This window comes from Polynucleobacter sp. HIN6 (assembly GCF_030297575.1).
In the GTDB taxonomy this organism is placed as follows: Bacteria; Pseudomonadota; Gammaproteobacteria; order Burkholderiales; family Burkholderiaceae; genus Polynucleobacter.
The window spans coordinates 1,498,541-1,556,211 of record NZ_AP028137.1 but is presented as its reverse complement, the minus strand read 5'-3'; the positions used below and the strand labels follow the sequence as shown (position 1 = coordinate 1,556,211).

52 protein-coding genes (2 of these 52 running past the window's edge) are annotated in these 57,671 nt (G+C 48.6%); 22 read left to right on the top strand and 30 right to left on the bottom strand.

Annotated elements, in window-relative coordinates; genetic code table 11:
* The 3 genes in view from recG to ubiA are tightly spaced (at most 10 nt apart) and all read left to right on the top strand, a layout consistent with a single transcriptional unit that may run on beyond the window.
* A protein-coding gene (gene recG, locus QUE66_RS07685; protein ID WP_286223462.1) for an ATP-dependent DNA helicase RecG crosses the window boundary here: on the top strand, positions 1–1,824 show its 3' portion. 285 nt of this gene lie to the left of the window's left edge; the window shows 1,824 of its 2,109 coding nt (coding positions 286–2,109); its start codon lies off the left edge, out of view; it ends in the stop codon at positions 1,822–1,824.
* A gap of 10 nt (positions 1,825–1,834) precedes the next feature.
* Positions 1,835–2,761: a LysR substrate-binding domain-containing protein gene (locus QUE66_RS07680; protein ID WP_286223461.1), complete on the top strand. Its 927-nt coding sequence runs from the start codon at positions 1,835–1,837 to the stop codon at positions 2,759–2,761.
* Positions 2,761–3,621 (top strand): 4-hydroxybenzoate octaprenyltransferase, encoded by an 861-nt coding sequence (ubiA, locus tag QUE66_RS07675; protein WP_353506827.1) that lies wholly within the window; start codon positions 2,761–2,763, stop codon positions 3,619–3,621. The genes QUE66_RS07680 and ubiA overlap by 1 nt, the downstream gene beginning before the upstream one ends.
* Position 3,622: 1 nt before the next feature.
* On the opposite strand, the gene proC is transcribed toward ubiA, so the two are convergent.
* From proC to QUE66_RS07650, 5 genes are read right to left on the bottom strand one after another with little or no spacing between them, the layout of a single operon-like run.
* Entirely contained in the window at positions 3,623–4,471 is an 849-nt protein-coding gene (gene proC, locus QUE66_RS07670; RefSeq protein WP_286223459.1) for a pyrroline-5-carboxylate reductase, read from the bottom strand.
* A complete protein-coding gene (locus tag QUE66_RS07665) occupies positions 4,468–5,202 on the bottom strand; it encodes a YggS family pyridoxal phosphate-dependent enzyme (RefSeq protein ID WP_286223458.1) in 735 nt (244 codons plus the stop codon). Before QUE66_RS07665 ends, proC begins: the two co-directional genes overlap by 4 nt.
* Entirely contained in the window at positions 5,199–6,452 is a 1,254-nt protein-coding gene (gene glcF / locus QUE66_RS07660; RefSeq protein WP_286223457.1) for a glycolate oxidase subunit GlcF, read from the bottom strand. Before glcF ends, QUE66_RS07665 begins: the two co-directional genes overlap by 4 nt.
* A gap of 2 nt (positions 6,453–6,454) precedes the next feature.
* Positions 6,455–7,588 carry a glycolate oxidase subunit GlcE gene (glcE, locus tag QUE66_RS07655; protein WP_286223455.1) on the bottom strand — a complete coding sequence of 378 codons (1,134 nt, stop codon included), beginning with the start codon at positions 7,586–7,588 and terminating at the stop codon, positions 6,455–6,457.
* Between the two features lie 2 nt (positions 7,589–7,590).
* Positions 7,591–9,087 (bottom strand): FAD-linked oxidase C-terminal domain-containing protein, encoded by a 1,497-nt coding sequence (locus QUE66_RS07650; protein WP_286223454.1) that lies wholly within the window; start codon positions 9,085–9,087, stop codon positions 7,591–7,593.
* A 34-nt stretch (positions 9,088–9,121) separates the two neighbouring features.
* On the opposite strand from QUE66_RS07650, the gene QUE66_RS07645 reads away from it, so the two are divergent.
* On the top strand, positions 9,122–9,694 hold the full coding sequence (locus tag QUE66_RS07645) for a cob(I)yrinic acid a,c-diamide adenosyltransferase (RefSeq protein WP_286223453.1): 573 nt from the start codon (positions 9,122–9,124) through the stop codon (positions 9,692–9,694).
* Positions 9,695–9,742: 48 nt separating this feature from the next.
* Here QUE66_RS07645 and QUE66_RS07640 read toward each other — a convergent pair whose 3' ends face one another.
* From QUE66_RS07640 to QUE66_RS07625, 4 genes are read right to left on the bottom strand one after another with little or no spacing between them, the layout of a single operon-like run.
* A complete protein-coding gene (locus QUE66_RS07640) occupies positions 9,743–10,864 on the bottom strand; it encodes a 3-deoxy-7-phosphoheptulonate synthase (protein ID WP_286223452.1) in 1,122 nt (373 codons plus the stop codon).
* A 57-nt stretch (positions 10,865–10,921) separates the two neighbouring features.
* Positions 10,922–12,409, bottom strand: coding sequence for a metalloprotease TldD (tldD, locus tag QUE66_RS07635; protein WP_286223451.1), 1,488 nt, complete (start codon positions 12,407–12,409; stop codon positions 10,922–10,924).
* A gap of 7 nt (positions 12,410–12,416) precedes the next feature.
* Positions 12,417–13,238, bottom strand: a complete 822-nt coding sequence (locus QUE66_RS07630) for a carbon-nitrogen hydrolase family protein (RefSeq protein WP_286223450.1) — start codon at positions 13,236–13,238, stop codon at positions 12,417–12,419.
* Between the two features lie 26 nt (positions 13,239–13,264).
* Positions 13,265–17,416: a YhdP family protein gene (locus tag QUE66_RS07625; protein WP_286223449.1), complete on the bottom strand. Its 4,152-nt coding sequence runs from the start codon at positions 17,414–17,416 to the stop codon at positions 13,265–13,267.
* 57 nt (positions 17,417–17,473) lie between these two features.
* On the opposite strand from QUE66_RS07625, the gene glnE reads away from it, so the two are divergent.
* Positions 17,474–20,287 (top strand): bifunctional [glutamate--ammonia ligase]-adenylyl-L-tyrosine phosphorylase/[glutamate--ammonia-ligase] adenylyltransferase, encoded by a 2,814-nt coding sequence (gene glnE / locus QUE66_RS07620; RefSeq protein ID WP_286223448.1) that lies wholly within the window; start codon positions 17,474–17,476, stop codon positions 20,285–20,287.
* 6 nt (positions 20,288–20,293) lie between these two features.
* Here the strand turns inward: glnE and recN are convergent, their stop codons facing one another.
* Together recN and QUE66_RS07610 are read right to left on the bottom strand one after the other, a co-directional pair.
* A complete protein-coding gene (recN, locus tag QUE66_RS07615; protein WP_286223447.1) occupies positions 20,294–21,958 on the bottom strand; it encodes a DNA repair protein RecN in 1,665 nt (554 codons plus the stop codon).
* Positions 21,959–21,973: 15 nt separating this feature from the next.
* The gene (locus tag QUE66_RS07610; RefSeq protein ID WP_286224761.1) at positions 21,974–22,879 is read right to left on the bottom strand and encodes an NAD kinase; all 906 of its coding nucleotides are present in this window, start codon (positions 22,877–22,879) and stop codon (positions 21,974–21,976) included.
* 34 nt (positions 22,880–22,913) lie between these two features.
* On the opposite strand from QUE66_RS07610, the gene hrcA reads away from it, so the two are divergent.
* The 5 genes from hrcA to dnaJ all read left to right on the top strand — a co-directional run bounded on the left by hrcA (position 22,914) and on the right by dnaJ (position 28,866).
* Positions 22,914–23,930: a heat-inducible transcriptional repressor HrcA gene (gene hrcA, locus QUE66_RS07605; protein WP_286224760.1), complete on the top strand. Its 1,017-nt coding sequence runs from the start codon at positions 22,914–22,916 to the stop codon at positions 23,928–23,930.
* Positions 23,930–25,042: a ferrochelatase gene (gene hemH, locus QUE66_RS07600; protein ID WP_458574873.1), complete on the top strand. Its 1,113-nt coding sequence runs from the start codon at positions 23,930–23,932 to the stop codon at positions 25,040–25,042. Before hrcA ends, hemH begins: the two co-directional genes overlap by 1 nt.
* 65 nt (positions 25,043–25,107) lie before the next feature.
* Complete coding sequence (gene grpE / locus QUE66_RS07595) at positions 25,108–25,635, top strand: nucleotide exchange factor GrpE (RefSeq protein WP_286223445.1); 528 nt, start codon at positions 25,108–25,110, stop codon at positions 25,633–25,635.
* 103 nt (positions 25,636–25,738) lie between these two features.
* Positions 25,739–27,667 carry a molecular chaperone DnaK gene (gene dnaK / locus QUE66_RS07590; protein WP_286223444.1) on the top strand — a complete coding sequence of 643 codons (1,929 nt, stop codon included), beginning with the start codon at positions 25,739–25,741 and terminating at the stop codon, positions 27,665–27,667.
* Between the two features lie 80 nt (positions 27,668–27,747).
* The gene (gene dnaJ / locus QUE66_RS07585; RefSeq protein ID WP_286223443.1) at positions 27,748–28,866 is read left to right on the top strand and encodes a molecular chaperone DnaJ; all 1,119 of its coding nucleotides are present in this window, start codon (positions 27,748–27,750) and stop codon (positions 28,864–28,866) included.
* Here dnaJ and panB read toward each other — a convergent pair.
* Genes panB through QUE66_RS07555 form a run of 6 tightly spaced genes read right to left on the bottom strand, consistent with a single transcriptional unit; the run spans position 28,863 to position 34,122 of the window.
* Positions 28,863–29,678 carry a 3-methyl-2-oxobutanoate hydroxymethyltransferase gene (gene panB / locus QUE66_RS07580; protein ID WP_286223442.1) on the bottom strand — a complete coding sequence of 272 codons (816 nt, stop codon included), beginning with the start codon at positions 29,676–29,678 and terminating at the stop codon, positions 28,863–28,865. The two genes, dnaJ and panB, sit on opposite strands and share 4 nt — an antisense overlap.
* Positions 29,679–29,693: 15 nt before the next feature.
* The gene (folK, locus tag QUE66_RS07575) at positions 29,694–30,203 is read right to left on the bottom strand and encodes a 2-amino-4-hydroxy-6-hydroxymethyldihydropteridine diphosphokinase (protein ID WP_286223441.1); all 510 of its coding nucleotides are present in this window, start codon (positions 30,201–30,203) and stop codon (positions 29,694–29,696) included.
* A gap of 43 nt (positions 30,204–30,246) precedes the next feature.
* The gene (gene pcnB / locus QUE66_RS07570; RefSeq protein WP_286223440.1) at positions 30,247–31,674 is read right to left on the bottom strand and encodes a polynucleotide adenylyltransferase PcnB; all 1,428 of its coding nucleotides are present in this window, start codon (positions 31,672–31,674) and stop codon (positions 30,247–30,249) included.
* Between the two features lie 20 nt (positions 31,675–31,694).
* A complete protein-coding gene (locus tag QUE66_RS07565) occupies positions 31,695–32,375 on the bottom strand; it encodes a histidinol-phosphatase (RefSeq protein ID WP_286223439.1) in 681 nt (226 codons plus the stop codon).
* The gene (hda, locus tag QUE66_RS07560; protein ID WP_286223438.1) at positions 32,372–33,133 is read right to left on the bottom strand and encodes a DnaA regulatory inactivator Hda; all 762 of its coding nucleotides are present in this window, start codon (positions 33,131–33,133) and stop codon (positions 32,372–32,374) included. The genes QUE66_RS07565 and hda overlap by 4 nt, the downstream gene beginning before the upstream one ends.
* Positions 33,133–34,122: an AI-2E family transporter gene (locus QUE66_RS07555; RefSeq protein WP_286223437.1), complete on the bottom strand. Its 990-nt coding sequence runs from the start codon at positions 34,120–34,122 to the stop codon at positions 33,133–33,135. Before QUE66_RS07555 ends, hda begins: the two co-directional genes overlap by 1 nt.
* A gap of 83 nt (positions 34,123–34,205) precedes the next feature.
* On the opposite strand from QUE66_RS07555, the gene purM reads away from it, so the two are divergent.
* Entirely contained in the window at positions 34,206–35,252 is a 1,047-nt protein-coding gene (gene purM, locus QUE66_RS07550; protein WP_286223436.1) for a phosphoribosylformylglycinamidine cyclo-ligase, read from the top strand.
* Here purM and miaA read toward each other — a convergent pair.
* From miaA to murJ, 3 genes are read right to left on the bottom strand one after another with little or no spacing between them, the layout of a single operon-like run.
* Entirely contained in the window at positions 35,245–36,216 is a 972-nt protein-coding gene (miaA, locus tag QUE66_RS07545; RefSeq protein ID WP_286223435.1) for a tRNA (adenosine(37)-N6)-dimethylallyltransferase MiaA, read from the bottom strand. The two genes, purM and miaA, sit on opposite strands and share 8 nt — an antisense overlap.
* 14 nt (positions 36,217–36,230) lie before the next feature.
* On the bottom strand, positions 36,231–37,073 hold the full coding sequence (locus QUE66_RS07540; RefSeq protein WP_286223434.1) for a SirB1 family protein: 843 nt from the start codon (positions 37,071–37,073) through the stop codon (positions 36,231–36,233).
* A gap of 5 nt (positions 37,074–37,078) precedes the next feature.
* Positions 37,079–38,635: a murein biosynthesis integral membrane protein MurJ gene (gene murJ / locus QUE66_RS07535; RefSeq protein WP_286223433.1), complete on the bottom strand. Its 1,557-nt coding sequence runs from the start codon at positions 38,633–38,635 to the stop codon at positions 37,079–37,081.
* 171 nt (positions 38,636–38,806) lie between these two features.
* On the opposite strand from murJ, the gene rpsT reads away from it, so the two are divergent.
* From rpsT to ppnP, 4 genes are all read left to right on the top strand, one after another.
* Entirely contained in the window at positions 38,807–39,070 is a 264-nt protein-coding gene (gene rpsT / locus QUE66_RS07530; RefSeq protein ID WP_286223432.1) for a 30S ribosomal protein S20, read from the top strand.
* 159 nt (positions 39,071–39,229) lie between these two features.
* Positions 39,230–40,165, top strand: a complete 936-nt coding sequence (gene argF, locus QUE66_RS07525; RefSeq protein ID WP_286224759.1) for an ornithine carbamoyltransferase — start codon at positions 39,230–39,232, stop codon at positions 40,163–40,165.
* 55 nt (positions 40,166–40,220) lie between these two features.
* A complete protein-coding gene (locus QUE66_RS07520; RefSeq protein ID WP_286223431.1) occupies positions 40,221–41,450 on the top strand; it encodes an argininosuccinate synthase in 1,230 nt (409 codons plus the stop codon).
* Between the two features lie 24 nt (positions 41,451–41,474).
* Entirely contained in the window at positions 41,475–41,780 is a 306-nt protein-coding gene (gene ppnP, locus QUE66_RS07515; RefSeq protein WP_286223430.1) for a pyrimidine/purine nucleoside phosphorylase, read from the top strand.
* 3 nt (positions 41,781–41,783) lie between these two features.
* Here ppnP and QUE66_RS07510 read toward each other — a convergent pair whose 3' ends face one another.
* On the bottom strand, positions 41,784–42,227 hold the full coding sequence (locus QUE66_RS07510) for a DUF192 domain-containing protein (RefSeq protein ID WP_286223429.1): 444 nt from the start codon (positions 42,225–42,227) through the stop codon (positions 41,784–41,786).
* A gap of 91 nt (positions 42,228–42,318) precedes the next feature.
* On the opposite strand from QUE66_RS07510, the gene icd reads away from it, so the two are divergent.
* On the top strand, positions 42,319–43,569 hold the full coding sequence (icd, locus tag QUE66_RS07505; protein ID WP_286223428.1) for an NADP-dependent isocitrate dehydrogenase: 1,251 nt from the start codon (positions 42,319–42,321) through the stop codon (positions 43,567–43,569).
* 68 nt (positions 43,570–43,637) lie between these two features.
* Here icd and QUE66_RS07500 read toward each other — a convergent pair whose 3' ends face one another.
* On the bottom strand, positions 43,638–43,841 hold the full coding sequence (locus QUE66_RS07500) for a cold-shock protein (RefSeq protein ID WP_108508961.1): 204 nt from the start codon (positions 43,839–43,841) through the stop codon (positions 43,638–43,640).
* 307 nt (positions 43,842–44,148) lie between these two features.
* Here QUE66_RS07500 and clpS point away from each other — a divergent pair, with 307 nt between their 5' ends.
* Entirely contained in the window at positions 44,149–44,496 is a 348-nt protein-coding gene (gene clpS, locus QUE66_RS07495; RefSeq protein WP_458574682.1) for an ATP-dependent Clp protease adapter ClpS, read from the top strand.
* On the top strand, positions 44,493–46,802 hold the full coding sequence (gene clpA / locus QUE66_RS07490; RefSeq protein WP_286223427.1) for an ATP-dependent Clp protease ATP-binding subunit ClpA: 2,310 nt from the start codon (positions 44,493–44,495) through the stop codon (positions 46,800–46,802). Before clpS ends, clpA begins: the two co-directional genes overlap by 4 nt.
* 20 nt (positions 46,803–46,822) lie before the next feature.
* Here clpA and dut read toward each other — a convergent pair whose 3' ends face one another.
* Genes dut through QUE66_RS07465 form a run of 5 tightly spaced genes read right to left on the bottom strand, consistent with a single transcriptional unit; the run spans position 46,823 to position 52,829 of the window.
* Entirely contained in the window at positions 46,823–47,272 is a 450-nt protein-coding gene (gene dut, locus QUE66_RS07485) for a dUTP diphosphatase (RefSeq protein WP_286223426.1), read from the bottom strand.
* A 15-nt stretch (positions 47,273–47,287) separates the two neighbouring features.
* Positions 47,288–48,493: a bifunctional phosphopantothenoylcysteine decarboxylase/phosphopantothenate--cysteine ligase CoaBC gene (gene coaBC / locus QUE66_RS07480; protein WP_286223425.1), complete on the bottom strand. Its 1,206-nt coding sequence runs from the start codon at positions 48,491–48,493 to the stop codon at positions 47,288–47,290.
* A 25-nt stretch (positions 48,494–48,518) separates the two neighbouring features.
* Positions 48,519–49,016: a signal peptidase II gene (gene lspA, locus QUE66_RS07475; RefSeq protein WP_286223424.1), complete on the bottom strand. Its 498-nt coding sequence runs from the start codon at positions 49,014–49,016 to the stop codon at positions 48,519–48,521.
* A gap of 2 nt (positions 49,017–49,018) precedes the next feature.
* On the bottom strand, positions 49,019–51,883 hold the full coding sequence (gene ileS / locus QUE66_RS07470) for an isoleucine--tRNA ligase (RefSeq protein ID WP_286223423.1): 2,865 nt from the start codon (positions 51,881–51,883) through the stop codon (positions 49,019–49,021).
* On the bottom strand, positions 51,876–52,829 hold the full coding sequence (locus tag QUE66_RS07465) for a bifunctional riboflavin kinase/FAD synthetase (RefSeq protein WP_286223422.1): 954 nt from the start codon (positions 52,827–52,829) through the stop codon (positions 51,876–51,878). Before QUE66_RS07465 ends, ileS begins: the two co-directional genes overlap by 8 nt.
* A gap of 39 nt (positions 52,830–52,868) precedes the next feature.
* On the opposite strand from QUE66_RS07465, the gene purN reads away from it, so the two are divergent.
* Genes purN through QUE66_RS07450 form a run of 3 tightly spaced genes read left to right on the top strand, consistent with a single transcriptional unit; the run spans position 52,869 to position 56,217 of the window.
* A complete protein-coding gene (purN, locus tag QUE66_RS07460) occupies positions 52,869–53,501 on the top strand; it encodes a phosphoribosylglycinamide formyltransferase (protein WP_286223421.1) in 633 nt (210 codons plus the stop codon).
* A 13-nt stretch (positions 53,502–53,514) separates the two neighbouring features.
* Positions 53,515–54,960, top strand: a complete 1,446-nt coding sequence (locus QUE66_RS07455) for an RsmB/NOP family class I SAM-dependent RNA methyltransferase (protein ID WP_286223420.1) — start codon at positions 53,515–53,517, stop codon at positions 54,958–54,960.
* 51 nt (positions 54,961–55,011) lie between these two features.
* The gene (locus QUE66_RS07450; RefSeq protein WP_286223419.1) at positions 55,012–56,217 is read left to right on the top strand and encodes a DesA family fatty acid desaturase; all 1,206 of its coding nucleotides are present in this window, start codon (positions 55,012–55,014) and stop codon (positions 56,215–56,217) included.
* A 50-nt stretch (positions 56,218–56,267) separates the two neighbouring features.
* On the opposite strand, the gene rpmG is transcribed toward QUE66_RS07450, so the two are convergent.
* From rpmG to radC, 3 genes are all read right to left on the bottom strand, one after another.
* The gene (rpmG, locus tag QUE66_RS07445; protein ID WP_108508949.1) at positions 56,268–56,435 is read right to left on the bottom strand and encodes a 50S ribosomal protein L33; all 168 of its coding nucleotides are present in this window, start codon (positions 56,433–56,435) and stop codon (positions 56,268–56,270) included.
* A 10-nt stretch (positions 56,436–56,445) separates the two neighbouring features.
* Complete coding sequence (rpmB, locus tag QUE66_RS07440) at positions 56,446–56,679, bottom strand: 50S ribosomal protein L28 (RefSeq protein WP_108508948.1); 234 nt, start codon at positions 56,677–56,679, stop codon at positions 56,446–56,448.
* Between the two features lie 97 nt (positions 56,680–56,776).
* Positions 56,777–57,637: a RadC family protein gene (gene radC / locus QUE66_RS07435; protein ID WP_353506764.1), complete on the bottom strand. Its 861-nt coding sequence runs from the start codon at positions 57,635–57,637 to the stop codon at positions 56,777–56,779.
* Here radC and QUE66_RS07430 point away from each other — a divergent pair.
* On the top strand, positions 57,542–57,671 hold the beginning of the coding sequence (locus tag QUE66_RS07430) for an FKBP-type peptidyl-prolyl cis-trans isomerase (RefSeq protein WP_353506763.1). 284 nt of this gene lie beyond the right edge of the window; 130 of the gene's 414 nt are visible here — the first part of the coding sequence; the start codon lies at positions 57,542–57,544; its stop codon lies beyond the right edge, outside the window. The two genes, radC and QUE66_RS07430, sit on opposite strands and share 96 nt — an antisense overlap.

Genomic DNA, 57,671 nt, shown 5'->3' with positions numbered 1-57,671 from the left:
TGGTTAAATTTTTACCCCAGTCAACAAAAACAAATGGCAGTTGGGGTCCATGTACGGGTTCGGGGTGATATTCGGGATGGTTATTTCGGCCCAGAAATCGTCCACCCGACGGTGCGCGTTGTATCGCCTGATACACCCTTGCCCAAAAGCCTAACCCCGGTGTATTCGGTGATTGCGGGAGTGAGTCAGGCCAAAATTCGTAAGGCAGTACTCAATGCCTTGAAGGATCCCGGCTTAGAAGCCTGGTTGGCAGAAACAATTCCGCAGAGCGCTTTAAGCCCTGCCGCACAAAGCGTGATGAAGTGGAGCCTACGAGATTCCATCTATTACTTACATCAGCCACCGGTTGATGCTGATACTCAATCCATCATTGAGCGAACCCATCCCGCTTGGCGTCGGGTGCAATTGGAAGAACTCCTTGCGCAACAAATTTCTTTAAAGCGAGCGCATGCTACTCGCAGAGCGCGTCCTGCGCCGCCAAAACAATCGAGCTCACCAAAGAAATTAGAAAACCTTCCTTTACAACTGATGCGCTCCCTGGCGTTCGAGCTCACCAATGCACAGCAACGAGTATGGTCGGAGATTACCCATGATCTATCCGAACCATTTCCCATGAATCGTCTTTTGCAAGGTGATGTTGGGAGCGGTAAAACCATCATCGCAGCTCTAGCCAGCGCACAGATAGTGGAGCGCTCATTTCAGGCGGCCATCATGGCGCCTACTGAAATTTTGGCAGAACAGCATTACTGGAAATTTAAGGAGTGGTTTGAGCCACTCGGCATTTGTGTGGTTTGGTTATCGGGTGGCATGAAAGGGAAAGAAAAAAAACATGCACAAGAAATGATTGCATCGGGTACAGCTCAAATCATTGTGGGAACGCATGCGCTCATTCAGGATGCCGTTCAATTCGCCGCACTGGGATTGGCAGTGATTGATGAGCAACATCGTTTTGGGGTTCGTCAGCGCCTGGAGATCACTCAGCGTATTGGTTCAGAAACTTACTACTGCCACCAACTCATGATGTCTGCTACCCCGATCCCGCGAACCCTGGCAATGACCTATTATGCCGATCTCGATGTCTCGGTCATCGACGAGTTACCACCGGGACGACAAGCAATTACCACCAAATTGGTTAAAGATGCTAGGCGCCACGAGGTGATTGAGGGTTTGAAGCAGTGGTTGCAAAAGGGTCTTCAGGCCTATTGGGTTTGCCCGCTGATTGAAGAGTCAGAAGCCTTGCAATTACAAACAGCAGTTGCTAGTCATGCTGAGTTATCTGAATATTTATCCGAATACAAGCTAGCTTTGATTCATGGGCGTCTGAAAGCGGATGAGAAAGCGGCCATTATGGCCGCCTTCAAAGCCGGTCAGATTGACGTATTGGTGGCAACCACGGTGATTGAGGTTGGAGTAGATGTTCCCAATGCTGCACTAATGGTGATCGAGCATGCTGAACGCTTTGGTTATGCACAGATCCATCAATTGCGAGGTCGTGTTGGCAGGGGCTCTAATCAGTCAGCCTGCATCTTGATGTATTCCGAGCCTCTATCCTTGGCTGCTAAAGAACGTTTGCAGACCCTACGCGAGGTTTCTGATGGATTTGTAATTGCGGAGCGCGATCTTGCTTTGCGTGGTCCTGGCGAGCTTTTGGGAGCAAGGCAGTCGGGTGAAGCCATGTTGCGCTTTGTCGATTTACAGCGCGATGCCTGGTTAATTCAGGTTGCACAAGAGCTTGCTGAGCATTGGTTACGCGCCTACCCAGAGCTGGTTGAAGCGCATTTGGGACGCTGGCTGGGTTCGCGCACAGATTTTCTAAAGGCCTGATAATAAGCATATGACCTTAACTGAACTTCGTTACATCGTTGCAGTTGCTCGTGAGCGCCATTTTGGACGTGCCGCTGAAGCCTGTCATGTATCGCAACCCACTTTATCGGTTGCGATTAAAAAGTTAGAAGAAGAATTGCAAACCCAAATATTTGAGCGCACTAGTTCAGACGTGGCTCTCACAACCCTTGGTGCCGTGATTATTCAGCAGGCACAACGGGTACTCGAGGAAGCCAACGCACTCAAGCATCTTGCAAAGCATGGGCAGGATCCCCTATCTGGACCGTTGCGACTTGGTGCAATTTATACCGTCGCTCCTTATTTGCTACCCAGTCTCGTTCGTGTAGCACGCGACACCTTACCGAAGGCCCCATTATTTTTGGAAGAAAACTTTACGGTCCGTTTAATCGAGATGTTGCGTCAAGGAGAGCTTGACTGTGCCATTTTGGCGGACCCATTTCCAAGTGCTGGCTTGGATTTTGTTGATCTCTATGAAGAACCTTTCTTGGTGGCGATCCCTAAAGGGCATGAATGGTCAGACCGAACATCGATTGGCCAAAAAGAACTGAAGGAACAAAATACACTCTTGCTAGGGGCAGGCCATTGCTTTCGGGATCATGTGCTGGGCGTTTGCCCAGAACTCAATCGATTTGGCACAGGCCTAACGCTTGGGGAGCATCGTAGTTTTGAGGGATCCTCGCTAGAGACCATCCGACAAATGGTCGCCGGCGGAATCGGAATTACGGTCTTGCCGCGCACCTCAGTCAGTAATCCAAATGATCGTGACGGATTGATCCTCTACATCCCATTTGAATCACCTGAGCCAACGCGGCGCGTTAGTTTGGTCTGGCGTAAAGGCTATCCCAGGGTTGAGGCTATGAAGGCGATTGCTCGGACCATTCGAGCGTGCGACTTACCTGGAGCGAGGTTGCTCTGATTTCTGGGCGTTTGCAGTCGTATATTCATCTGGTGCGCTTGAATAAGCCCATCGGCATTCTTTTACTACTGTGGCCAACACTTTGGGGCCTTTGGATTGCAAGCGACGGTTTTCCAAACCCAATCATCCTATTGATCTTTTGCTTGGGAACGGTCTTGATGCGCAGTGCTGGTTGCGCGATTAATGACTATGCTGACCGTCATTTTGATAAGCACGTAGAACGTACACAGCATCGCCCCCTCACCAGTGGAAAAATATCTAAGTACGAGGCAATTGCAATCGCCGTGATTTTGGCATTGATCTCATTTGGATTGATTCAGCCTTTAAATGGCTTGACCAAGCAGTTATCGGTTGTGGCAGTTCTCTTAGCAGCCATTTATCCCTTTACGAAACGCTTCTTTTCAATCCCTCAAGCAATCCTTGGCCTGGCATTTGGTTTTGGTATTCCCATGGCGTTTGCAGCGGTTCAAAATCACATACCACTGGAAGCCTGGATTTTATTTACTGGGAATGTTTTTTGGGCGATTGCCTACGATACTGCCTATGCCATGGTCGATCGCGATGATGATCTACGCTTGGGACTTAAAACGTCTGCCATTACCTTTGGGCGGTTTGATGTGACCGCAATCTCGATTTGTTATGGGCTCTTGTTGGCTTCCCAAATATGGGTGGCCGAAATGATTGAGCTGAGTTCTTGGTTCTATGTGGGTTGGTTCTTAGCGCTCGGTTGCGCTATCTATGAACTGCGACTCGTTGCCACTCGGCAGCGCGAAGCATGCTTTAAAGCCTTCTTACACAACAATTGGTTGGGGGCTGCGCTCTTTTTAGGAATTGTGCTTGGGCTAGCGCTGCGCTCGTAGTCTAGGATTGCCCAAATTCTTTCGCCATGGCCGCCCCACGTTTTTGAGCAGCCAGTAGGGCGTCTTGCAAAATCGCTGCCCACTGCCGTTGATCAAGGACCTCCAGTGCAGCAGCAGTAGTTCCACCTTTAGAGGTCACTTTTTGACGAAGACTCGCAGGGGATTCGGAAGACTGGAGAGCAAGGGTGGTCGCGCCCATCAGAGTTTGATTAGCCAACTCTCGAGCGATCTCTGGCGCAAGCCCCATCTTCTCCCCCCCAGCTTGAAGGGCTTCTAAAAAAGCAAATACATATGCCGGGCCGCTTCCTGATAAGGCGGTCACCGCATCCATTTGGGATTCATCAGAGACCCAAATGACTTTACCAACAGCGGAGCCAATCATTTGAGCGTATTTGCGTTGCTGCTCACTGACGCAAGCTGGTGCAAATAAACCGGTGATCCCTTGATTAATCAGGGCAGGGGTATTGGGCATGGCACGAATGCATGCGGAGTATTCAAGCCAGCGTGACATATCAGCAATTTGGATTCCGGCTGCAATGCTCAGGATCACGGGGCCATGAGCAACAGTTTGCAAATACTTACTGAGTTCAGTGGCTGCGGTCTTAAAGTCTTGGGGCTTGATGGCTAAAACAATGATGTGTGCTGTCTCAATTTTCTGACGCGCATCGCTTACAGCCGCATAGGTTGGAATCAAAAAATCATTCTCAAGCAGTTTGGCAGTTTGTGCTTGAGGTTCAATCACGCAAATGGACTTTGAGTTGGCCCCTTGCTGCAAGAGACCACCAATAATCGCTCTGGCCATATTGCCACCACCAATAAATACGGTATTCATCGGTTGGATATTTGTCATGACTCTATCTTAGCGCTTTGTTTGCGCTCTCCAAAAATTGCACTACCAACGCGCACCATCGTGGCACCCTCAGCAATCGCCGCCTCAAGATCGTCGGACATTCCCATGGAAAGGGTATCAAAGTCTTCAAAACCAGCCACTCTTTGAGTTTGCATCCGAATATCCTCAAACAAGTGCCGCATTGCTGCAAAAGCTTCATGCTGCTCGGCCTCATTGGAACTGGGAGCTGGGATAGCCATAAGACCTCGCAATACCAAGCCCGGAAGCGAAGCTACCACCTTACACAGTTGCAAGGTATCGCTTGGCATTACACCCGACTTACTTTCTTCTTGACTGATATTGACCTGAACGCATGCCTGAAGGGGGCCCAGACGACTATGGGCTTGTCGTTGATCCGAGAGCCGTTGCGCAATTTTCTCGCGATCAATGGTGTGAATCCAATCAAAGTGTTGGGCGATATCTGATGTTTTATTACTTTGCAGCGGACCAATAAAATGCCACTCCAGCCATGGACGCAGTTGATCGAGTCGTTGAATCTTTTCGACTGCCTCCTGGACATAATTTTCACCAAAGGCTTTTTGACCAGCATGCATCGCTTCCTCAATCGCGCTCGCCGGAAAGGTTTTGCTAACAGCAATTAATTCAATTAACTCAGGATCCCGACCACAGTGTTCAGCGGCTGCATCAATGCGATGCCGAACAGCCATCAGGCGATCAGTAATCCGACTCATGGGTTTTTTGGCAACAATTGATCGATGATTTCAATCCAATGGCGCACAGGTAGATCATCTTGATGTAAATGACTAATGCAGCCAATATTGCCAGAGACGATTGTTTTGGCTCCTGATTGCGTACAGGCAGCCTCAAGATTTTGAAGTTTCTGAGCCCGTAATTGCTCAGAAAGATTGGCTTGCAAAATCGAGTATGTACCCGCTGAGCCGCAGCATAGATGGCTGTCAGCACATAAATGCACTGAAATCCCCAGACTTTCGAGAAGACCTTCTACCTTCCCGCGAATTTGTTGACCATGCTGCAATGTGCATGGAGGATGGTAAACCACACCAGGTTTTGGATGTGCGCCAATTCGACTAATTAATGCGTCTTTAAACTCAGGTAAGAGCTCCGAAACATCTTTACATAATTGCGAGACACGCTCTGCTTTGTTTGCATAGACAGGATCATCCGCCAATAAATGACCATAGTCTTTGACCATCACTCCGCAGCCCGACGCATTCATCACAATCGCTTCTACTGAGTCCTTGCCATTCTCAATGAATGGCCACCACGCATCGATATTGCGTTTCGCATCCGCCAGACCGCCGACTTGATCATTGAGGTGATACCGTAGCGCACCACAGCAACCCGCTTTGGGGGCACTAATTAACTGAACACCTAAAGCATCAAACACCCGTAGTGTGGCATGGTTAATGTTAGGTAGCATGCCAGGCTGAACACAGCCATCGAGCATGAGCATTTTGCGGTTGTGCTGTTGATTGGGCTTTGGACCTGCTGGCAAGCCATTGGGAACCTTACGAGCCAGGGAGGCGGGCATCAGTGGACGCATGATGCGACCAATGCGCATCGCTGAATCAAATAAAGGTTTGTTAGTTAACCCTTCTTTTAATAGCCAACGCGTTAACTTCTGCCCAACGGGGCGAGGGGCTGTCTTTTCTTCGGCCCACTTACGGCCAATATCAACTAACTTGCCATACTCCACACCGCTGGGACAGGTGCTTTCGCAATTTCGACACGTTAAACAACGATCCAAATGGGTTCGGGTCTTTTCCGTGGGAGCCTGACCTTCAGCAATTTGTTTGATCAAATAAATGCGACCACGAGGCCCATCCAACTCATCACCCAAAAGTTGATAGGTTGGACAAGTTGCTGTACAAAACCCGCAATGTACGCATTTGCCTAATATACGTTTTGCTTCAATACCATCAACAGTATTGATGAACTCAGGAGCTAATTTTGTTTCCATACTTAAGGTAGGCGCCCAGTGGTAAATACGCCAAAGGGATCAAAGGAATGGCGCAAGCGTTTTTGTACAGCCTCTAATCCGGCAGTTAGTGGATTGGATTCCAAACGTGTAAAGCGTTCAAACCCATCGGCATTCAAGGATCGAAAGCAGGTCGCATGCCCGCCATGCTGTAGTGCGAGTTTTTGTAACACGTTCGCCGTTGATTGATTAGCAGGACCTTGAATCCAACGCTCTTGTCCATGCCACTCCATCATGATTGCTGGTGAGCAATCCTTAGGTATCTCCAGCACTGGGCAGTTGGCAGGCAAGGAGAGTCGCCAAAGTGCATGATGATTTGGCATTTGAGTAAACCAAGAAAGCTGCTGCTCACGAAGATTACGCCAAAATAGATCAGCCTCTAAATCATCGAGTACGGTAGCGCCAAGTCGATCTTGTATCATTTGACTAGCAGAGGTGACCGCCGCCTTAGCGCCTGCCAATCGAATCGTTAGCTCGCCTTCATCACCTGCATGACCGATCCATACGCTGGCGTTGAGCGGTAAAGGTTGTCCAGCCCATTCATTGAGTACTTTTAATGCATTGGCAGCGCCTGTCTTGCAGCGTAGACTCGCAGTGGCAGCGGGCTTTGGCAGTACTTTTACAGAGGCCTCCAAAAGCAGAGCGAGCGTTCCTAGTGAACCCGGTAGCAGGCGCGAGACATCGTAACCGGCGACGTTTTTCATGACCTTGCCGCCAAAGGATAGGTCTTCACCGCGACCATCCATGAGTCGAGTTCCCAAAACAAAGTCCCGTAAATTTCCGGCGCTAATGCGAGCAGGGCCAGCGAGGCCCGCAGCAATCACACCCCCAAAAGTCGCATCTTCTCCAAAGTGGGGCGGCTCAAACGGCAGAATCTGATTATTTTTGGCCAAGGTTGACTCGATTTCTGCAATCGGTGTGCCAGCGCACGCCGTGATTACTAACTCCTCAGGTTGGTAATCTAATATCCCCTGATACGGTTTCGTACTCAAAATGGGAGACTGGTTTGGGTTGCCGTACCATGATTTTGTATTACCACCTTGAATCGATAGCACCTGATTCTGTTTACCAGCCTCAATAATTTGCTCACGAAACTGGGATAGTACGGTTTCGTTCATGCCTAGAAGCGCTCCAATTCGGGGTGGGGCAATACACCACCGCTGACACGCATCCGTCCATATTCGGCACAGCGATTAAGAGTTGGAATGGCTTTATCAGGATTTAAAAGACGATCTGGATCAAATGCTGCTTTAACCCCCCAAAAACGCTCACGCTCTTGTTCGCCAAATTGAACACACATGGAATTAATCTTCTCGATCCCCACACCATGTTCACCGGTGATGGTGCCCCCGAGCTCAACACAGGCCTCAAGGATTTCAGTACCAAACTCTTCAGCCCGATGCCACTCATCCAGATCGGCACCATTAAACAAAATGAGGGGGTGCATATTGCCATCTCCCGCATGAAAGACATTGAGACAGCCCAGACCATATTTGGCCTCCATGCCTTTGATGCGCTTGAGTAGAGTTGCAATATGACGCCTTGGAATGGTTCCATCCATGCAGTAATAATCTGCCGCAATCCGACCAGCGGCGGGGAAGGCATTCTTGCGTCCACTCCAAAAGCGCAAACGTTCTGCCTCACTTTCAGACACTTGAATGCGACTAGCCCCTTGCTTTTCTAACACGGCATTCATGCGTGCGATTTCTTCTTCGACTTCTTCGGGGGTTCCATCCGATTCGCATAATAAGATTGCTTCTGCGTTGAGGTCATAGCCAGCATGCACAAACTCCTCAACAGCACGCGTGGTTGGTTTATCCATCATCTCTAAACCAGCTGGAATAATCCCCGCAGCAATGATGGCGGCGACTGCATTACCACCTTTTTCAATATCATCAAAGCTGGCCATAATGACGCGTGCTAATTTTGGTTTTGGTACGAGCTTCACAGTAATTTCTGTGACGATACCGAGCATTCCTTCGCTACCAATCAATACAGCTAACAAATCCAAACCTGGTGAATCTGGTGCCATACTGCCAAATTCCACCACATCACCATTCATGAGGACGGCACGGACCCGCAATACATTGTGAAGCGTCAAGCCATACTTTAAGCAGTGCACGCCACCTGAGTTCTCATTGACATTTCCGCCAATCGAGCAAGCAATTTGCGAGGATGGATCAGGCGCATAGTACAAACCATGCTTTGCGACCGCTTCTGAGATTGCCAGGTTACGGACACCTGGTTGTACGACCGCAGTGCGTGTAAAGGGATCGACCTGCAAAATCTTTTTGAACTTGGCTAACGATAAAACCAAGCCTTGTTCAATTGGCATTGCACCGCCTGAGAGACCGGTGCCCGAGCCGCGGGGTACTACAGGAACCCCCAGGGCTTTGCAGACCTTCAGAATATTCACCACTTGCTCTTCATTCTCAGGAAGCGCTACTGCTAGGGGCATTTTGCGATAAGCCGCCAAGCCATCGCATTCATAGGGAATGGTGTCCTCGGGCTGCCAAAGCAGGGCATCATCCCCTAGAAATGGCCGTAAGGCATCGACCAAAATAGCCTGTTTGGCCTGTAGAGATTGGATTTCAGCAGAAGAAGCGGGGGCATTCATGCGTCTATTTTAGCCATTTACCTATAATCTGTTCATGGGAAATCGACTATCAAAAATTGCAACCCGAACTGGTGATGCCGGTATGACTGGCCTTGGTGACGGTAGCCGAGTTGAAAAAGATCATTTACGCATCTGTGCGATGGGCGATGTGGATGAGCTCAACTCCCAAATTGGGGTTTTGATGACCGAAGATCTCCCTCCATCAATTGCTTCTGATCTTCAGGGATTACTCCTGCGAGTCCAGCATGATTTATTCGACTTGGGTGGAGAGCTTTGTATTCCTAATTACACCCTATTAAAAATTGAGCAAGTCGAACAGCTCGATACTTGGTTAGCTTACTACAACGCCAATCTGCCTCCGCTAAAAGAATTTATCTTGCCAGGAGGAAGCCGTGCAGCAGCTCAAGCGCATGTCTGTCGAACGGTTTGTCGACGCGCTGAACGCTCGATTGTTAAGTTGGGTTGGGTTGACCCAATTGCGGACTCGCCGCGTCAATACGTGAATCGCTTATCCGACCTTCTATTTGTGATTGCCCGGGTTTTAAACCAAGCCGCTGGTGGTCAAGACGTACTGTGGAAGAATCAAAATAAAGCACAAGACAACTAGAAAGAAAAAACGCGGCCTAAAGCCGCGTTCCTAATAAATAAAACATAACTAGGCGCGCCGCCGCTTGCGAACCGCTTGGGCAAGACGTTCAAGCACCTTCACAGAATCATCCCAGTTAATGCAGGCATCGGTAATACTCTTGCCATATTCCAGCTGTTTTGGATCATCCTTGCCGGGTGTGAACTTCTGAGCGCCGGCGTTTAGATGGCTTTCAATCATCACCCCAAAAATCTTACGGGATCCACGCTCGATTTGTTCAGCAACATTATTAGCAACATCGATTTGCCGTTGATGCTGTTTACTTGAATTGGCATGCGATAGATCAACCATCAAAGAGGCTGGTAACTTTGCAGCTTCTAGTTCAGCACACGCTGCCTCAACATACTTTGCTTCGTAATTGGGTTCTTTGCCACCGCGCAGAATCACGTGACAGTCTTTATTGCCCTTAGTTTCAACGATTGCAACCTGACCATTTTTATGTACCGATAAAAAATGATGTGGCCGATGCGCCGCTTGAATCGCATCGGTTGCAATTTTGATATTGCCATCAGTACCGTTTTTAAATCCGATTGGCGCAGATAATCCAGAACTCAGTTCGCGATGAACTTGACTCTCTGTCGTTCTGGCGCCGATTGCACCCCATGAAATTAGATCTGCAATGTATTGAGGCGAGATCACATCCAGGAACTCGCTGCCGGCTGGCATGCCCAAGCGATTAATTTCCATGAGTACTTGGCGCGCAATACGCAGGCCTTCTTCAATCTTAAAACTCTCATCGAGATAGGGGTCGTTGATGAGTCCCTTCCAACCAACTGTCGTGCGGGGTTTCTCAAAATAGACGCGCATGACAATTTCTAGATCGTCTGCTAAGCGAGTACGCTCTTTCATGAGGCGTTGGCAATATTCCAATGCTGCGGAAGGATCATGGATCGAGCAAGGACCAATGATTACTAGGAGGCGATCATCCTTGCCATGAATTAGGTTCCGTATTTTGTCCCGAGTACGCCCGATTAATTTTTCAGTTGGAGTACCTACGATTGGAAAAAACCGAATTAAATGCTCGGGAGGCGGCAAAACAGTAATGTTGCCGACACGTTGATCATCGGTCGCAGAGGTTTTATCTAAGCTTGCGTACCAGTTTTCTTGGGGGGTATGGGGTTTTGTACTCATACCCTCTATTCTAAAGCCTCGTAGAGGTCGGTGCGATCCAATACAAACGCATGCAAATCAAGCCGTGCCCCCAACGGTCATCTCATCAATGCGCAAGGTTGGCTGACCCACACCAACCGGGACGCTTTGCCCTTCTTTGCCGCATACGCCCACCCCGCTATCTAGACGAAGGTCGTTGCCGATCATGCTCACTTGCTTGAGAGATTCTGGGCCGTTGCCAATAATGGTTGCGCCTTTGACGGGGTATTGGATCTTGCCTTTTTCCACCCAATACGCCACCGAGGCAGAGAATACAAATTTGCCACTCGTGATATCAACTTGCCCACCACCAAAGTTCACAGCATAGAGACCTCGATCAATGCTGGCCACAATCTCTTCTGGGTCATATTGACCAGATAGCATGTAGGTATTGGTCATACGGGGTAGGGGCAGCGAGGCAAAGCTCTCACGCCGTCCATTGCCTGTTAGTGGCATTCCCATCAAGCGTGCATTCAGACTATCTTGAATATAGCCCTTTAAAACACCGTCTTCAATCAGGGTGGTGCATTGCGTGGGTGTACCCTCATCATCCATATTGAGAGAGCCGCGACGTCCGCTGAGAGTTCCATCATCAACCACCGTGACACCCTTAGCGGCTACACGCTGACCAATGCGTCCAGAGAACGCAGAAGATCCTTTGCGATTAAAGTCTCCTTCGAGGCCGTGACCAATGGCTTCATGCAGCAGTACACCGGGCCATCCCGGCCCCATCACAACGGTCATTGGACCTGCAGGTGCTGGACGGGAATCGAGATTTAGGAGGGCCTGATCAACTGCTTCGTCGACCCACTGATCGATACGCTGGGTATCAAAAAAACCGTAGTCGGCGCGTGCTCCACCGCCGGCAGAGCCGGATTCTCGACGACCATTTTGCTCGGTAATGACATGGATGGATACTCGTACAAGCGGGCGAATATCGGCAGCTAATAAGCCATTCGAGCGAGCTACCATGACGACATCAAACTCACCCGCAAGACTAGCCATCACCTGAATGATGCGTGGGTCACGTGCCTTCGCGCGCCGCTCAATCCCCTCTAAGAGCGCAATTTTTTCTGGGGGCGTTAATGAGTCCAGAGGGTTGTGGGCGCTGTATAGAGTTGGATTGGTATGGGTCGATGCAGAAAGTGGGGCGCGGACTTTAATCTTGCCACCCTTGGGGCCAATCACACGAGTAGCATGGGCAGCCTTTAATAAAGCTTCAGAGCTAATCACATCCGAGTAAGCAAATGCCGTTTTATCCCCCGAAATCGCACGAATACCAACACCTTGATCAATATTGAAACTACCGGATTTGACAATCCCTTCCTCTAAACTCCATTGTTCGCTACGTGTGTGCTGAAAATATAAATCCGCATCATCTAAGCGATGCGCATGCATCACCCCAAACAGTTGATCAAGATCAGAAGGACTGAGGCCATTGGGCTTGAGTAAAAAAGAATGGGCAATGTCGAGAGCCTCTTGTGGGCTTGCAGTTGTTGCAAGGTTTGGGATAGCGAGTGAGTTCATGGTTCTTTTAAATAAGCTTACGATGGTTTAGGGCGGGCAGCTTAGAGCGCACCTCTTCGAGTGCAGTTGAGTCTAGCTCACCAAGCACGCAGCCTTTGCCAGTGGCGAGTTCAGAAACAATATTGCCCCAGGGGTCGACCAGCATGGATTGACCCCAAGTACGACGTTGATTTTGATGAAGCCCACCTTGGGCAGATGCTAAAAAATAGCACTGGTTTTCAATAGCCCGGGCACGGAGCAAAATCTCCCAATGATCCTTGCCTGTGGTGTGGGTAAATGCAGCTGGAATCACTTGGCAGTCAACTCCAGCCTGCTGTCGATAGAGTTCCGGAAAACGAAGATCGTAGCAAATGCTTAAACCAAACACCCACTCCTTGCCCTCATACAAAATGCGAACCGTTGTAGGTTGGTTGCCCGCCTCAATCGTTTCAGATTCTTGGTAGCGCTCATTAGACGTCTGAAAACCAAATAGATGGATCTTGTCGTAACGGGCAATGCACTGACCATCAGGATTAAATACTAAGCTCGCATTTAGAACCTTTTGGGGATCACTCGCCTCGAGGGGAATGGTTCCTGCAATTAAGAAGACCTGATACTTTTGAGCAAAGCCTTGAAGCGCGTCTTGAATCGGACCACGACCAAAGGTCTCCCGCACTTTGACCTTGTCGGTATCCGCAAGGCCCATTAGGCAAAAATACTCAGGTAGCGCAAGCACTACTGCACCTTGGTCAGACGCGTTTTTGATTAGACGTTCAGCAGTGCTCAGATTGTCTGCCAAATTCGCAGATGAAATCATCTGAATCGCTGCTACTGTTAATTTATTTGCCATACCACTAAATACTAAAGCTTTAGTCGTTAATTGGCAGGCGCTGGGGTGGTGGCTGGCTTTGATGGGCTTGGTGCTGGCGGCATCTTTTGCTCACGCAATAAATTTCGAGAGCGGATGGTCTCAAGCACTTTTGGATCTAAAGGCTGGCCATTTTGGTCCAGCGGGATTACATCAGGTTTATCCCAGCTTCCCTGAACTAGGTAATCGGTCTGAAGTGTGCGGTTTAGTTGACTGCTGATTAAATATTGCCCAATCAGAGCGCTAGCGCCAACAATCGGATTGACTGCGAAGAGCGCAAGAGCGCCTGCTGTTGCATCAATCGTTGGGAAGATGGTGATTCGTAAGTCTTGGGTTTGCTTGGGAATATTCACGAGACCGCTAGTGGCAACGCGAGCTTGATTGAGTTGCATCGTGAAATTTTGTGTTCGGGCGACACCGTTGCGCAAAACAAAATCACCAGAAAGAGTGTTGAAAGCGGTTCCCGAGGTAACTACACTACCAAGGCTACCTTGAATATCAAAGGTTGCAAACTTTAATAAGCTTTGCAAACTAAACACCCCAATAATTTTGGCAAAACCGGAGTCCACTTGAAGTAAGCGACCATTTTCTAGATTGATCTTGACATTGCCAGCCAGGGTTTCAAAGGAGGGATTGTAGGGAGGGCCGCTCCAATCCAATTTGGCGTTGATTGTTCCCTTCCCGCCTTCAACTGCTTTGGGATTGCCCCAATAGGCAACCACGGTTCCCAGATCCTTAACCTGTGATGTCGTATCGATGATGACGCGCTCATTATCGCCTTGGGCATCGCTTGTCCATTCGCCAGTGACCGTTGATGACGAACTTGGATTGTTAATTTTGAGACTTTCAATCGTGATGCGATTTGTACTATTACGTGTCTTGATTGCGATCGCGCCTGGTTTGTATTGATTGAAATTAAAGTCATCAATACTTAGATCCAGTTCAGGAATCGCATTAAGTGATACCTCTTTGTCAGCGGATGCGCTTGAATTTGTCAGATTTTGTAATCTTGGAGGAATATGCAAACGAAGCAATTTGCCTTTGAGAAGATCGGAATTTTTTCTTTCCTGATACTGAATGTCACCCTCAAAATTGGGGGATTTCAAATTCAGCTGCCAAGTATCACCCCCTAATTTGGCGCTTACGGCAAGATTGGGCCAGGAGCGATTCATGGCAATCGCTTGATTGACGCGTGCTGTAAATACTTGAAGGCCATTGACACCATCTGTAGAGCTAGCCATATTGGCAGTCTCGGGTTTGTTATTTACCCCATCGTTCGAAAATAAAAGGCGGTGCCAGGCATCAATATTGAGATCGCTTGCTTGCAAATTGAGACCCAAGCCACGCTCAGGGATGATGGCTGGGGCACCAATTCCAATTCCTTGCGCCACAATCCCATCTGGACCTTGCTTTCCTTGTAGGGTGATTGATTTCCCAATTTGTGCGGACCATTGTGCAATTCGCTTGGGCGCTCCCTCGCTGGCGTTGGACTGATAACGAAAAATCCCGTTTAGTTTGTTACCCTTCTTGATACTGAGGGGTTCAGGAAGGGTGGTGCTTAGAGCATTGAAATCTAAGTCGAGATTGAGATCTGTGGTGTTACTAGTAATACCCAGTTTGCCTTTAAATGCAGCCTTACCATCCAGTGCCTTTAAGAGCTGCTGAGATTGGCGACCTACTTGATTGGCATAGTGACGTTCAAGGCGTTCAAGATCAATTGTTCCATTGAGATCATAAAGATCTTGTTTGGTTTGCGATTGCGCCGTGTTTTGTCGAATATTGATCGTGCCACCAAAGAATTCAGCGCTTACCTGTTCAAAGCGAGGTAGATCTTCGGTAATGCGAATGCTGCCTCGTACTTGATTAAAAGGAGCAAGATCAGACCAAACGACGACATTGTTATCTAAGTTCAGAAAAGCATTTAATTTAACGTCATCTGTATTTTGTAGGGGCAAAAGGAGATCTAGATCAAGTTTTGCTGGGCCTGATAACTTCAGATTCTTTGCTAATTCTGGACGCGTGAGAAGTATTGGTGTTGTTCTGAGATAGTCCATCATGTCATTCATCGGACCGGTGATGTTTCCTTTGAGATTGAGGACAGGCTTTGCGCTAGAAACATTTGGAATTTCTGCATTGACATTTTGAATTTGAAGACCTTGGTAGCGAGCATCTTTGATAGCCACCATCAGCTTGGCTTGCTGCATAGAAACGACACCATTTACTTCCGTGAATTCAGGCCAGCTGCCTTTTGTGGATGGAAACAGGGGGGCTGGTCGAAAAACCGTTTGAGAAATCGGTAGATTTAATGCAAATTCGCCGCTTCCTGGAGCATCATAAGGGGCCAAATTAGGATCCCCCTTCATTCTGAGGCGCCCATTATTAATCTCGCCCCCAATGAATGCCTTTTCAATATAGGCACGCGCGTCCTTTGACATTTCTGCAGGGAGGTAGCGGTAGATTGTTTGTGCCTTTGCTCTAGGAAACTGAATGGTTAGATCTAAAGTATCCGGTGCCTTTTCTTTACCAATTAGGTAATTGCCATCAGCAATTAATGCGATATCCGGATTGTTAACGGAGAGCTGGTTAAAGCCGATTTGCCATTGTTTATTTTTTAATGACCAACTAAGCGCTCCACTTGCACTATCGAACTGCAGACGCGGCTCTGCTAAAAAGTCGGCAATTACTAATCGCAAATTTTGTGAGTTGAGTTTGATGCTGCCTTGGCTTTGATTGGTGGTAATCGTGCCGCTTAAATTAGCAATGCTTGGGATAGTGTCCCGGTAAGCCTTGATGCCCACCTGATTGAGGGTGCCGGTAATATTAAATTTAGGTCCTTGGCCACTTAAGAGGCCACCGATCAGGGGAATATTGGATTTTGGTTCGGCCCATGTGATATCAACATCGATCAGCTCACCACGTGGTTCGGTTTGTTCTAAAACCTGGCGGATTCGATTGGGAATGGGCAGGTTCAATGCAAACAGACTGAGGTTCTCAAGACTAATTTTTGCCGAAGAGAATGCAAACCTCTCAAGCTCGCCATCGCCTTTGGGCGCCTGCCAGCCAAAAGTCATGGGCGCCAGAGATTCCATGGGGGTTCCTGGTTTTTGATTTTTGTTTAACCAGGCAAATTGCTGCACCCCAAGCGAAATGAACTTTCCAGAGGTGAATTGCTTCGCTTCCATTTCCAGGCGTCCAAACTCAAGCGCCTGATTGCTCTTTAATTGTTGAAAGACGGGTTGCTCGATTGCTAGTTTGAACTGTCCACCATCGGGGATGCCTTTATTTAAGGCAATCGACCCTGATGAGTCCAGCACCCCACTGAGTTGTTTAAAAGGGATTTCAAAATCACGACTAAATTGGCCGAGATTGAGTTGCGCGACCTTCCACTGAAAGTCGCCAATCCAATCACGCCAATGACCCGCTTGCCCACCAAGACGGTGAGAAAATTTTCCCGAGAGACTTAGTGTGCCTTGATGCCATGGGCTATAAATAGCGGCATCAAGTTCATGCTGCCGAATTCCATTTCGTAGTTGCATGGACTCGATGCGTAGATCTGCGGCATCTGCTTTGGACTTTGAGAAATCCTTCCAAAGAATATTGATATCAGAAATCTTTAAATCACTCTGTTTAAACAACCAATTTTCGAGATGGAAATCATCGCCGCCATCACCCGCAAGAATGCCAGCCACATACAAACGTTTTTGTGAGTCACGTGTTACTTGAATCACTGCATTGCTGGCATGTAATTTTGTGAAATAGGGTTTGAGGTGATAAAACGATGACCAACTGAGTTCTCCTCGGATGTCAGCGATCTTTAGAGGAGCTGCATCTGCAATCGTCGTCGGATTGCGTTTGGAATCGACCACAAATTCTAGGTCGCGAATATCAAAGACTGGACGGATCCCTTGCCAGTAGACATTGAGTTCATTGATTTTGACCTCAACGCCAATGCGCTGTGATAGTAACTTTTCGACAGCCGGTTTTGAGGTTTCAAGTTGCGGCCAAATGATGAATCGGATCACCAGATGCCCAAGAATCATGAGTCCGACTGCAACGAGAGCCAAAATCACTAGACGGCGCGACCAACGTGACCATGAGGTGGCGTCGGGCCGCATCCTGAGGAGGTCTTTGAGGCGTAACGGATACTTTTTTTCGGTCATTGCTATCCATTATCCGACACCCTCTATTGATTGGGCTAGTAGCGATTAAGATAAGGTATGGTTTCCAATCAAGACGCCCTTTCTTTTCTCGAAAAAAACTCCGTCTATGCAAATCGCTGGCTAAGTGCCCACGCGGATTGGCGCGCTTGGCTAGAGGAGCGCATACATACGCCGGTCGATGCCATCCAAATCGATCAGCTGCTCCTACTAATCAGCCAGGCTCTCGATCGTCAGGAGTTGGATGAGGCAGCACTGATGAGTGAGCTGCGGCTGGTTCGTCAACAGTTGATGCTTTGGATTGGTTGCCGAGACCTTAATGGCCTGGCCCCTTTATTAGAGGTGACCCAGGCGCTCAGCTATTTTGCGGAGCAAGTACTTGGGCTAGTCGTGCGTTATCTTCGTACGGATCTCCAAGAGCGCTTTGGTCTACCTTGGGCTCGGACTGAAGACTACGAACTCCCACTCATAATTGTGGGGATGGGTAAATTGGGTGGTCGCGAACTCAATCTTTCCTCGGATATTGATCTGATCTTCTTATACGAGGAAGAAGGCGAGACCCAACACGGGGCAAGTTCGATTTCAAACCACGAATGGTTTACGAAGCTGGGCCGGCGTCTCATCAAAATGATTTCTGAGCATGATGCCCATGGATTTGTATTCCGGGTGGATATGCGCTTGCGACCTAATGGGGATTCTGGGCCCTTAGTTTGTAGTCTAGAAATGCTCGAGGAGTATTTGTTTGTACAAGGGCGTGAATGGGAGCGTTACGCTTGGATTAAGGGCCGCATGATTTATCCGCCCATATCGCATCCCGATTATGTTCGATGTGAAAAGGGGCTTGAGCAGATTATTCGGCCATTTGTTTATCGTCGCCATCTGGATTACGGTGTGATTGCAGCGATTCGGGAGTTGCATGCACAAATTCAGCGAGAGGCAGATAAGCGGAGTAATCAACGCAGCGGGCGATCGCGTGACATTAAGTTAGGCCGCGGTGGAATCCGTGAAATTGAGTTTCTAGCCCAGATGTTTCAGTTAATGCGGGGTGGCACCGATCCGCGCTTGCGAATTCGTCCAACGCTTGAGGTCTTAGATCAACTGCAAGAGGGTGGACTGATGAGCGCAGTAGAAATTGAAGCGCTCAAATCTGCTTATGTATTTCTGAGACGTTTAGAGCATCGCATCCAGATTTGGGAAGACCAGCAGACACATTATTTGCCTGAGCAGGATGATGCGAGAGCGCAGTTGGCACAAGCCATGGCTGGACCAAATCAAGAAGGGCGTCTCGAGGAGTTTATACAAACACTCACCGAGCATCAAAATCAGGTAGCACGTTATTTTGAAAAGGCCTTTGCCTTAGACGAAAGTAATCGTTTGCAAATTGATGCAAACGACGCAAGCTGGCAACCCAATGCTGATTTATTCCCCAAGGCCAATGAGCGGTGGAGCACCTGGCAGGAAGGCTCCCGTGCCAAATCACTGCCCGAGAAAAGTCGACTCACGATACGAAGTTTATTAAAAAAAGCTGCGAACGATATCGAGGCCGACCATCCAGACGATGCAGATCAAACCCTCTTGCGTTTTTTTGATCTCTTAGAGGCCATTTGTCGTCGTAGCGCTTATCTATCCATTTTGGCTGAGAACTCTAATGCCTTGCAAAAAGTATTGATGCTCCTCAATGCCTCGCAATGGGCTGCTCAATATTTAGCAAGGCATCCTCATTTATTGGACGATCTGTTATCGGCCAATGCGCAATCTGAGTTGATTCATGATCCTGAGAGCTATTGGTGCAAAGTAAAGGCAAATCTTGATCTGCGTTTGGATGACGCCCTTGCGGATGGGGCGAGCCCAGATCATGCCATGGATATCCTGCGGGTAACGCATCACACTGAAACTTTTTTGATTCTCCTAGCTGATCTAGGAATAGGTGCTCCAGAGGGTTTAAGCACTGAGCGGGTGAGTGATCGCTTATCTGCGCTGGCTGATTTGGTATTGCAGGCAACCTATGAGCGCGTTTGGCCATCGGTTGCAGAGAAGTTTGGTCTCAATCCGCAACATCAGCCACCATTTGCAGTGATTGCCTATGGCAAATTGGGTGGCAAAGAGTTGGGCTATGCCTCAGATCTCGATCTCGTGTTTTTATATGACGCATCACCAACCGACTATGCGGCTCAGGAGATTTACTCGGTGCTGGGTAAGCGCATGATTAATTGGTTGACGACTTTAACTGCTGCCGGCACTCTATTTGAAATCGATACTCGCCTGCGTCCCAATGGAGCCGCAGGATTTTTGGTAACTAATCTAGATTCCTTTCGACGCTATCAATTGCGCGAGGGGGATAATGCCGCCTGGGTTTGGGAGCATCAAGCCATTTCTCGGGCGCGGTTTGCTGCGGGCGATCCAAAGGTGGGAGCCCAGTTTGAAGAGATACGCAAGGAAGTTCTCGCCCACGAGCGAAATCATTTTGATCTCAAATATGAAATTATTGAGATGCGCCATAAGGTTCATGCTGGCCATCCAAATTTATCCAATGATTTTGATTTAAAGCATGATCCTGGTGGCATGGTAGATATTGAATTCATCGTTCAGTATTTAGTTTTGGCCTACGCTCGCCAATACCCTGATTTATTGGGTAACTTAGGCAATATTGCACTTTTAGGAATTGCCGCAAATCATCAGTTGATCTCTGAGATGGATGCGCTTGAAATTGGGAATGCCTATCGCATGTTTCGAGCCCAACAGCATCGATTACGTCTGGACGGAGCAGAAAAAATTCGGGTATCTATCCATGAGCACCCTGATTTTGCGAAAGCAAAAGCATGCGTGACGAAACTATGGGACGAAGTCTTTGGTGCTCCCTCACAACCTGTTTAGTTGACTCTAGGTCTGGTTTAGCAGTTCTCTCGCGTGTCGCCGCGTGGTGTCAGTAATGGTTGTGCCACCTAGCATCCGAGCAATTTCTTCAATGCGTTCTTGTCGGCCTAAACTCTTTACATCGGAATGGGTTTTGCCATCCAATGCTTGTTTACTAACTTTGAAATGATGATCGCCTTGGGCGGCCACTTGGGCTAGATGAGTGACACAAAGGATTTGATGGGACCGACCCAGTTGCTTCAAAAGTTCGCCAACCGTTTGAGCCACTGCTCCACCAATGCCAGAATCCACCTCATCAAAGATGAGGGTTGGGGTAAAGCTCGCCTTGCTGGTAATGACGCTAATGGCTAAGCTAATGCGCGCCAACTCTCCCCCCGAAGCAACCTTGGCCAAAGGCTTTGGTGTGCTGCCGCTGTGCGCGGCGATCAGAAATTCAATTTGATCGATTCCATGACGACTGGCTTCGCTTGGACTAACAAGAACTTGCAGCTGACCGCCTGCCATTGCGAGGTGCTGCATTGCATCGCTGACGGCTTGGCTGAGTTCAGCAGCTGCCTGATGACGACGCTTTGATAATTCTTGAGCACGTTTTAGAAATTCAGACTCTTGAGCCTTAAATTGTTGACGCAAAGCCTCGATATCTTGTGCTGCCGTGAACGCTGCGAATTTTTCCTGAGAGCTAATCCAGAGTTCTGGCAATTGCTCGGGATTGACTTTGTATTTGCGGGCCGCAGTATGGAGAATCTGCATCCGGGCTTCGAGCTCTGCGAGGCGATCTGGATCCAAATCCATTTTTTGTCGGTATCGATTTAATCCATGAATCGCCTCGTCAATCTGAATTTGAGCATTACGAAGACTTTCGTTGATCTCATTCAAATTAGGATCATGCTTCACTAAATCATCGATCGTATGCTGTACTCGATGCAGTTGTGATTCAATCGAATGCTCAGAATCGCTCAGACTATCAATCGCAAGCTCAATCCCTTGAATAATCTTGGCGGCATTGGCTAGACGTGCATGTGCAGTTTGGATTTCTCCCCACTCGTGTGCTTGTGGTGCAATTTCATTGAGCTCATCGAGCTGCCACTGAAGACGCTCTTGCTCACGCTGCAAATCAGCGCCAGCTGCTTCGGCTTGCTGTAATTGCTTGGCAGTGGCATTCATGGATTGATATGCTTGCGCCACAATTGCTGCTTGGTCTTGAAGATTGGCGTGTCGATCGAGCAGCTCGCGTTGTGCACCGGTCTTGAGAAGGAGTTGGTGGGCGTGTTGCCCATGAATATCCACCAGACGATCACCCAGTTCGCGTAATTGATTTAATGAGGCCGCGCCACCATTGATGTAGGCTTTGCTACGACCCGAATGATCCATGCTGCGTTTAATCACAATCCGATGGTCGTCTTCAAGCGGGAAGTCCGCTTCACGCAGCCATGCGGCAATTTCCTCCTGTAGGCTCTCTTCGACCTGAAAAATAGCAGCGATCTCGGCGCGTTGGCAGCCCTCGCGGATTTGACTGGTATCGGCACGCTCGCCCAGGGCGAGGGCGAGAGCATCGAGCAAAATCGATTTACCTGCACCAGTCTCACCAGTTAAAACACTAAAACCTGAGCAAAAATCAAGTTCGAGGTGATCCACAATCACAAAATCACGCAATGCCAATGATTGAAGCATGTTGATTTGCCCAGATTAAAACGTGGAAGGATACTCGTTCCAGTGCAATTTTTCTCTTAGGGTCTGGTAGTCACTGTGCCCCAGTGGGTGTAGGAGGGAGATGGATTTGTTCGAGCGCTTTACCTCAACCCGATCACCGATTTGTAATTTGGTTAATGATTGCATATCAAAGTTCACAATCACTTCTCGGCCACCGGCAACTTCGATCGTAATTTGCGATTCTTGGGCCAATACTATGGGTCGATTGGAGAGGGCATGGGGGGCAATTGGCACCAGCACAATCCCTGGCACGCGGGGATGCAAAATTGGACCGCCTGCTGAGAGCGCGTATGCGGTTGAGCCAGTTGGAGTAGACACAATCAGGCCATCGGAGCGCTGGTTGTACATAAAAGAGCCGTTGACATGCACCTTGAGTTCCACCATCCCTGAGAGTCCTGAACGATTCACGACCACATCGTTTAAGGCTAAGCCACGATGAATCTCTTGATTGTTGCGCCATACACTAGCCTCTAGAAGGGATCGTTCATCGATTTCATAATGACCATCAATCATGGGCGGTAGAACCGTTTTGGCGTCTTCAAAGGGGATGTCGGTCATATAACCCAAACGCCCCATATTGATTCCCAAAAGCGGTACCCCCGTCCCAGCGATCTGGCGACCAATGCCGAGCATGGTGCCATCACCCCCCAAAATAACCGCCAAATCAGTGGATTTCTGGAAATCCTGGAGTTGAATAACCTGCAAATTAGCCTCAGGCAAATGGGTCGCCGTGGATGCCTCAATGCTGAGCTCACAGCCATGATTTCTGAGGATTTGGGCTAATTCAAGTAAATGCTGGCCAATACCATCTGCTTGGTGCTTACCCACAAGGGTTACGCGCCTAAACTTCTTCTGCAGGGGTTTGCTTGATGGGCTTAACATATGACGATTAAACCATAGGCATAAAATTACTCCAATCATGGATGATCGTTCAAAAGTTCTGCTCAAAACCTTAATCGAGAGATATATCGAGGAAGGCCAGCCAGTGGGCTCGCGGACCCTTTCACGCTTTTCAGGATTAGATCTCTCTGCGGCGACGATTCGGAACGTCATGGCCGATCTTGAGGATCTTGGTTTGGTGACCAGTCCTCATACTTCAGCAGGACGCATTCCAACCCCGCGTGGTTACCGTTTGTTTGTCGACACGATGTTGACCATTCGACCCCTAGAGGAGGTGGCTTCTAAACAGGCTGAGCAATCACTATATCCCGATGCTCCCCAAAAGGTGATCAGTTCTGCTGCTCAGCTCTTATCGAATCTGACGCATTTTGCTGGCGTGGTCATGACCCCGAAGCGCTCCCAAGTCTTTAAACACATTGAGTTTTTACGCCTTGGCGAAGGCAAGATTTTGTTAATTCTGGTGACTCCCGAGGGGGATGTGCAAAATCGCATCTTGCCAACCAACCAAGATTACAGCCCAGCACAGCTGACAGAGGCGAGTAATTTTATTAATGCGCATTTCTCAGGAAAGAGTTTTTCAGAGGTTCGCAGTCGCTTGCGCGCAGAGTTAGATCATTTGCGGAGTGACATTGCTGGATTAATGGCACTCGCCCTCGAAAATGGTGTGAGTGATACGGGATTAAATCACCCGGATATGGTGATCTCGGGAGAGCGCCACCTGCTCGATGTGGGTGAGTTGAGCTCCAATCTGAGTAAATTACGCAAAATGTTCGATATGCTGGAGCAAAAATCCTTGCTCATGCAATTGTTGGACGTATCCAGTCATGCCGATGGTATCCAGATCTTTATTGGTGGAGAAAGTGAGCTGTTGCCCTATGAGGATTTGGCGGTGATCAGCGCTCCCTATAGCGTGGATGGGCAAGTGGTGGGAACACTCGGCGTGATCGGGCCTACTCGAATGGCGTATGATCGCGTGATTCCGATTGTGGATATCACCTCGAAGCTACTGAGCGGCGCCTTGAGCTCTCCTTGATGATTGGATCACTGTTGAAAACAAACCCTCATTTAAGAACCTCGCGAACCGGCATTTTATTGATTAATCTGGGCACCCCAGAGGCGCCCACGCGCGCGGCGGTGAAAATCTACTTAAAGCAATTTTTGTCGGATCCTCGGGTCGTTGAAATTCCGCGCATCATCTGGTGGTTCATTTTGCATGGCATTATTTTGCCGATTCGCAGCGGCGCCTCAGCGAAGAAATATGCTTCGATCTGGTTAAAAGAGGGCTCTCCTTTGCTAGTCTATTCGCAAGCACAGGCTCAAGGTTTGCGGGATCGCTTTGCGGGCGAGGATTCCAATGTGATCGTGGACCTGGCGATGCGGTACGGCAAACCATCTATTTCCGAAGTCCTCAAACGTTTTCAAGAAGCAAATGTTGAGCGTTTATTGGTATTGCCTTTGTACCCTCAATATTCAGCGACCACGAGCGCCTCAAGTTTTGATGAAGTGTTCTCGGTCCTTAAAACATGGCGCAATCAACCCGAACTTCGAATTGTGAAGCACTATCATGATCATGGCGCTTACATTGAGTCTCTCCGTCAACAGATTGAAGCCTACTGGGCGCAACATGGCCGACCCGATTTTTCAATGGGCGCCAAACTTATCATGTCGTTTCATGGCTTGCCCAAACGAAATTTGATGCAAGGCGATCCCTATCATTGCGAATGTTTGAAATCAGGCCGCTTGTTAGGAGAGGCACTGGGTTTGGAGCCGGCCAATTATCACGTCACCTTCCAGTCTCGCTTTGGTCGTGCGGAATGGTTAAAGCCTTACACTGCCTTGACGATTGAGGAGCTTGGGAAGGCAGGCTGCCCGCAAATGGATATCGTTTGTCCTGGTTTCCCAGCAGACTGTCTAGAGACCTTGGAAGAAATTGCTATGGAGGGTCAGGAGATTTTTCATGAGCATGGTGGCAAAGAGTATCGTTATATCCCATGCTTGAATGACGATACTAATTTTATTTCAGCTTTGCACGCAATTGCTTTAGAGCATATGCATGGTTGGTCAACAGAGCTTGAGTCCCCTGCAGTTTTGGAGCTTCGCAATCAGCGTGCCCAGGCAGCAGAGGTCGCGATTAAAGCTGGATAAGCAGTCCCCTTGAAATGGGTGATCACTGACCCCATATAAAATGTAGAAAACAAGGTGGAACGACTATGAGTGATCAAAAATCTGAGCAGCAAGCAGCTGATAACACAACATCCGAAGTGAATGAACAGCCTCCCCTGAGTATCGAGGAGGAGCTAGCAGAGCTCAAGACAAAGCTTGCTGAAATGCAAGATAACTTCTTACGTGCCAAGGCTGAAGGTGAAAATATTCGTCGTCGCGCTGCCGAAGATATTGCAAAGGCCCACAAATTCGCCATTGAAAATTTTGCGGAGCACTTGATTCCAGTGAGCGATAGCTTATATGCCGCTTTAGCCACTGAGGCTGGCGATGCAAAAGCGTTTAAGGAAGGCCTCGAGATCACCCTAAAGCAACTCATTGCTGCCTTCGAAAAAGGCCGTTTGGTTGAGATTAACCCTGAGCCTGGGGCTAAATTTGATCCCCACCAGCATCAGGCAATCTCCATGGTCCCATCGGATCAAGAGCCCAACACGGTGGTCTCAGTCTTGCAAAGGGGCTTTTTGATCGCCGATCGGGTTTTAAGACCCGCTCTAGTGACTGTTAGCCAAGCAAAATAAGTTTGGGCCAATTATTTCAAGGACTTAGACCCCTTGAAATATGTAAAGTTGCCCCCATCTAGTCATTATTCGAAACAACGCCTCACCATCATTTGGAGCCATTATGGGAAAAATTATTGGAATTGACCTAGGAACAACCAACTCCTGCGTCGCAGTTATTGAGAACAACGCCCCGAAAGTCATTGAAAACGCTGAGGGTGCTAGAACCACTCCTTCCATCATTGCGTATATGGAAGACGGAGAGGTATTGGTTGGTGCGCCTGCTAAGCGGCAATCAGTCACCAATCCAAAAAATACAATCTACGCGGTTAAGCGTTTAATCGGTCGCAAATTTACCGATGCAGAAGTGCAAAAAGATATTGGCTTAATGCCTTACAGTATCATCGCCGCAGACAATGGCGATGCCTGGGTATCGGTGCGCGATAAGAAAATTGCCCCTCAGCAAGTATCGGCTGAAGTTCTACGCAAAATGAAAAAGACTGCCGAAGATTATTTGGGCGAAGAGGTCACCGAGGCGGTGATCACGGTACCTGCTTACTTTAATGATAGTCAGCGTCAAGCCACGAAAGATGCTGGTCGGATTGCCGGTCTGGAAGTTAAGCGCATCATTAATGAGCCTACTGCTGCTGCTTTAGCATTTGGATTGGACAAGCAAGACAAGGCTGATCGCAAGATTGCTGTTTATGACCTAGGCGGTGGCACCTTCGACGTCTCCATTATTGAAATCGCGAATGTGGATGGAGAAAAACAGTTTGAAGTGTTATCTACCAACGGTGATACTTTCTTAGGCGGTGAAGACTTTGACCAACGCATCATTGATTGGATCATTGCCGAGTTCAAAAAGGAACAGGGCGTTGATTTGAGCAAAGATGTTTTAGCTTTGCAGCGCCTAAAAGATGCTGCTGAGAAAGCGAAGATCGAGTTATCTTCCTCCCAGCAAACCGAAATCAACCTGCCTTATGTAACGGCCGATGCAAGCGGTCCTAAGCATTTGAACTTGAAGTTGACCCGCTCTAAATTGGAGTCTCTGGTTGAAGAGTTAATTACTCGTACCATGGGCCCATGCCAAGTGGCGATGAAGGACGCAGGGGTTTCTGCAGCAGACATTGATGATGTCATCTTAGTCGGCGGCCAAACTCGTATGCCGAAGGTGCAAGAGCAAGTCAAAGCTATCTTTGGTAAGGAACCGCGTAAAGACGTGAACCCCGATGAGGCGGTCGCGGTTGGTGCTGCGATCCAAGGATCAGTATTGGCTGGTGATCGTAAGGATGTCTTGTTGCTTGATGTCACACCGTTATCTTTAGGTATTGAGACCTTGGGTGGCGTGATGACCAAGATGATCCCCAAAAATACGACGATTCCGACCAAGCATGCTCAAGTGTTTTCAACGGCTGAAGACAATCAGCCAGCGGTTACCATCAAGTGCTTCCAAGGTGAGCGCGAGATGGCTAGTGCGAATAAATTGCTTGGCGAGTTTAATTTGGAAGGTATTCCGCCATCACCCCGTGGCTTGCCACAAATTGAAGTGACCTTTGATATCGATGCCAACGGAATCTTGCACGTCACTGCTAAAGACAAAGCATCTGGCAAAGAGAATAAGATCACCATCAAGGCAAACTCAGGTCTTTCTGAGGATGAGATTCAGCGGATGGTGAAAGACGCCGAAGCCAATGCTGAGGAAGATCGTAAATTGCTTGAGCTGGTCACCGTCCGAAATACGGCTGATGCCTTAGCGCACTCGACAAAGAAAGCGCTTGATGAGCATGGCGCAAGTCTTGATGCCTCTGAAAAGAGTGCGATTGAAGCGGCATTGAAAGAGTTAGAAGAAGCCATCAAGGGAAGTGATAAAGCAGCGATTGAGTCGAAAACGGAAGCATTGGCAAAGGCCAGTCAGAAGCTTGGCGAGAAAGCCTATGCTGCCGAGCAAGCAAAGGCTAACCCAGGCGCTGCTAATCCAGCAGGTGAGGCGAAAGCCAATAATGATGCTGAAGTAGTCGACGCTGACTTTAAGGAAGTGGATGACAAGAAGTAATTCTTAAAAAAGAATGATGCAAATTGGTGAGTCGGCCTTGTGCCGACTTCGCCTTTTTGGCCAAGAATAAGGAATGGGTTGTGGCAACTGGTAAACGTGATTTTTATGAAGTGCTAGGGGTTGGTAAAAATGCCAGCGATGAGGAGCTTAAAAAGGCTTATCGCAAATTAGCCATGAAATACCATCCTGATCGCAACCCTGATAATCCATCTGCCGAGGCAAAGTTCAAAGAGGCCAAGGAAGCCTACGAGACACTGGCGGACCCCCAAAAGCGCAATGCATACGATCAGTACGGCCATGCTGGCGTTGACCCAAGTATGGGTGGATTTGGGGGCGCTGCAGGTGGTTTTGCTGATGCCTTTGGCGATATCTTTGGTGATATCTTTGGTCAAGGAAGAAGTTCTGGCCCTCAGGTTTATAAGGGTGCCGACCTGCGCTATAACATGGAGATTACCCTCGAGCAAGCCGCTGAGGGTTACACCACGCAAATTCGAGTGCCTAGCTGGAGTAATTGCAAAACCTGTAGCGGTTCTGGTGCAGAGCCGGGCTCAAAGATTGAAGAATGCCCAACTTGTGATGGCCGCGGCCAAGTCCGGATTGCTCAAGGCTTTTTCTCAATGCAACAAACCTGCCCTAAGTGTCGTGGCACGGGCCAATACATACCGAAGCCCTGTAAGACCTGTCATGGCAGCGGCAAGATCAAAGAGCAAAAGACTCTCGAAATTAAGATCCCAGCCGGCATTGATGATGGTATGCGGGTGCGCTCCGTCGGTAATGGTGAGCCGGGTATTAACGGCGGACCTTCGGGCGATCTCTACGTCGAAGTGCATGTCAAAGAGCACCCCGTATTTGAGCGTGATGGCAGCGATTTGCATATTCAAATGCCTGTTTCATTTGCGACCGCCACCTTGGGTGGTGATATTGAAGTTCCTACGCTTGGCGGCAGAGTTGAGCTAACGATTCCCGAGGGAACTCAAACCGGCAAAACCTTCCGTTTGCGCGGCAAAGGAATTAAGCAGCTGCGTTCTTCCCTATTGGGCGATTTGTATGTGCATGTCCTGCTTGAGACCCCGGTGAAGTTATCCGAGGAACAAAAAGCATTGCTCTCTCAATTTGATGAGTCACTTCGAAGCGGTGGTAAAAAACACAGTCCTCAACAAGAGGGTTGGTTTGATCGCATGAAGAGTTTTTTTAATTAAGAGGCAAAGCAGTGCTCAGGTCCAGGAAATTTTCCGGACTTGACTTCACGAACATAGGCTTTAATTGCTGCCTCAATCGAGCTACTACCAGCCATAAAGTCTTTCACAAACTTCGGCGCTTTGCCGGGGCTAATTCCGAGTAAATCCGGCAGTACTAAAACTTGTCCGGAACAATTTGGCCCTGCTCCAATCCCAATCGTCGGAATATGAAGTGATTGAGTAATTTTTTCTCCGAGCGCTGATGGGATTGCCTCTAAGACAAGCATTTGAGCGCCTGCGGCTTGGCAGGCGTGCGCTTGTTCAAACATCAGAGCGCTGGCATCTTTTGACTTGCCTTGGACTTTATAACCACCAAGCAAGTGAACAGACTGAGGCAAAAGCCCCAAGTGAGCACAAACCGGAACACTGCGCTCGACTAAAAATTGAATGATATCGACCTGCCAACTTCCACCTTCAAGCTTGACCATGTCTGCCCCTGCGCGCATCAGCTCTGCGGCTGATTCCAGTGCTTGCACTGGGTCTCCATAACTCGCAAATGGTAGATCGGCAATTAAGAATGCATGGTGATTAGCCCGGGCAACGCATTGCGTGTGATAGGCCATTTCCTCAACGGTAACCGGGGTAGTGCTGCTATGACCTTGGATTACATTACCAAGCGAGTCTCCAATCAAAATCACTTCAATTCCACAGCGATTGAGAAGGGCGCTCATGGTGGAATCGTATGCGGTTAGAACCGCAATTTTCTCGCCATCGGCATGCATGGCCAATAACTTCGTGATCGTGATTGGCTTATCGCCTTGTAAATAACTCATAAGCCGATTTTAAGCCTAATGCAACTGTTGGTCGCAATCGCAGTGTTTGCAAGTGATGCGGGTGATGCGTTGGTGCGCAATATTCGGCAAAAGATTTTTTAAGGGGCCGTGGTTGGGTAAGAAAAAATCGGGGCAGATTTCAAGTAAAGGAAGAATCACAAATGAGCGTTCGGCAATGCGTGGATGCGGAATGGTGAGCTCAGAATGGTTTTGCTCAATACCTTCATAAAACAAAATATCAAGATCAAGGGTGCGGGGTGCATTGGCATAAGGACGTTCGCGACCAAACTGATGCTCGATTGATTGGCAAACATACAAAAGTCCATAGGGATTGAGTTCAGTATCAATCTCAACAACCGCATTGATGTAGTCACCACCTACAGCATTGACAGGCGCGCTTTGATAAAAGCAGCTTTTGTTCACGATCTGGATTTGAATATGCTGAGCCAGGCAGACAATCGCATCGGTGATGCTCTGCCGAGCATCACCAATATTTCCACCAAATCCAATAAAGGCCTGCGCCATGATTTCCCTACTAAGAATATGCGCTTACTTTACTGAAAATCAATTAAGTTTGCTTGGCGTCATTTGGCCCAGAATCGGCATGGGCATCAGGGTTTTGTTTTGGCTTTTTTGGCCTACGGCGCCTGTTTCTATTTGGGTTTGATGGGGTTTTGCCAGAAGCCAAATCCTCTAGCTTGGCACTTGCCAGCAAGGCTTCACGTTCGGGTAAATCCGCATGATAAAAGTCTGTCCACCATTGCCCAAGACCGGGTTTGCAATACCCTGTTTGGCCGCGTAGGAGCATGAAGTCGTAGCCAGCCCGAAAGCGCGGAACCTCCAGCAGTCGCTCGGGGTAGCGCCCCACTCGCTTTTCAAAACGCGGTTGCATGGTCCAGATATCCCGCATATCACCCTCATGGCGACGCTGAATGGTGATGCCGGTATGTGAGGGGGCAACAACGGCATCAATTGCAGCATGGAGTGCTGCAACGGGTGGCATCCCAGTATTTCGGAGTACTTGCCACTCCTTCTCTAGATCGGGCCAAAGTAGGGCTGCAAACAGAAAGCCAGGGGAAACCGATTTGCCCATTTGAATCCGTTCATCGGTATTGCGCAGCGTCTGTTCAATAAATTGGGCGGCTTGCGCATCTTCGAGTGCACGATCCATAAATGGTAGAAGCCCATGATGCAAGTTGGCGTGACGCAATGCCTGGATTCCGGCCCAAGCATGACCTGACATGAGTAACTTCAAAATCTCATCGAATAGGCGAGCGCTTGGAACGTCATGGATTAATTGGCCAAGCTCATGAATCGGTGCAAGGGTCTTGGGCTCAATCTGAAAACCTGTCTTAGCGGCAAAGCGAATCGCTCGCAACATACGCACTGGGTCTTCACGGTAACGTTTTGCTGGGTTGCCGATCATGCGAATCGTTTTAGAGCGGATATCCTCCATGCCACCGTGATAATCGAGCACTGTTTCTGAGCTAGGGTCGTAATACATTGCATTGATCGTAAAGTCACGGCGTGCAGCATCTTCGGCATGAGTACCCCAAACGTTATCACGCAGAATACGACCACTCTCGGCAATATGCTCACCCACACTTTCTAGCACTGCCCGAAAGGTAGAGACCTCGATAATTTCAGGGCGCTCTTTACCAAAATAAGTGACATGGACAATCTGAAAGCGACGACCAATCAAGCGTGAGCGCCTAAATAATTTTTGTACTTGCTCGGGGGTGGCATTGGTTGCTACATCGAAATCTTTAGGCGCGATCCCCAAAACTAGATCGCGAACTGCCCCACCCACGATATAGGCCTTATAGCCCGCTTGTTGCAGGGTATGAGTGACCTTGACTGCATTTTTTGAAAGTAAGGCAGGATCGATCCGATGGGTTTTCTTTGAAACCTTATGAGCTACTAGGGTGGCCCCAGATTGATCTGACTTTGGGCGAGGGCCTCGACGCAATAAGCGATCGATGAATTTAGTGATCATGAGGATGAGCTAGGATCAATTTAATGGAATAGTTCTAAGATCGGCCAATTTCGCTTCTCGGCTTCTGCGCGCAAGCGCACATCTGGATTGGTGGCTACTGGATTGGTTACTCTTTCCAATAGTGGCAAATCATTCATGGAGTCGGAGTAAAAGAAGCTTTGCTCGATGGATTCCAAGCGTAATCCCAAACCGGCTAACCAATCATTAACTCGAGTAATTTTTCCTTCCTTAAAGCTCGGAACTCCCACAATACCGCCTGTGAAATTTGCCCCTGGTTGATTATTCTCCGTGGCCGGTTCAGTAGCAACTAGATGTTCAATTCCAAAGGCGTTCACAATCGGGCGAGTGACAAAACTATTGGTAGCGGTCACCACACAACACAAATCCCCCGCATCTAAATGTTGTTGGACAAGCCTCATCGCTTGTGGATGAAGACGTCCATCGATCTTCTCTTGCATAAATGCACGATGCCAGCCCTCTAATTGCGTACGCGGGTTGTCAGCCAAGGGTTTTAGGGCAAAACGTAAGAATGCATCAATATCAAGCTTACCTATTTTGTAATCGGCGTAAAACTGATCGTTGGCTTTGGCATATTGCTCCCCATCAACAACGCCTAAGCGCACCAGAAATTGCCCCCACTCGTAATCGCTGTCAAACGGTAAGAGGGTGTGATCTAAATCAAACAGAGCTATGCGAGTCATGGGGTGTGTCCAGAAATTTGTAAGAGTTCACGAACCAAGGGTAGGGTAATCGCGCGCTTGGTCTCCAAAGAATAGGCATCGAGTGCATCGAGTAATGCCATCAAACTCGGCATATCTCGATAGAAATGATGAATCAACCAAGGCAAAACCTCGTTGGATAAGATCAAACCCCGCTCTTTTGCAGCGCGAGATAGCGCCTCGATCTTCTCTGAATCAGACAGCGGATGAACTTCAAAGATCAGCCCCCAGCCAAGACGGGTACGCAAGTCTTCTCGTAATGTCAATTGTGCAGGGGGCACATGCCCAGATAGATACACAAACGAGTGTGGTGAGGCATGTACTAAATTGAGTAAGCGAAAAAGGCTGGCTTGTTGATGCGTATCCAGCTGATCCACATCATCAACGGTCATGATGATCGGTGCAGGGTTTACCGCTGCAGAGAGTTTTTGCTCGGCATCGACCCAGGTACTCGGATCGTTGGGTAGCAGGCGAATCGATCCCATCCCAAGCGTTTGCGCTTGGTTTGCGATAGCGCTAAGAAGATGAGAGCATCCGGCGCCAGCGCTTCCCCACCAATAAAACCAGCGTCCCTCAATCGAGTGGGAAGCGGTCTTAGCAGGAGAGTTCCAACGAGCGATGGACTGGTTGAGTGCGTCAATCAGTGCCTCATTACCATTCGGTAAAAAATTGTGCAATGAGGGTTTAGGGGCTTGATTGATATCGAGCGCAAATTGACGGGGCAGTGCGGATGGGGCCATTACTTTTGATACCAGGTACTTTGGGCGTATTGCGACCATGCAAAGCGGATCAATACCAACACAACCGCGCTAGCTGGTAGGGCAAGTAACACTCCAAAAAATCCAAATAATTTAGCGAAGATTAGTAAAGCAAATAAAACCGCCACTGGGTGAAGCCCAATTCGTTCGCCTACTAAACGGGGGGTTAGGAAAAATCCTTCGAGCACTTGGCCAATCCCAAATACGACCAGCACAATCACGAGTTCAGGTCCAAGCCCAAATTGCAAAATGACCGATAGGATCGCCAGAATCAGACCCAGCGCAATTCCAATATAAGGAATCACAATCACCAAGGCGGTAAATACGCCTAGACCGAGTGCTCCATGCATACCTGTCAAACTCAATCCGGCGCTATAGAAAACCGCCATGATCAAAATCACGAGCATTTGCCCCCGCAGGTATTGCGATAGCAATAAGTCGGTTTCTAGTGCCAGCCTGAGCGCAGTGTCTTGATAGCGAATTGGAAGCAGTTGCTTGAGTAATTCAAAGAAGTGTTTCCAATCAATCAGCAGATAAAAAAGAACGAAGAGAATCAAGACAATATTGACGAGGCCGCCAAGTACGGAGCTACCAGAGGCTAAGATGGTTTCAAAACTCGTACTTAATATTTGGTTGGCGTTTGCAGAAAAATGAGCAGTCAATTTTTGCGTAATCGCATCTCGCAAAGCGAGCCAATCGATCTCAATATTCAGGCTGAGTAATTTAGGCCCCAGCCACGTTTGCAGACTTTGAAGCCAAATGGGTAGCTGAGCCTTAATGAGAGGAATTTCATAGCGCAGTAGATTAATCAGCAGTAACAGGATGATGAGAAAAACACCAAGCCCAAAAAGCATGCCGATGCTGCTGGCAAGGGTTTTACCAAGTCCTAGATTTTGAAGACGCAGAACCAAGGGCCTCAGAATGTAAGCCAAAATAAATGCAAATAGAAAAGGGGTAAAAATTTCAGCCATGGGCCTTCATACTCTAGAATTCAGAGATTCTAACGATGTAAATGACTGATCTGCAGGATTTACCCTTTTTTGAAGACCCATTTATGACTAATCCATCAAAAAGCCCAGGCTTGTCTTACCGTGACGCGGGTGTCGACATTGACGCTGGGGACGCTCTAGTTGATCGTATTAAGCCACTGGCAAAAAAGACTATGCGCGATGGTGTTTTGGCGGGAATTGGAGGATTTGGGGCTTTATTTGAGGTACCCAAACGCTACAAAGAACCCATTTTGGTATCCGGTACCGATGGGGTTGGCACCAAATTAAAGCTCGCTTTTGAGTGGAATGCCCATGAGACGATTGGCCAGGATTTAGTGGCGATGAGCGTGAATGACATTTTGGTCCAAGGCGCCGAATCTCTTTTCTTTCTCGATTACTTTGCATGCGGTAAGTTATCAGTCGATACAGCAGCCACCGTAATCGCCGGAATTGCCAAGGGGTGTGAGTTGGCTGGCTGCGCCTTAATTGGGGGTGAAACTGCTGAGATGCCAGGCATGTATCCGCCGGGTGAATACGATTTGGCAGGCTTTGCGGTTGGCGTGGTTGAGAAATCGAAAATTATTGATGGCTCCAGTATTCGGCCGGGTGACGCAGTTATTGGAATTGCATCTAGTGGTGCGCATTCAAATGGCTATTCCTTAATTCGGAAGATTATTGAGCGAGCTGGCGCAAAACCCAGTGAGACCATTGAGGGTAAGACCTTGCAAGAATTAGTTATGGCACCCACTCAAATCTACGTTAAGCAACTTTTAAATGTGATGTCGCAACATCCCTTGAAGGGATTGGCGCATATTACGGGTGGCGGTTTAGTGGATAACATCCCACGGGTGTTACCAGAGAATACCCAAGCAGTGCTGCGTCGTGATTCATGGAGCCTGCCACCGCTGTTTCGTTGGTTGCAAATGAAAGGCGGCGTTGCTGATGCGGAGATGGTGCGTGTCTTCAATTGCGGCATTGGGATGGTGGTTGTCGTTGAACAGCAAGAAGCAAAAGCTGTGATTGCTAGTATTGAACAGCAAGGCCTAAATGCTTGGTTGTTAGGTGATATTGCTCAGCGTCCAGAGGGAGCGCCACAAACGATTCTTATTTAAAGGATCTTTGGAGGGTGACCATCGCCATTGATTTTGCGGCTTGAAGTTCTGCTGGGTTCAATGGGTCAAACGTATGCCGCTGCATCGCTCTTAGCCAAGTCATCTGACGTTTACTGAGCTGTCGTGTGGCAGCGTATGCTTTTTGTTTCATCGTCGAGTAATCTACCTTGCCCTCTAAGTATTCCCACACCTGGCGATAGCCCACCGAGCGAATCGCCGGCAAATTAGTATGCAAGTCGCCGCGCTCAAATAAAGAGCGCACCTCGTCCATGAAATTATTTTCAAGCATTTGATCAAAACGTTCTTCAAGACGGGTATGCAGAGATTGACGGTTACTCGGTTCTAAAGAAATAACTTCAACGGCATGCTCGGAGAGCTCTGAATCACGCCCAGTAGCGCTTGGTGACTCTTCAAACAACTGAGATATGGGTTGGCCCGTTAATGCATAGACCTCGAGCGCTCGCTGAATTCGTTGGCTATCGTTAGGCTGTAGTCGACTTGCAGTGACTGGGTCAATTTGAGCAAGCTTGGCATGCATGCCGGGCCAACCCAGTAAGGCAGCCTCATCATCGAGCTGTTTGCGGGTTTGTGGATCGGCAGGGGGTAATTTGGAGAACCCATAGACCCAGGCTCGCCAGTACAGCATGGTTCCCCCCACAATGAGTGGAATATGTCCCCGCGCCTGAATCTCTTCAATTAATTGTTTTGCATCGCTAGCAAAATGAGCCGCTGAATAACTCTCGCTCGGATCACGAATATCAATCAGATGATGCGTAACCTCAGCTTGTTCAGCAGCAGTGGGCTTTGCTGTCCCGATATCCATCCCACGATAAACTAGGGCGGAGTCCATGCTGATGATCTCGATATTCAGATGCTGTTGGCGGCATTGCCTGGCTAACTCAAGCGCTAAATTGCTTTTGCCGACCCCGGTAGGGCCCACAATCGATAAAACCTTGGCCGACATCCGCTCTGTTGAAATTAATGTTGACGCACTTGATGCTCAAGCGTGGCAATATGCTCCCGGATTTCATCGGCATCTGAAGCGTTAGGAACTTCGGTGAGGTATTGCTGCATATCGTCGATGGCAGGGCGCAGATACTCCAATTGCGCATAGATTAGGCCGCGATCCCGAATCTCTTCCACGGCATCAGGCAAGAGGATCACAAGTCGCTGTTGAACCCCCAACAAGCGCTCCCAACGCTCATGTTCGGTATAAATGAGTTTGAGGTTGCGCAAGAAACGCGAGATGATCTCGCGGCAGCTGGAGACTCGCAAAAATACGTTCAGTGGGAGTTGTAACTCGCCAACATAACCCTTTGCCTCCAAATACGGATCGAGCATCTCTTGAAGTTCGTGCTTCGATAGGGATGCACCAGTCAGCGGATCCATAATGATCTCGCCTTGGGGTAAGGAAACGCGCAGCATAAAGTGATTGGGAAAGGACACCCCACGGATTTTTAATCCAATCTGATTGCCAAGCTCCATCATTAAGATCGCCAATGAAATTGGAATGCCCCGACGACTTTGTAAAACATGATGCAGATAAGAGTTCTCGGGGGCATAAAAATCATTGGGATTGGGCCCAAATCCAAGTTCGGTATAAAAGAAATGTTTGAGCTGTTGGAGTCGCTGCACCGCAGAAGCATCGGCGGAGATTCGTTTTTTGAGTCGATCGCCTAGCTGATCAATCTCATCGAGGGTATGTTGGACATCTAAATCAGGAAATGCATGTTGGGCTACTGCAATGCATGCCTCCGTGAGGGGAAAATGCTCGTCCTCAGCAACCAAGGTGGCAAAGTAGTCAAGTTGTTGAGTTGGCATATTTCCTATTTTGCATGACGCAGAAAATTTTGCCAGCGTAAACCGACGATCCACAGGCTGGCAAAGTAAATGATTGCTGCTGCACCCAACCAAAGACCAAGAAGACCAATGCGAATCAAGGGGTTGACTTGTAAAGCGAGCCAATCGTGTGCCTGTGCACCATAAAAAAGCACCATGCTCAGTGGCAATAGTCCAACAAGCAGTTGACCGAAATATTTGAACCAGCCAACCGCGCTTGGAAGGGCCCCACGTCGACGTAGCCCTAGCCACAACAGGGCTGCGTTTAAACACGCCCCAAGACCAACGGATAGAGCAAGGCCAGCATGGGCAAACAGTGGCACGAGCCCGATATTGGCGAGCTGTGTAAAGACTAAGACCACCAATGCAATTTTGACGGGGGTACGGATATCCTGACGTGAGTAAAACCCTGGGGCTAAGATCTTGACCAAAATGAGACCAATCAGACCTACACCATAGGCAGCCAGTGCTTGCCGGGTCATTTCCACATCCATGGCATTAAATTGCCCGTAGTGGTACAAAACCGCTGAGATTGGGGTACCAAACAGAAATAAGGCGATCGCGCAGGGCGCTGCCAGTAAAAAGGTGAGGCGCAATCCCCAAATCAACAACTCTCCAGCCTGCGCAGTATCTTGAGCGGCATTTGCTTTGCTAAGGCTTGGTAATAAAACAGTTCCAAGTGCAACCCCCAGCAGAGCGGTCGGAAACTCCATTAGGCGATCCGCATACGAGAGCCAAGAGACGCTACCGGTTTGCAAATGCGAGGCAATATTGGTATTGATGATGAGGGAAATTTGCGCAACGGAGACTGCAAATACAGCCGGTACCATGAGTTTTAGGACACGGCGGGCATCTGGATTTTGCCAGGCGGATTTGATTTTTCTGGGGAGCAGGCCAATGCGAGGCAATAATCCGAGTCGCATCAAGGCCGGAATCTGAATCGCCAGCTGCAAGACACCACCGATTATGACCCCGATGCTTAAGGCGTAAATCGGTTGCTCTAAGGTTGGCGCAATAAAAAGGGCGCCACCGATTAAGGAAAGATTGAGGAGTACAGGGGTGAAGGCGGGCACCGCAAAGCGCCCAAAGGTATTGAGGATGCCCGCTGACAAGGAAACCATGGAAATAAGGCCAATGTAGGGAAACATGACCCGTGTCATAAAGACGGTGGTCTCAAAGGCAGCCCCATCCTTGAGGCCCGCTGCAATAATAAAAACCAGGATTGGTGCCGCGACGACCCCAATCATGACTGTGAGACTGAGGGCCCAAAACAGAATAGTGGCAATCGCGTCGATGAGCGCTCGGGTCTGATTTTTTTCTCCCCGATTGGAGATTTCACCCAGGATTGGTACAAAAGCCTGGGAGAAAGCCCCCTCTGCGAAGAGCCGACGCAATAGATTGGGGAGTCTGAAGGCCACATTAAAGGCATCGGTCCACTCCGAAGCGCCAAAGCTTCTAGCGATCAAGGTTTCCCGAACCAATCCCGTAATGCGGGAAACCATGGTCAGGGAGCTTACCTTCGCTGCGGCGGAGAGGAGGTTCATGACCTGATTTTCCCTGATTTGGGGGAGGGGGTGGGCATTTTGGGGTCTTTAAGGTAGAATGTCAGGTTTTCGAGATTGAATATTTGATCTCATGTAACGCAGATGAATTTTGCCCCATTTTCTTTAAGGGACTGATTTCATTCTAATTATTTGTTTAGATAGGTTAATTGAATGGCTAATACCGCACAAGCTCGCAAGCGCGCTCGTCAATCCGTGAAGCTCAATGCTCACAATTCTAGTTTGCGTTCCAAACTTCGCACGTCCATTAAGGCAGTTCGCAAAGCAATTGAAGCTGGCGATAAAGATGCTGCAAAGAAAGTATTTGTCGCTGCGCAATCGACCATCGATAAGATTACCGATAAAAAGATTGCCCATAAAAATACTGCTGCTCGCCAGAAGTCCCGACTATCTGCTGCGATTAAAGCAATGGCCTAATTTTTAGGCCTGTTGCGGGCCTAAGGAAGTACTGATTTTCTGACCCGCTCTCCTGTTGAGCGGGTTTTTGTTTAGTGGAGCGTTCTTTTGCAAAATAAGCCGCATAACACTTCGATCGCATCAAGTGCTCAGTTTGCAGAGTTGGGTAATGGCCAATCTCTGGCGAAGCCACAATCTCCTGGCCAACTCAGGCATTACCTGCAATTTTCGGACTTTAGTCGTGATGAGTATGAGTACTTATTTAGCCGCGCCGCTTGGTTAAAGGAGCGGTTTAAGCGCTACGAGACCTGGCATCCATTGCACGATCGCACGCTAGCCATGATCTTCGAAAAACATTCGACCCGCACTCGCCTTTCTTTTGAGGCGGGCGTTCATCAGTTGGGTGGGCATGCGGTTTACATGAATACGCGCGATACCCAATTAGGACGGGGCGAGCCGATTGAGGATGCTGCGCAAGTCATCTCGCGGATGACTGACATCATCATGATTCGGACCTTTGAGCAAGAGACGATTGAGCGCTTTGCTGCCAACTCGCGCGTTCCTGTCATGAATGGTTTGACCAATCAATATCATCCTTGCCAAGTATTAGCCGATGTATTTACCTATGTCGAGGCACGCGGACCGATTCAGGGGAAAACGGTTGCATGGGTTGGTGATGCGAACAATATGGCGTATACCTGGATTCAGGCGGCTGAGAAACTGGATTTTGAGTTCCGCTTCTCTGCCCCCGAGGGATATCAGTTGGAGCGCTCCCGCCTCCAACCATCTGCCTTTAACCATCTCGTCGTCTGCGCAGATCCAAAGGATGCGTGTAAGGGCGCTGATTTGGTCAGTACTGATGTGTGGACCAGCATGGGATATGAGGCTGAGAACGCAACGCGGATGGCGGCATTCAAGAACTGGATGGTGACCGAGCAGTTAATGGCATTGGCTCATCCCGACGCACTCTTTATGCATTGTTTGCCTGCACATCGTGGCGAGGAGGTTAGTGCTGGAGTGATTGATGGCCCCCAGAGTGTTGTTTGGGAGGAGGCTGAAAACCGGCTGCATGTCCAAAAGGCATTAATGGAGTTTTTGCTCTGCGGGCGCTTATAAAATCAAACCTCATCACTGCAGTGATTGCTTAACTTATTGAGATCGTAAAAACACTATGTCCGAAATTAAAAAAGCCGTACTGGCCTATTCTGGCGGCCTTGATACCAGCGTAATTCTGAAATGGCTTCAAGATACTTATGGCTGCGAGATCGTAACCTTCACCGCTGACTTGGGCCAAGGTGAGGAACTCGAACCTGCACGTGCTAAGGCGCTCAAATTCGGCATTAAGCCCGAGCACATCTTTATTGATGATCTGCGTGAAGAGTTTGTGCGTGACTTTGTGTTTCCAATGTTTCGGGCAAACACGATTTACGAGGGCGAATATTTACTGGGAACGTCGATCGCTCGCCCCCTAATTGCAAAACGTCAAATTGAGATCGCCCGTCAAGTAGGCGCAGATGCGGTATCCCACGGCGCTACCGGCAAAGGGAACGATCAAGTGCGGTTTGAACTTGGTTATTACGCGCTTGAACCTGGCATTAAGGTGATCGCTCCCTGGCGTGAGTGGGATTTACTTTCTAGGGAAAAACTTTTGGCCTATGCAGAAAAACATGGTATTCCTGTGGAAATGAAGCATAAGCAAGGGGGCGCTCCTTATTCCATGGATGCCAATTTGTTACACATTAGTTTTGAGGGACGGCATCTCGAGGATCCAAACGCAGAAGCAGAAGAGGCGATGTGGCGCTGGACCGTTTCCCCAGAGAAGGCCCCCGATCAAGCGCAGGTGATTGAAATCGAATTTAAGCAAGGTGACCCAGTCGCGATCAATGGAAAGTCTTTAAAGCCTCATGAATTACTCGCCGAGTTAAATCGACTGGGCGGTGCGCATGGCATTGGCCGATTGGATCTGGTCGAGAATCGTTTCGTCGGGATGAAGAGCCGGGGTTGCTATGAGACCCCTGGTGGAACTATTTTGCTCAAAGCGCATCGTGCGATTGAAAGTATTACCTTAGATCGTGAAGTCGCTCATCTGAAAGATGACCTAATGCCGCGTTATGCAGCCTTGATCTATAACGGCTATTGGTGGTCGCCCGAGCGTCTGGCATTACAGACCTTAATTGACCATACTCAGAAAACTGTGAATGGGGTTGTGCGCCTCAAGTTATACAAAGGCTCGGTCTCTGTGTTGGCACGTGATTCAGCCAATACTTTGTTTGATCAAACCATTGCAACCTTTGATGATGATGGCGGCGCATATAACCAAGCTGATGCTGGCGGTTTTATTAAACTCAATGCATTGCGGATGCGGATTGCTGAAATCGCAAAACGCAAACGCACAAAATAATTACCAAACTAGGAAAGAGTTGATATGCAGTTCGATGGCGTTTCAGTTGGCAAAAAGGCAAATGTTTATTTTGATGGGAAGTGTGTATCTCATACAGTCACACTACCCAATGGTGTCCGCAAATCAGTTGGGGTGATTTTGCCCAGTACCTTACGTTTTGACCTAAGCACCAAAGAGGTGATGGAAGTCATTGAAGGCACCGCATATGTCAGCATCAATGGTCAGACCGAACAGGCCTTTGCTGCTGGACAATCATGGACGGTTGAGGCTGGTGGATATTTTGTGATTCGTGCTGAGCAACCGGTGCATTACGTGTGCCACTTTGGTTAGTTGCTAGCGTTTTGGTAGGCCTGTAATCACCGTGCCGGGCCCAAGAGCCCGTTGCGCAAACCATTTCTGATTCATTTCGAGAGCGAACCGAACCGGCGCCCGGGGGCAATGGTTATTCTGGGTTTCGGGCTCCATATCGGAAAGATTCACAATCTTGCCATCATCATCAATAAACGCGATGGTTAGTGGCAACTTCGTATTACGCATCCAAAAGCAATGAATGGCCTTTTCTGGAAAAACAAAGAGCATCCCAGCATTGGTGGGCATAAATGTTCGGTACATCAAGCCAGTTTGTCGTGCTGCTGGAGTGTCAGCGAGTTCGGCCTCAATTCGGTGCATTCCGGCCTTGAGCTCAATGATTGGCAGGGAGGAGCCTTGGGCAACGGCATTTTCTGTGGGGATGAAGAAAAAACAAGCCGCCAGAATGGTCAAGTATTTGCGGATCATAGGGCCAGGGGAATTAAAATAGTGCATTTTCAGGAATAGGCAGTTTTGCCTCATGCGAAAATACCATATTCGTTAAACGGAGAAAAGCATTATGTATAAGCACATTAAAGTCCCAGCTGGTGAAAAAATTACGGTTAATCCAGATTTTTCAATCAATGTTCCTAATAACCCCATTATTCCGTTTATCGAGGGGGATGGCACTGGGATGGACATCACTCCGGTGATGATTAAGGTGGTCGACGCCGCAGTTGAGAAGGCTTATGGCGGCAAGCGTAAGATTTCCTGGATGGAGGTCTATGCTGGAGAAAAATCTACTAAGGTTTATGGTCCGGATGTTTGGATGCCTGATGAGACCCTCGACGCGGTTAAAGAATACGTTGTATCCATTAAGGGACCGCTTACCACCCCCGTTGGCGGCGGTATTCGTTCTTTGAATGTTGCCTTACGTCAATCACTTGATTTGTATGTTTGCTTGCGTCCAGTGCGATATTTCAAAGGGGTGCCCTCTCCAGTGCGCGAGCCCGAGAAGACCGATATGGTGATCTTCCGCGAGAATTCTGAAGATATTTATGCGGGTATTGAGTGGGAAGCCGGTACTGAAGGCGCTAAAAAGATGGTTGATTTCTTGATTAAAGAAATGGGCGTGAAAAAGATTCGTTTTCCAGAGTCTTCAAGCATTGGTATCAAGCCCGTATCACGCGAGGGTACACAGCGTTTGGTGCGCAAAGCCCTCCAGTACGCAATCGATAATGACAAGCCTTCTGTCACCTTGGTTCACAAGGGCAACATCATGAAATTTACTGAAGGGGGTTTTCGTGATTGGGGCTATGAGTTAGCTATGAAAGAATTTGGAGCGCAACTGGTTGATGGTGGCCCATGGTGTAAGTTTAAGAACCCAAAAACCGGTAAAGACATCATTGTTAAGGATGTGATTGCCGATGCCTTCTTGCAGCAGATCTTATTGCGCCCCAATGAGTACAGTGTGATTGCAACCTTGAACCTCAATGGCGACTACATCTCGGACGCCCTCGCTGCCCAAGTTGGCGGAATTGGTATTGCGCCAGGCGCCAATATGTCTGACAGCATTGCAATGTTTGAGGCCACTCACGGTACCGCCCCCAAATATGCTGGCAAAGATTACGTCAATCCTGGCTCTGAGATCTTATCTGCTGAGATGATGCTGCGTCATTTGGGCTGGACCGAAGCTGCTGATCTCATCATTTCCTCGATGGAAAAAGCGATTCTTTCGAAGAAGGTCACCTATGACTTTGCACGTTTATTACCAGGGTCGACCCAAGTTTCGTGCTCGGGATTTGGTCAAGTGATGATTGACAATATGTGATTCGTAAGAATCCCAAAAGAAAAACCCCAGGTTGAAGCCTGGGGTTTTTACTTGGGATCAGCTAGTGATCAGGCAGCTTGAATATTGGTTGCCTGTTTACCTTTTGGGCCTTGAGTAATGTCAAACGTTACTTTTTGACCTTCTTTGAGGGTTTTAAAGCCGCTCATCGTGATTGCACTAAAGTGTGCAAACAACTCTTCTTCTCCGTCATCCGGTTTGATAAAACCGAAACCTTTTGCATCATTAAACCACTTAACAACTCCGGTCGCCATGCGAACTCCATTACAAAAATCTAAAGACAACCGTGAAGAGGGGAAATACCTTTTGATCAGTCTTACTCCGCAACACGCCTAATGCAGGTAAATCTCAAACGAGAAAAACACCACAGGATTGATTGTTTGCCCTTTTTGAGGGGGTGTCAAGGAAATATGACTCAATATCACTAGGAAAAACCCTTTTTTTTCATAAAAACGCCCCAATATGACAAATATGCCTTGATTTTGAAAGGTTTTCGTCAGATGAAAACTTGATTTGCGTGGATTTATTGCAGAGTTTTGTGGTGTGGTTAGAATGTTTCTCATGAGTCGTAATTCCAAAACGCCCCCCGGAGGAAGCCCAGTCACCCCATTTAAGGAAGACACGGTTTTGTTGGAACGGCAGGCCGAAAAGGTCAAGGTGCCGGCCATGTACAAAGTGATGTTGTTAAACGACGACTACACACCGATGGAATTTGTGGTGATGGTGATTCAGGAATACTTTAATAAAGATCAAGAGACAGCAACTCGCATCATGTTGCAAGTGCATCTGGCAGGAAAAGGCGTCTGCGGTATCTATACCCGCGATGTGGCCTCGACCAAGGTCCATCAAGTCATAGAACGTTCCCGTGAAGCGGGTCACCCATTGCAGTGCACTATGGAGGAAGCATGATTGCTCAAGAACTGGAAGTAAGTTTGCATATGGCTTTTGTGGACGCTCGCGCAGCGCGCCACGAGTTCATTACGGTTGAGCACTTGCTATCCGCATTATTGGATAACGCCACCTCGGTCGAGGTTCTGAAGGCCTGTGCGGTCAATATTGCAGAGTTGCGTTCCCAGCTGAAAAACTTTATTAATGACAACACCCCGGTGGTTCCTGGAACGGAAGAGGTCGATACTCAGCCAACGCTTGGATTCCAGAGGGTGATTCAGCGTGCCATCATGCATGTACAGTCGACCTCAAATGGCAAAAAAGAGGTGACTGGTGCTAATGTATTAGTGGCTATCTTTGGTGAGAAGGATTCGCATGCAGTGTATTTCTTGCAACAGCAAGGGGTAACCCGCTTGGACGTGGTGAACTTTATCAGTCACGGTGTTCGTAAAGACAACACGGAACCCGCAAAAGCAGCTGAGGCGAGCCCTGATACTGATGAGGCTGCAAGCAGCGGCAAAGAAAGTCCGCTTGATCAATTTACCCAAAACCTGAACACGATGGCGCGTCAGGGCAAGATCGATCCATTAATTGGTCGTGAGGGCGAGGTCGAGCGAGTCATTCAGGTTTTATGTCGGCGACGTAAAAACAATCCTCTTTTGGTGGGTGAGGCTGGTGTTGGTAAGACCGCGATCGCGGAGGGCCTGGCCTGGAGAATCACAAAGGGGGAGGTTCCAGAGATTTTGGCAAATGCGACGGTTTACTCCTTGGATATGGGCGCATTACTGGCGGGGACAAAATACCGCGGTGATTTTGAGCAGCGACTCAAAAGTGTCCTGAAGTCCTTAAAAGATAATCCCCATGGCATCCTCTTTATCGATGAGATTCATACCTTGATTGGTGCCGGTGCTGCCTCTGGCGGAACCTTGGATGCGAGCAATCTGTTAAAGCCAGCACTATCGAGTGGAACGCTTAAGTGTATTGGGGCAACCACCTTTACTGAGTACCGTGGCATCTTCGAAAAGGATGCAGCCCTATCGCGGCGCTTCCAAAAAGTCGACGTGGTAGAGCCGACCGTGGATCAAACCGTGCAAATTCTGCGTGGCTTGAAGTCACGCTTTGAGGAGCACCATGGTGTCAAGTATGCAGCTGCTGCACTTGTAGCCGCTGCTGAATTGTCATCGCGATACATTAATGATCGCCATTTACCCGATAAGGCGATTGATGTGATTGATGAGGCAGGCGCTGCTCAGCGCATCCTCCCCAAATCAAAGCAGAAGAAAACCATTAATCGCCAAGAGATTGAAGAAATTGTGGCGAAGATTGCACGCATCCCACCGCAATCGGTATCGGTGGATGATCGCAGCAAGCTACAGACCTTGGATCGCGATATTAAGAGCGTCGTCTTCGGTCAAGACCCGGCAATTGAGGCGCTTGCTAGCGCCATTAAGATGACTCGTGCTGGCTTGGGTAAGGTTGATCGGCCAATCGGCTCCTTCCTATTTTCAGGTCCCACCGGAGTCGGTAAGACCGAGGTTGCGAAGCAGTTAGCCTTCATCATGGGCATTGAGCTACTCCGTTTTGATATGTCGGAATACATGGAGCGCCATGCGGTAAGCCGTTTGATTGGAGCGCCTCCTGGCTATGTTGGTTTTGATCAAGGTGGATTGCTAACCGAAGCCGTCTCAAAGAAACCGCATTGCGTTTTGTTGCTCGATGAAATTGAGAAGGCGCATCCAGACATTTTCAATATCCTTTTACAAGTGATGGATCACGGCACCTTAACCGATAACAACGGACGGAAGACAGATTTTCGTAATGTCATCATCATTATGACCACCAATGCGGGTGCAGAAGCGATGCAAAAGTCGACCATGGGCTTTACCAATGCGCGTGAGCAGGGTGATGAAATGGCAGACATCAAGAAGTTCTTCACCCCGGAGTTTAGAAACCGCTTAGATGCGATCGTGTCCTTTAAGGCTTTGGATGAGTCCATCATTATGCGTGTGGTGGATAAGTTCCTCATGCAGCTTGAAGAACAATTGCATGAGAAAAAAGTCGATGCGGTCTTTAGCCCCGCCTTACGTTCCTATTTGGCCAAGCATGGCTTTGATCCGCTTATGGGTGCGCGACCCATGCAGCGAATTATTCAGGATACAGTGCGTAAAGCCTTGGCCGACGAATTACTCTTTGGGCGCTTAGCCCATGGTGGTTCAGTGGTGGTGGATATTGATCAGGATGGCAAGGTGCAGCTTGAGATTCAATCCTCGAATCAGCCGCCGAGCAAATCAAGTAAGGCAAGCATCGAGCCAGTCGAAGAAATCTAAAGAAGTCTCTGGGCGCGGAGCTATCCGCGTCCAGTGCTACCGAAGCCACCCGTACCCCGGGTGCTACTCTCAAATTCAGTCACTACTTTCAGCTCCACTTGCTGTACTGGAACAATCACAAGTTGCGCTAATCGCTCCATCGGCTCCAACCGAAATGCAGTTGAGCCTCGGTTCCAAGCACTCACCATCAATTGACCTTGGTAATCCGAATCAATTAATCCAACGAGGTTACCCAACACAATTCCGTGTTTATGACCGAGTCCTGAGCGCGGCAGAATTATCGCGGCGTAACGAGGATCTTCAATATAAATTGCCAGACCTGTTGGAATGAGCTCTGTTTGACCAGGGGCAAGCTCAATTGCGTTGTCAATGCAGGCGCGTAAATCTAATCCAGCGCTTCCTGGGGTACCATAGCTAGGCATTTGCGAGCGCATCCGCTCATCGAGGATTTTGACTTGAAGAACTTGCACGATTGATAGTCCTCTTTAAGGTAAGCGGGTGCCAACGATTTCAATGAGTTTTCTGGCGAGCTCTAGCTTGCTGGCGTGCCCTAGGTTTTTACTGCCTTTGTCGTCCACCACGAGAATTTCATTAGTATCAAGACCAAAGGTGGTGGGACCGATATTTCCTACAATCATTGGGATACCCTTGCGAATCCGTTTCTCTTTAGAGTGTTTACCCAAACGATCGGTTTCAGCAGCAAAGCCAACGCAGTATGGTTTTGATTTGCGCTTAGCCAACTTAGCCATATCGAGCAAGATATCGGGGTTCGAACGAAACTCTAAATGAAGTCCAGACTGCTCTTGACGCTTAATCTTTTGTGGGGCGCGATTGGCAATCGTCCAGTCAGCAACAGCAGCGACTGCGAAAAATACATCGCAATCGGCAGAGGCGAGCGTGGCACGATGCATCTCTTCACCGGTGATCACATTTGTCCGCTTAATCCTACCGGTGCTTTGCAAAGGAGTGGGTAAATCACAAGGGCCAGCGATGAGGTGAACTTCTGCACCCGCTTCAACAGCCGCTTGGGCAATCGCAAATCCCATTTTCCCCGAACTCAGATTGGTAATGCCACGGACTGGGTCGATAGCCTCAAATGTTGGACCGGCTGTAATGAGTACCCGTTTCCCACTTAAAACCTGCGGCTGAAAAAATGCAACTAGTTGCTCACATAGCTCAGAGGGCTCCAGCATCCGACCCATGCCAACTTCACCGCAGGCCTGGTCACCACTAGCAGGGCCAAGGATCGCGACGCCATCGTCTTGAAGTCGCTGGAGGCTTCGTTGGGTAGCAGGGTGAGCCCACATTTGCAGATTCATGGCGGGCGCAATTAATAGGGGGCAATCGCGTGCTAAGCACATCGTCGTTAGTAAATCATCCGCCAAACCAAGCGATAGTTTTGCCATGAGATCGGCGCTAGCAGGGGCAATCAAAATCGCATCGGCGTTACGGGATAGCTCAATGTGCGCCATATTATTGCTAATCCGTACATCCCATTGACTACTAAAGACCGGTTTGCCACTGAGGGCTTGCATGGTGACCGGCGTAATGAATTGCATGGCAGACTCTGACATCACTACTTGAACCTCGGCCCCCTCTTGAATCAGGGCGCGGACCAATTCAGCGGATTTATAGGCGGCAATTCCGCCGGAGATTCCTAAAACAATTTTTTTGTTTGCTAACGAGGTCATGCGCGGGTTCCAAATCGATTTGACTCTAGGGGCGGTCTTTAATGGCCCGTCGTATTTCGTTGATAACAATTAATGTAGCACCAATTGAGATGGCGCTATCGGCAATATTGAAGGCTGGCCAGTGCCAACCGTCATAGTGCACGTCAATAAAGTCAACTACAGCGCCATATAGCAAGCGATCGATGACGTTTCCGATGGCCCCACCAAGGATTAAGGAAAGGGCAAGACAAAACGGACGATCTTGGGTATTTTTCTGTAAGAGCCAAATAATCACAACGGCAGCAACAATCCCAATGACGGTAAAAAACCAGCGTTGCCAACCACCTGCCTGAGACAAAAAGGAGAAGGCGGCACCTGGGTTATAAATTAAGAACCAATTCAGAAAATCAGTAACCTTAATCGCCTGAGCCATCGGCAGACTCATTTGAGCCCACCACTTGGTGACTTGATCGGCAATCAATACTCCAAGGGCTAGCAGTAAATACCATTTGCTTGAGCCCTCTTGGTAAGATGCCTTGACCATATTTATGCGAACTGACGAAATTCACCAGCGCCATCAAGATTACTAATGCAGCGCCCACAGAGATCGGGATGGTTTGGATGGGATCCAGTATCGGCTGTGTGATGCCAGCAACGCGCACATTTTTGGTAGGCGCTTGGCTTCACTGTGATCTGAGTATTGCCATCGGCTGATAGCGCAACTTCTGATTTAGACGTAATCGTTACAAAGCGTAGATCCAGAGCAATCGATTGCAGTAGCTCATAATCAGTCGCACCCACTTGGATCAGCAACTCAGCTTGCAAGGAAGACCCAATCTTTCCGGCTTCACGTTCAAGCTCGATAGCTTTCGTAATGTCAGAGCGGATCTCACGAATGCGTTGCCATTTAGCAAGCAAGGATTGGGCGTCCTTGATTTCAGGAAAGGATCCAAATTCTTCGGTGAAGATCGATACGCTGTCGGCTGACTTGGCAAAGTGTGGGTAGCATTTCCAAGCCTCTTCAGCAGTGAAGCTGAGAAAGGGTGATAGCCATTTGAGTAAGTGTTGGCTAATATGAAATAAGGCGTTTTGAGCGGAGCGTCGACCCACTGAATTTGCGGGCATAGTGTAGAGACGATCTTTCAGAATATCTAAATAGAAGCCACCTAAGTCTTCAGAACAAAATGCCAATATTTTTGAGACCGCTGGATGAAATTCATAATCACGATAGTGTGCCTCAATCGTGTTTTGTAAGTCAGCTGCCAGCGCAACGCTATAGCGATCAATCTCTAGCCAATCGGAGGTAGGTAGATGATTTGTTTGTGGATCAAAATCTGCGAGATTCGCTAAGAGAAAGCGTAAGGTATTACGAATGCGTCGATAGCTTTCAACGACCCGCTTCAAAATCTCATCCGAGATTGACATCTCTCCCGAGTAGTCGGTCGAGGCAACCCACAAGCGAATAATTTCAGCACCCAGTTTGTCAGCCACTTCTTGAGGCGCAATCACATTGCCAACCGACTTGCTCATTTTGCGACCTTGACCGTCTACCGTAAAGCCATGGGTTAAGAGGGCACGATATGGGGGTTTGCCATCGAGCATGGCACCCGTTAAGAGTGACGAATGAAACCAACCGCGATGTTGATCGGAGCCCTCTAAATAAAGATCGGCCCAACGACCTTCTGCACCCTCGGATTCCTGGCGATATAGAGTATTACGATGTGAACCACGCATCACATGCCAATGGGTGGTGCCCGAGTCAAACCACACATCAAGCGTGTCACGATTTTTCTCGTAGGCGCTTGCCTCATCGCCAATCAAACTTTCAACCGTAAGACTCTGCCAAGCCTCAATGCCATTTTTTTCAACCAACTGAGCGACTTGCTCAAGCAGTTCTGGTGTGCGTGGGTGGGGCTCACCCGTTTCTTTATGAATTAAGAAAGCCATAGGCACGCCCCATTGCCGTTGACGTGAAAGTGTCCAATCGGGACGGTTGGCGATCATGCTGTGTAAGCGTTGCTTACCCCAAGCTGGATAGAAATTAGTACTCTCCACGCCTGCCAAGGCGGTTTCTCGCAATGAGGCCTTCTCACCAGCAGGTTTTTTATCCATGCTGGCAAACCATTGAGAGGTCGCACGGTAGACGATCGGAGTCTTATGTCGCCAGCAATGCATGTAGGAGTGCGTATAGGATTTATTCTTTAAAAGGCTGGCAGCCTCATCAAGCGCTTTCACAATGTTTGGATTGGCTTTCCAAATATGTTGACCAGCAAAGAGCGGCAGGGAGGAGGCATACACCCCATCACCCATGACCGGATTGATAATGTCGTGATCAGCTAAGCCATGAGCCTTGCAGGACTTGAAGTCATCCTCACCATAAGCGGGGGCGCAATGCACTAGGCCCGTACCAGTATCGAGCGTGACGTAATCAGCGCAGTAAATTGGAGCTAGGCGTTTGTAGCCGGAGTCTAAATTGGCTAACGGATGCCAAAAGGAAATACCTTCAAGCGCTTTACCTTTACAACTTGCCAAAATCGTTCCCTCAAGACCATATTGCTCCAAACAGTCCTTCACTCGATCTTTGGCCAGCAGTAGCAAGCGCTGATCGGTTTCAACTAGGGCATATTCAAGATCGGGGTGAACGTTTAAGGCTTGATTCGCTGGTAAGGTCCATGGGGTCGTGGTCCAAATCACCGCCATACCCGGTTTATTGGGCAGTTCTTTTAAGCCAAATGCTTTAGCAAGTTGCGCATTCTGGTTGGTATCAAAGGCAAAACCAACATCAACCGCCGGATCCGTTTTATCTTGATATTCCACTTCCGCTTCAGCTAGGGCAGAACCGCAATCAAAGCACCAGTTCACCGGTTTTAGTCCGCGAAAGACATAACCCTTTTTCCAGATCTCGCCAAGCGCACGAATTTCATCGGCCTCATTTTGAAAATCCATAGTGAGGTAGGGCTGATCCCACTCACCAAGAACCCCTAAGCGTTGAAAATCTTTTTTCTGCTTTGCAACTTGAGCCTGCGCATATTCACGAGCTTTGGCTTGTACCTCAGCAGTAGGTAGGTTTTTGCCAAATTGTTTTTCAATTTGAATCTCAATGGGCATACCATGGCAATCCCAGCCTGGCACATAAATGGCGTCAAAGCCCATTAACCAGCGGGACTTGACGATCATATCTTTCAGAATCTTGTTGACCGCATGACCAATATGAATATCACCGTTGGCATAGGGGGGACCATCGTGCAAAATAAAACTGGGCTGCCCAGCATGAGCCTTGCGAATCGCCTCATAGACCTTATTGCGTTGCCACTCTTCCACCCATTTGGGTTCACGCTTGGGTAAATCACCGCGCATGGGAAAGCTGGTCTCAAGCAAATTGACCGGGTAGTTTGGGGATTTATCAGACATACGAATTTTTCTTTAGAAAGTATTGACGAGCCTTTTGGGCATCGTCTTGAATAGCAGCTTGTAGGGTGGTTAGGTCAGGGTATTTTCGTTCTTCATGCAATCGAGCTAGTAATTCTACGCAAACCACTTCTCCATAGATGGATTGGTCAAAATCAAAGATGTGGGTTTCTAAAAGGACCTGGCCGGTGCTCTCGACGGAAGGTCGCACTCCTATGCTCGAGACCGCAGGCAAAGGTCTCTCGCCCAAGCCATGCACTTGACTCACAAAAATTCCACTCGTCACCGGTTTGGCATGCGGATGACGTGCGCAAACCGCTAAATTGATGGTGGGGAATCCAAGAGTGCGCCCCAGTTGCTTTCCATACAACACATGACCCGAAATTGAAAAAGGGCGTCCTAGTAGTTGTGTGGCACGCTGCATATCACCCTGATCAAGAGCTTGTCTTAGTAGTGAAGACGAGATTCGCTCTTCGCTCTCGAGAATGCTTGGGATGCGACTAACTTCAAAACCATACTGCTTACCGGCGGCCACCAAACTGTCAAAATTCCCTGCGCGTTTGGCGCCATAGCAAAAGTCATCACCAATGAGTATCCATTTGGTATTGAGCTTCTCAATCAAGATGTTTTGTACAAACTCAGAGGGACTGAGTTGGGAGAAGGCTTGATTAAATTCTTCAATTGCAATCGTATCGACAGCGCATTGCTTTAAGGCCATTAACTTATCGCGTAGATTTTGAATCCGGGGTGGCGCATCGTGCGGTGAAAAAAATTCTCGAGGGTGGGGCTCAAAGGTGAGTACACAAGGGCTTAGATGACGCGCGCGCGCACCCTCCACTAACTGCTGAAGTAATGCTTGATGACCGCGATGCACACCATCAAAGTTACCAATGGTTAGGGCGCATGGCGCTTGGGTCGGGGCGGGCTTAAGTCTTCGAAATACCTTCACAATTCGCTTTCAGGCTAGCCTTGAATTATATTGTTGGTCATGCATTCAATCGTTTCTTTAATTTCAGGGCGCGGCTCTAATTTCGAGGCAATTTACAAGGCCGCAAAAGCAAAATCATGGGATGTACGATTTACGGGCTTAATTGCAAATCAGCCCGAGGCCAAGGGGCTCGAGTTTGCGAAGTCAGTTGGCATTCCTATCGCGGTGATTGATCACCGGGACTATCCAAGCCGGGAAGCCTTTGACGAGGCATTGATGCAGCAAATTGATGCCTTTGGTGCAGATCTTGTGGTTTTGGCTGGCTTTATGAGAATCCTAACCCCAGGGCTCATTGAGCACTATGAGGGGCGCATGATGAATATTCACCCCTCCTTATTGCCACGTTTTCCTGGTTTGCATACCCATGAACGGGCCTTGGGGGCGGGAGATCGGGTGCATGGCGCCACAGTGCATTTTGTTAGCGCTGGCGTAGATGAGGGCCCGATTATTTGTCAAAGTGAGGTCCCTGTCCTACCCACCGATACCCCAAGTGATTTAGCTGCTCGGGTTTTAAAGACGGAGCATCAAATCTATCCATTAGCCGTTGAGTGGTTTATTAATGGGCGTTTACATCTTGCAGGTAATCGAGTGAGTGTTGACCCACCTGAGTTACAGTACATTCCTTTCCCATAAGAACGGCGAGTTCATGACGCGATCCTCCTCTACCGCTTCAAAGCGGATTTCCAAAGAAAAGAAGTATGCAAAGAGTAAGGATGCCAAAGCGCCTGTACTGATTAATCCCCAAGGGCAAAAAAATTATTCGCATGCGAAGGCGTTGCCGCAGCACGTTTTGCATCTTGAGCAGTTGCTTCCTGAGTTATTGCAATTTGACCAACCAGCCGATCGGGTTGTTAGTCGTTACTTTCGTGCGCATCCCAAATTGGGCAATCGAGATCGCGCCCTAATTGCTGAGGCTGCGTTTTCTGTATTGCGTCGCAAGCAGGAGTTTTCTCAATTTGCAGCCAGTGGCTCTGGCTCCCTAGCCCGCCGCTTGGCCTTGCTGGGCTTGGTTTCAGCCTTATCTGAAGGGGGGCTTGGGACCGCAAATCGACTAGAGAGCGCACTCGCTGATTTGGCCTTTGTTATACAAAAGGAGGAGTACGAGTGGCTAAGTCGTTTTGGCCAAGTTGATCGTGATGCGCTGGGGCGATTGGTAAAACATAATTTGCCGGAATGGCTTTGGAACACGATGGTTCAGTCTTTTGGTGAGGAAGAGGCTGGTCGTTTGGCTGAGTCTCTCATGAAGCCGGCACCATTGGATTTGCGTGTGAACACTTTAAAGACCTCGCGCGATCAATTACTGATGCAAATGAATCAAAGTGCGAATCGATTTGAGACGCACCCAACGCCCTATTCCCAGGACGGAATCCGTATTTTTGGAAAACCCGCCCTACAAAGCTCGACCTGGATGAAGGATGGCTTGTTTGAGGTTCAGGATGAGGGTAGTCAAATCCTATGTCACTTGCTCGATCCCAAGCGTGGAGAAATGGTGGTTGATTTTTGTGCTGGAGCCGGCGGCAAGACCCTGGCCTTGGGTGCGATGATGCGCAATACCGGCCGCCTGTACGCATTTGATACCTCAGAGCGACGCTTGGCCAACTTAAAACCGCGCTTAGCGCGAAGCGGCCTATCCAATGTGCATCCCATGTGGATTGATAGTGAGAGAGACCCCAGAATTAAGCGTCTTGCAGGAAAAATTGACCGGGTCTTAGTGGATGCCCCCTGCAGCGGCTTGGGGACTTTGCGACGCAATCCCGACCTGAAGTGGCGCCAGACACCAGCTGAGATCGCTAAATTGGCCCCCACCCAACTAGCCATTTTGGAGTCGGCAGCTCGTTTGCTAAAACCAGGGGGCCGTCTGGTTTACGCCACCTGTAGCCTTTTAGATCAAGAAAATCAAGAGCTTGTAAACCTTTTCCTAGAAAAACACCCCGATTTTGAGCTTTTATCCGCCAAGGAGGCCCTAGGACATCATTTTTTACATGATGGAATTCCGATTGGCACCAGTAAGGACAAGCCTTGGTGGCAACTTTTACCCTCACAGCACGGAACCGATGGATTTTTTGGGGCAATTATGCAGCGAAAGCCTTAAAATAAGGGGTTAAGAGCATGATCGCAGTTAATGAGGGAGATTTGTTTGGAGATGAGCGCCATTTCTAGTTTGCATGATGGATTAATTCAGTGGTTGGCCCACGGTTACTTGGACTGGGCTTGGTGGCAGATCGTGATCTTTACCCTGGTCATGACCCACATTACGATTGCTAGTGTTACGATTTTTTTACATCGTTGTCAGGCGCATCGAGCACTCGACCTTCACGCCATTCCCTCTCATTTCTTCCGGTTTTGGTTATGGCTCACTACTGGAATGGTAACTAAGGAGTGGGCCTCGGTTCATCGTAAACATCATGCGAAATGCGAGTCCGTTGAAGATCCACATAGTCCGCAAGTTTTAGGAATCGACACAGTTCTTTTGCGCGGCGCAGAACTCTACAAGGTAGAAGCTGCAAAGAAAGAGACACTGGAAAAATTTGGTCACGGTACTCCCGATGACTGGATTGAGCACAATCTTTATTCGCGCTTTACATGGCAAGGCGTTGGTCTCATGCTCATCATCGACCTATTTTTATTTGGTGCGATTGGCGCAACTGTTTGGGCTGTGCAAATGCTATGGATTCCGATTACCGCTGCAGGCGTCATTAATGGAATCGGCCACTATTGGGGATATCGGAACTACGACTGTGAAGATGCATCAACCAATATTGTGCCGTGGGGCATTTTGATTGGTGGAGAAGAGCTTCATAACAATCACCATACCTATGCAACGAGCGCCAAGTTATCAAACAAATGGTATGAGTTTGATATTGGCTGGGTTTACATTTGCGCTTTGCGCTCACTCGGTTTGGCAAAGGTCAAGAAAGTCCCGCCTAAGCCCGTTCTCGCAGAAGTTCGTCCCGCCGACGATCAAACTCTAGAAGCGATTATTGCCAATCGCTACGAGATCATGGCACGTTATAGCAAAACCCTAAAGCGCTGCATCGCAAATGAATTCCAGCACATGCAAGAATTTGCATCGCACCTGAAGGATGCACGTGATTGGCTTTATAAGGATGAAGCTAAATTGACTGCCCTTGAGAAAGAAAAGCTTGAGGAGCTCATGAAAACGAATTCTCAGTTACGCAAGATGATTGAGATGCGTCGTGAGTTGCATGCAATTTGGGGTCGCTCCAACGCTACTCGTGAGCAATTACTGGGACAGCTGCGTTCATGGTGCAATCGAGCCGAAGAGGCTGGGCCACACTCCCTCAAGGAGTTTTCGCTTCGCTTGCGGCGCTACTCTAATCCAGCCTAATAAAAAACCCGTTCATATGAACGGGTTTTTAGTTTTGACGTTAAGACAAATTACTTAATCTTGGTTTCTTTATAAGCAACGTGCTTGCGAGCTTTTGGATCAAATTTCATGATCTCCATTTTCTCGGGTTTGGTGCGTTTGTTTTTGGTGGTAGTGTAAAAGTGACCAGTACCTGCGGTCGACTCTAACTTGATTTTCTCGCGTGCGCCTTTAGCCATGACTCAATCCTTAAACTTGACCACGGGCACGAAGATCTGCCAAAACAGAATCAATACCATTCTTGTCGATTAAACGAAGTCCAGCATTGGTTAAGCGAAGGCTAACCCAGCGATTTTCAGACTCAACCCAGAAACGACGATTTTGCAAATTAGGCAAAAAGCGACGCTTTGTTTTGTTATTTGCATGGGAAACATTATTGCCGACCATCGGCTTTTTCCCAGTGACTTGGCAAACTTTTGCCATGACACACTCCTTCAGTACGAAAAACATCGATTGTAGCAGGCATCTGCTATTTGACGCTAGGGTTTAGTCAATATTCCAAATGCAACACGCTAATAAGTTAGTAAACACTCTCATTTAGGGGCTTTTCTATAAGGCCCGCATCCGAAAATGAGAAAAAACCGTGCTTTGCCACGATGCAATGGTCGAGGAGTGCAATATTGACCCAGTGGAGTGCTTGCCTCAGTTCATGGGTAATGGCCTCATCATTGGGGCTGGGAAGTGGGTTGCCCCCCGGGTGGTTGTGGGCAATCACCAAGGCGCTGGCATTGCGATTGAGGCATTCTTTAATGATTTCTCGGGGGTAAATGGCCGTTTGATCAATCGATCCCCGAAATAGCTCTTGGCACTCTATCAAACGATTACTGTTATCTAAGTACAGGCAAAGAAATACCTCGTGCTCCAGCCTGGCAATTTTGGTTTGCAAAAACTCCCTGACTTGGGTTGAGGATGAGAATATTGCTTGCTGAGAGAGGCTTTCATGAAGACAGCGTTTCACCAGCTCATAGGCAGCTTTGATTTGAGCCCATTTTGAAGGCCCTATTCCATGGCAGCGGTAAATATCAGAGACAGGCGCATTCACGAGGCCTTGCATCCCTCCAAATTGACTGAGCAGATCCTGGGCCAAAGAAACAGCGCTTTTACCTTTAACCCCAGAACGCAGAAAAATGGCTAAGAGCTCAGCATCGGATAGGGAGGCGGCGCCTTGGCGGATTAATTTCTCACGGGGCTGTTGTGCTTTTGGCCATTGCGAGATTGGGTGATTCTGTGTCTCTCTGGCTACAATGGCAGCATGAGTGAGCCTACCGTTTCCCCCGATTCTTTCTTGACCATCAACTATCGATTGACCCTCCCTGGCGGGGAGGATTACATCAACACCTTCGACGATCGGCCGGCGACGATGCAATTGGGTACGGGTCAATTCGCCCCCTGTTTTGAAAAGGTTTTGTTGGGAG

What these genes read in the sequence shown, in the direction of transcription:
- QUE66_RS07680 (WP_286223461.1), top strand. Translation starts at nt 1,835, where the DNA reads ATGACCTTAACTGAACTTCGTTACATCGTTGCAGTTGCTCGTGAGCGC.
- proC (WP_286223459.1), bottom strand. Translation starts at nt 4,471, where the DNA reads ATGACAAATATCCAACCGATGAATACCGTATTTATTGGTGGTGGCAAT.
- QUE66_RS07665 (WP_286223458.1), bottom strand. Translation starts at nt 5,202, where the DNA reads ATGAGTCGGATTACTGATCGCCTGATGGCTGTTCGGCATCGCATTGAT.
- glcF (WP_286223457.1), bottom strand. Translation starts at nt 6,452, where the DNA reads ATGGAAACAAAATTAGCTCCTGAGTTCATCAATACTGTTGATGGTATT.
- glcE (WP_286223455.1), bottom strand. Translation starts at nt 7,588, where the DNA reads ATGAACGAAACCGTACTATCCCAGTTTCGTGAGCAAATTATTGAGGCT.
- QUE66_RS07650 (WP_286223454.1), bottom strand. Translation starts at nt 9,087, where the DNA reads ATGAATGCCCCCGCTTCTTCTGCTGAAATCCAATCTCTACAGGCCAAA.
- QUE66_RS07645 (WP_286223453.1), top strand. Translation starts at nt 9,122, where the DNA reads ATGGGAAATCGACTATCAAAAATTGCAACCCGAACTGGTGATGCCGGT.
- QUE66_RS07640 (WP_286223452.1), bottom strand. Translation starts at nt 10,864, where the DNA reads ATGAGTACAAAACCCCATACCCCCCAAGAAAACTGGTACGCAAGCTTA.
- tldD (WP_286223451.1), bottom strand. Translation starts at nt 12,409, where the DNA reads ATGAACTCACTCGCTATCCCAAACCTTGCAACAACTGCAAGCCCACAA.
- QUE66_RS07630 (WP_286223450.1), bottom strand. Translation starts at nt 13,238, where the DNA reads ATGGCAAATAAATTAACAGTAGCAGCGATTCAGATGATTTCATCTGCG.
- QUE66_RS07625 (WP_286223449.1), bottom strand. Translation starts at nt 17,416, where the DNA reads ATGACCGAAAAAAAGTATCCGTTACGCCTCAAAGACCTCCTCAGGATG.
- glnE (WP_286223448.1), top strand. Translation starts at nt 17,474, where the DNA reads ATGGTTTCCAATCAAGACGCCCTTTCTTTTCTCGAAAAAAACTCCGTC.
- recN (WP_286223447.1), bottom strand. Translation starts at nt 21,958, where the DNA reads ATGCTTCAATCATTGGCATTGCGTGATTTTGTGATTGTGGATCACCTC.
- QUE66_RS07610 (WP_286224761.1), bottom strand. Translation starts at nt 22,879, where the DNA reads ATGTTAAGCCCATCAAGCAAACCCCTGCAGAAGAAGTTTAGGCGCGTA.
- hemH (WP_458574873.1), top strand. Translation starts at nt 23,930, where the DNA reads ATGATTGGATCACTGTTGAAAACAAACCCTCATTTAAGAACCTCGCGA.
- grpE (WP_286223445.1), top strand. Translation starts at nt 25,108, where the DNA reads ATGAGTGATCAAAAATCTGAGCAGCAAGCAGCTGATAACACAACATCC.
- dnaK (WP_286223444.1), top strand. Translation starts at nt 25,739, where the DNA reads ATGGGAAAAATTATTGGAATTGACCTAGGAACAACCAACTCCTGCGTC.
- panB (WP_286223442.1), bottom strand. Translation starts at nt 29,678, where the DNA reads ATGAGTTATTTACAAGGCGATAAGCCAATCACGATCACGAAGTTATTG.
- folK (WP_286223441.1), bottom strand. Translation starts at nt 30,203, where the DNA reads ATGGCGCAGGCCTTTATTGGATTTGGTGGAAATATTGGTGATGCTCGG.
- pcnB (WP_286223440.1), bottom strand. Translation starts at nt 31,674, where the DNA reads ATGATCACTAAATTCATCGATCGCTTATTGCGTCGAGGCCCTCGCCCA.
- QUE66_RS07565 (WP_286223439.1), bottom strand. Translation starts at nt 32,375, where the DNA reads ATGACTCGCATAGCTCTGTTTGATTTAGATCACACCCTCTTACCGTTT.
- hda (WP_286223438.1), bottom strand. Translation starts at nt 33,133, where the DNA reads ATGGCCCCATCCGCACTGCCCCGTCAATTTGCGCTCGATATCAATCAA.
- QUE66_RS07555 (WP_286223437.1), bottom strand. Translation starts at nt 34,122, where the DNA reads ATGGCTGAAATTTTTACCCCTTTTCTATTTGCATTTATTTTGGCTTAC.
- purM (WP_286223436.1), top strand. Translation starts at nt 34,206, where the DNA reads ATGACTAATCCATCAAAAAGCCCAGGCTTGTCTTACCGTGACGCGGGT.
- miaA (WP_286223435.1), bottom strand. Translation starts at nt 36,216, where the DNA reads ATGTCGGCCAAGGTTTTATCGATTGTGGGCCCTACCGGGGTCGGCAAA.
- QUE66_RS07540 (WP_286223434.1), bottom strand. Translation starts at nt 37,073, where the DNA reads ATGCCAACTCAACAACTTGACTACTTTGCCACCTTGGTTGCTGAGGAC.
- murJ (WP_286223433.1), bottom strand. Translation starts at nt 38,635, where the DNA reads ATGAACCTCCTCTCCGCCGCAGCGAAGGTAAGCTCCCTGACCATGGTT.
- rpsT (WP_286223432.1), top strand. Translation starts at nt 38,807, where the DNA reads ATGGCTAATACCGCACAAGCTCGCAAGCGCGCTCGTCAATCCGTGAAG.
- QUE66_RS07520 (WP_286223431.1), top strand. Translation starts at nt 40,221, where the DNA reads ATGTCCGAAATTAAAAAAGCCGTACTGGCCTATTCTGGCGGCCTTGAT.
- ppnP (WP_286223430.1), top strand. Translation starts at nt 41,475, where the DNA reads ATGCAGTTCGATGGCGTTTCAGTTGGCAAAAAGGCAAATGTTTATTTT.
- QUE66_RS07510 (WP_286223429.1), bottom strand. Translation starts at nt 42,227, where the DNA reads ATGATCCGCAAATACTTGACCATTCTGGCGGCTTGTTTTTTCTTCATC.
- icd (WP_286223428.1), top strand. Translation starts at nt 42,319, where the DNA reads ATGTATAAGCACATTAAAGTCCCAGCTGGTGAAAAAATTACGGTTAAT.
- QUE66_RS07500 (WP_108508961.1), bottom strand. Translation starts at nt 43,841, where the DNA reads ATGGCGACCGGAGTTGTTAAGTGGTTTAATGATGCAAAAGGTTTCGGT.
- clpS (WP_458574682.1), top strand. Translation starts at nt 44,149, where the DNA reads ATGAGTCGTAATTCCAAAACGCCCCCCGGAGGAAGCCCAGTCACCCCA.
- clpA (WP_286223427.1), top strand. Translation starts at nt 44,493, where the DNA reads ATGATTGCTCAAGAACTGGAAGTAAGTTTGCATATGGCTTTTGTGGAC.
- coaBC (WP_286223425.1), bottom strand. Translation starts at nt 48,493, where the DNA reads ATGACCTCGTTAGCAAACAAAAAAATTGTTTTAGGAATCTCCGGCGGA.
- lspA (WP_286223424.1), bottom strand. Translation starts at nt 49,016, where the DNA reads ATGGTCAAGGCATCTTACCAAGAGGGCTCAAGCAAATGGTATTTACTG.
- ileS (WP_286223423.1), bottom strand. Translation starts at nt 51,883, where the DNA reads ATGTCTGATAAATCCCCAAACTACCCGGTCAATTTGCTTGAGACCAGC.
- purN (WP_286223421.1), top strand. Translation starts at nt 52,869, where the DNA reads ATGCATTCAATCGTTTCTTTAATTTCAGGGCGCGGCTCTAATTTCGAG.
- QUE66_RS07455 (WP_286223420.1), top strand. Translation starts at nt 53,515, where the DNA reads ATGACGCGATCCTCCTCTACCGCTTCAAAGCGGATTTCCAAAGAAAAG.
- QUE66_RS07450 (WP_286223419.1), top strand. Translation starts at nt 55,012, where the DNA reads ATGAGCGCCATTTCTAGTTTGCATGATGGATTAATTCAGTGGTTGGCC.
- rpmG (WP_108508949.1), bottom strand. Translation starts at nt 56,435, where the DNA reads ATGGCTAAAGGCGCACGCGAGAAAATCAAGTTAGAGTCGACCGCAGGT.
- rpmB (WP_108508948.1), bottom strand. Translation starts at nt 56,679, where the DNA reads ATGGCAAAAGTTTGCCAAGTCACTGGGAAAAAGCCGATGGTCGGCAAT.